Here is a 48121-nt window from a genome sequence, read left to right as displayed (position 1 = left end):
CATTGCCAACGGTATTTTATTGTTACCAGCCGCCTCAACAGCCAAAACCGGCAACACCAGGGGCTTGCCGTCCCCTATTTGCTCCCTAATCTTCCCTACCGTATCGTCGGTGAGAAGCCTATCTACTAGCTTGATGGCGACATGTCTGCCGCCAGACTTGGCCGCCTGATACTCGGGTTCGTTCTTCAACGACCCCAAATCACCATTCCTTATCACCTGTGGGAAGTCGCACCAAGGGGCACGCTCCCCGATTCCCAGCTTACTCAAAACACCTCCCGTTTTAGCCGCTAAAACTATCGGGAGCGTACTCTGCTAAGTTTGACGGCTGGGGCGACTAACGCTTTGCCTTGGGCGTCGTAGCTAATACTTTTTGCGCTCCCAATATCAGATACCATATCGAAATATGACTTTGAATGCACGACAAAGTTTTTGCCTATCTGCTGGTATATTTTGTTTTTATCAGCATGAACAATCATACCATCATTGCGCTGTGACTTATCGGCTGGCTTAGCCATGTAAAGATTTTATATACCAGGCTTCAAAGCTCCGGCTTTATCAACCCTCTTATTAGCCCATGCGCCACCCTGGATGGTTAAGCCATGTTTCTTCAAGGCTGTACATTCCACTGAGAACAGTTGTTGCAATGGTTTGCTGCCTCATAGTCGGTTTGCATAATCAACGTTTTGAAGTGCATTAGAAAGCTTGTCACCGTCAGTAAGCACAGATCTAGACGATGACGAGTCGCCAACATAAACACGAGAGGTAACATTGGTTTGATCGTTGTAGTTGTGACCGCTGTTTTGAGTAACACTACTATCATAAGTCGAGCTTGTATTAACTTCTGTAATAGTCATTGAAAAGAGTGACTTCACACAATTGACATTCATCCACTTTCCCGCCCCCCTCTCCCTCTTTTTTACCAGAAACATAAAAAAAGATAAAATAGATATTTTTTTTACTTTAATTATTTATATAGATTACTTTTCGTAACCTTTCCTCCTTATTTCTTAAACTTCTCTAAACATTAGTCACAAAAAAAGCGCGAACCAATATTGAATTAACTCTCAATAATTGGATCACGCTTTTATATGCGATTAAACCGACTGCTTTACTTTCTAACTAAATTAATCAGACAAACGGTCTTTCGCTTTCGTTAACCGTTATTTTGCAATCGTTTTCACTTGTGTTGAAACAACAGCAACCACTCTACGATTCATTTTTTTGTTTTCTTCCGTTATGTTGTCCATTAGAGGCTTAGACTCACCGTAACCAACAGCACTTACACGGTTGTTATCGATATTGAAGTCTTCTACTAATATTGTCGAAATCGCTGCCGCACGTTTTTCAGAAAGAGACTGATTGTAATCTGCTTTGCCTGAATCATCAGTGTAACCTTCAATCACAACATCTGTATCTGGGTATTGGCGTAGAAACGTCGCGACTGCTTCAATTTCACTATAATACTGTTTGTCGACAACATAAGAGTTACTTGCAAACTGCACATCTAAACGAGCACTGCGAGTTTCAACTAACTCGATATAACAGCCTTTCGAATCAACTTTAGAACCCATTGCGGAATCAGGGCAATCATCTAGTCGATTAATAACTCCATCCTTGTCATCATCTAATGCGCAACCAGTCAAATCAACAATGTCTTTCGCATGAGAATTTAAGCATTGATCTACTTCATCATTAATACCATCACGATCTGCATCAATAACGGCTTTTTGCACAACATCAGGTGTTGATACTGGTGCTACCGTTTTCTTCAAACCACCAAATGCGTAAAATAAACCAACAGACGTTGCTGTATCAATAAACTCGCCTTCCAAGCTGTCTATCACACGAATATCACCGCGTAATGCAAGATTTGAGTTTAGAGCGTATTTAATACCTGCACCGATATTAAAAAGTGCTTCGTCATCATCAACACTGTCTTTAAATTCAGTCATACCTAGACCGATCGCAAGGTAAGGCGTTAAATCACCTTGTGCTTCTAAGTGATACAATGCATCAAGACGTAATTGATTCAAATCAACATCAGTATCTAAAGACGTTTCCGTTGCGACATTTAACAAAGTCAGTTCAGCTGCCCAAGGGCTATCGAACTGGTAACCTAGGCCTATAGATAATAAAGTATCGTCTTCGATATCACGACTGCCAGCTAGATTGTAATGACCAACCATTGGCGATATGGTAAATCCTTCATCTGCAATGGTATTGTGTGCCGTTGTCATGGATGCAATAGCAGCCAATGTAGCGATAAATAGCTTTTTAGGTCGAAAAGCGGACATGTAAAAACTCCAATTTTTTTATGAATGTGTGGATTCCAGAAACTACCATTAAGTATCTATGTACGTATGATAATATAACTAGAATTATTATCGACAACTTTATTGAAACAATTAGTCTATTCCGACATTAATCTATGCATTTTCCTTATTTAGAAACATAACATTATGAAAGCCCCTCTTGCTTTAATTGACAATCTTGAATACTTGCCCAATCCGTTTACCCAATTTGAGGCGCATATACAAACATGCACAAGCATCACCCCTTTTATTGAAAAAGTGGATTACAAAAGAGACTACCAACTTGCCTTATGTTTTATTTATAGCTACAACGGTTCAAAGGCAACCTTTAATTCCTATCGTCGCGAAGTTGAAAGGCTATTGCTTTGGTCTTGGTATGTTAAATCCACGCCGACTACCTATTTAAGACGTAATGAAATAGAAGAGTTTATTCAATTTTGTATGTCTCCTCCTAATGAGTGGATTGGCACCAAAAATGTAGCTCGCTTTGCCAATACCCAAGGGCAAAGGAAACAAAATGATCAATGGCGCCCTTTTGTTAGCCATGTAAGTAAAATGAACTTTCGTAATGGCGACATACCCGCACAAAAAGACCATTCTCTATCTCAAGCGGCGATCAGAGCCACCTTCTCTATTTTGTCTTCATACTATGGCTTCTTAATGCAGGAAGATGCCACCCAGCAAAACCCAGTATCGCTAATTAGACAAAAGAGTAAATTTGTTAAAAAAGAAGTGACTCGTAAACAAGTTCGTCGAATATCAAATCTTCAATGGGATTACGTCATTGAAACGGCGGAAATTCTTGCGAATGAAGACCCGCTGATGCACGAACGCACTCTCTTTATCATGAATGCATTGCTAGGAATGTATTTGCGTATTTCAGAATTGGTGGCAGATGAACGATCTGCACCCGTAATGGGGAATTTTATTAAGGACGCTGACGGTAATTGGTGGTTAAAAGTACTGTCTAAAGGAAATAAAGAACGGCTCGTTGCGGTATCTGATGACATGTTGCAAGCACTGACTCGATACCGTCGATTTCGTGATTTACCCGATTTACCTACAGTCGCCGAGCCAACCCCTTTAATACCCAAAAATCGTGGCAGTGGCGCAATGACTAGCACTCGTCAGATTCGTAACCTAGTGCAGTTTTGCTTTGACTCCGCTTATGCTCGTATGTGTGAAGATGGAATGCAGCCCGATGCGGAAGACCTTAAAGTAGCAACCGTCCATTGGCTAAGGCATACAGGCATTTCAGAAGATGTTAAAATACGCCCCAAAGAACACGTCCGTGAAGACGCAGGACACGCGAGCATGGCAACAACGGATAAGTATATTGATACGGAATACAGGGAAAGACATGCAAGCAGTAAAAAGAAAAAAATACGTCCAGACTAATGCCTAAAATAAGGTATTTTACACAGCAGTTTTTGCTTTAAAGGATTTCCTATGGAACTCTGTATTACCGATAAAGACGGCCTCTTAAATTGAGTTGGTTGTGAGGGAGAGAAGTACAACCGATGAAAGACGTGTTCATATTTATCTTACAGGAAAAAAGCAAAGTCATTATCAAAAAGCATTGAAGATTCCCCACGCATTAGGATGCGCAACAGGGTTAACAGAGGCTACAACAATGGCTTTAATTTAAAAAATGGAAGCAATAAAAATCATGTTGTTATGAGGACACTTTAGACCTATTAAAATCAATAAGACAAAAGAATTCTATCAACTTATTGATTTATAGAAAGAATAGACCAAAATTAAAATGAGGAGAAATTAAGGATGGGGAGTTTAGATTGATTCCCAACGCTTGAGACTATCATGATCAGACTCTCTGGCATCAACCCACTGACTTCCCGTTGACGTGGTTTCTTTTTTCCAAAAGGCCGCTCGACTTTTCAGATAGTCCATAATGAAATCACACGCTAAAAATGCTTCTGTTCTGTGGGAGGAACTGACTCCTACAAAGACAATCTGATCATTAAGTGCCAACTTGCCATATCGATGTACCACGCACACCTCTAATAAAGGCCAGCGTTGGTTTGCTTCATCAATGATTTGCTGCAAGTTATGCTCTGTCATGCCAGCATAGTGCTCTAGTTCAAAGCAATGATTGGCAGTATCGATGTTTATAGAATCCCCCTTCACATTTTCACGAAACTCTCTTACCAAACCAACAAACATGACGACGGCACCCGCACGATTTTTCACTTGCAATTTTTCATACAAAGTTTGAACACAAAAGTCCGCTTCTTGTACCTGTAAAATCATATTAACCTCCTGTTACCGGAGGAAAGAAGGCGATCTCTTTAACCGTGTTAGGGTCAACTTTGCTACTGTCTCTGGCAAACTCATAATCAATAGAACATTGAATCCCCTCTTCAAATAGTGGATCAGGCTTATCCAGAATAGCATTCAACTTTTGCTTTATTTCTTCGATACTGGTTGGCCCTTGCAAGTCAATAAAAGCTTCGCTCTGACCTAATGATTCCTTTAAGGATGCAAAAAATACGATTTTAACTTGAGACATTTTCTTTACTCCAATCTCCGCTTTTTCCGCCGGTTTTACTTTCTAAACCCAGCTCTTTTATTATTATTCCTTTATCTACCGCTTTACACATATCATATAAAGTCAGTGCGGTAACTGATGCACCCGTTAATGCTTCCATCTCAACCCCTGTCTTTCCAGACAAAGAGCAAGTACATCTCACTTTTAGCTGAGTCGTTGAAATAACATCAATTTCAACTTTTACTTTAGTCAACATTAGTGGATGACACAATGGAATTAGATCGGCTGTCTTTTTACATGCTTGAATACCTGCAATTCTCGCTGTAGCCAAGACATCACCTTTAGGTAACCCGCCCTCAATGACTTTTGTTAAGGTTTCTGCTTTCATTTCAACAATGGCTACCGCGGTGGCCGTACGCTTACTGATTTCTTTATCAGACACATCCACCATATGAGCGTGACCTTGGCCGTCTAAATGAGTAAGATTATTTTTCATTAAGCTATCCTTTGTTCATTAAGGTAAATCAGGCATAATGTTTTTCTTTCCAAGAACACCATCTTAAAAAGGTCTCTTTTGGGAACGACATTTTAGTTGGCTTGGTGGTGAATTACCATCAAAGGCTTTCTTTTGACGACATACTTTTTGATATTGAATGGATTTTATGAGCTTAAGTGACGATTACAAGTTACTAGAATTAGCAACAACTGCCAATGAAGCACAAGCAAAGGCCTCTTACCGCCGTCTTGCGAAATTGTATCATCCTGATAAAAATCCAAATATAGACACCACAGAAACCTTTCAAAACCTTCAAGTAGCGTATCAAAATGTGTTAGGTGCCATTCGTCAGGGTATCATTGTCAAAGACTGGCAAGCCTATGACTTTAATACGCCTAAATACAATACAAAAACACAAAATACCGCCAACGATGACTTACAGCACGCTTATGTAAAAGAAAGACAAAGAGCGTACGATGAATTAAAGCGCAACTCTCAAAAACACGAGCAAGCACGTAAAAATGCCATTCGTGACGCACACAGTACCATCAATAAAAAGCGTGTTAAGAAAATGTATGAAGAGGCCTTTAAAGCATCCCAAGCAAGTGAGGCCTTTAAGCAATACACACAAACTACGGACATCCATTCATCGGCCGACCATCAAGTTGATGAATTTATTCGTCAATACCAACCAGACCCTCAATATAACAATAGCCATTCAAGCGACGCACCTTTAAATTCAGCTGAAAGAACATTTTTGGGCATCCATAATTCAGCACTGACATCGGCACTTAGAGCGCTAACCTATTTGATTTTTTTTGCTCTTGGCGTATACGGTACATTGTATTGGCAATCTGTTTATCCTGAAAAAACAGATGATAATGAGGATGTGATTGACTATATTTCAGGTCTCTACCCTCAATTAAGGCAAGGGATAAACTACACACTGACTTCTACACCGCTGTATTTATCTCCAGACCGTCAAGCTCCAAGCGATATTTTGGTGCCAGAAGGCGTTGATGTCATTGCTTCACAACTGACCGCATCCGATTGGGTGGCTATTCGATATCAAGATACGGCTGGATGGGTAGAGGCAAAAACACTTGGTTTTGGCTCAATTGAGCACGCTCAAGTTACTGGCTGCTATGGTTATCCGGGGCCAGCGCCGCTACATGGAGATGTATTTGGCGAACACACAGGCAACAGCCGACTACGAATCCTGAACTCTCTACCGTCTCAAAGTTTGCTTACGTTTGAGTCTTATGATGGTCACCCTTCTTTTTCTATCTTTTTGCACGCAGGGCAATCTTTTGCGGCAAACTTTATACCAAGAGGTGAATATCGCTTGGTATTACAAACAGGTTCCTTGTATCATCGCGCCTGTAATCAATTTCTATTTAATAAAAAAAGTAAAGTTTTTATGGATGGTACTCAATTTGCAAGTACCAGCGTTTCATTAACACTTTCTCAATCCTTTTCTCAATAAGCAGTAATAATTTTAGCCTATGTTAAGCAATATCCGAATTGTCCTAATTAATACTTTTCACCCCGGAAATGTTGGAGCGATTGCTCGAGCAATGAAAAACATGGGGTTAAGCAATCTTTATTTAGTCGATCCTAATGACTACCCTTCTGATGAAGCAACCAGTCGTGCAGCAGGTGCCGTGGATCTTCTTGAAAACGCCACCATTGTAAATACATTTGAAGAGGCGATTGGTGATTGCAGTCTGGTAATCGGCACTAGCGCTCGCCATAGAACGTTTCAGTTGCCTATTATGAATGCAAGGCAGTGCGGTGAAAATGTGGTAAAAGAAGCCATTAAACACGATGTAGCTATTGTATTTGGCCGTGAAAAAACAGGCTTATTAAACGAAGAGATCGCTCAGTGTCATCGTCAAGTGTATATCGATGCAAATGATGAATACCCAGTGCTAAATATTTCTCAAGCGGTACAGATAATCGCTTATGAAATTTGGATGGCGCACGCTCAAAATAAAAATAAGGTTCAAGGTGAGGTTGATTTACCAGAGTATCCTCTGAGAAATGAAATGGATTTATTCCATATTCATTTAGAAGAAACGCTGTATGATCTTAATTTCATTATTAAAAACCATCCAGGAAAGGTGCTGGATAAGTTGCAACGATTCTTTAACCGTTCCCGCCCTGAAAAAGGCGAATTAGGAATACTACGTGGAATTTTAGCCGCTATTCAGCGTGAAATTGGTAATAAAGACAGTAAGTGATGTTGGTTTAGCCAGTTACTTCTAGGTGACAATTGTCATATTTGTAACCTAGAAGTGATCGAATTAGGCGTTTTTGCCCCTTACTTCAGTAACTCACTGGTTACTATGTGATAAATGGGATACAAAGCATCCGCCCCAAGGATTTTAGAACGTTCCGGTGACCATCCCATTTCTTCATCCGGTAAAAGCTCATTATCTTTAAATGGCATTTCTAGTGTTAAAGACAAACAGTTGAATCGACCTCCCACCCAATTACTGGCAATTGACATGCTTTCGTTGCCAAATTGATTCGGAGCATAGCCTTTTTCAACTTGGAAATCTGGGTTCACAGCCAAATAGATGCCTTTAAAAATATTTTCTAATTGCTGCATACGATCATCAAAGAAAGGCGCACCTTCACAACCCGCAACAAAGTTAACAGGCAATTCTTCATCCCCATGAATGTCTAGGAATAAATCAACCCCCACCTCTTCCATTTTATGCTGCACACACAATACTTCAGGGCTAAACTCTTTTGTGGCTTTGTCCCACTCTCGGTTTAAATTAATGCCTTTTGAATTTACCCGTAAATTTCCATGAACCGCACCATCAGGGTTCATATTCGGAACAATATAAAAACGACATTGGTTTAACAAGGATTTAGACAATGGGTGAGCTTCATCAAGCAATCGCTCTAACAAACCTTCAATAAACCATTCAGCCATGGTTTCACCGGGATGTTGACGAGCGGTAATCCAAATGTTTTTTGCTAAGCCTTGCGTTTTACTGATTTCCAATAAGGTAATGTCTCTGCCTTCTGCTGTTTCCCCTAAATGATCGGTGACACAATCTTCCGTACTGGCCGCCCAAGCAATCATATCCTGATGGCGCTCATCGCTATAAGGCGCAAAATACGCATAGTAAATACTGTCTTGCTCTGGTTCATGGGAAATAATCAGGCTGCCATCTTTATATTCTGTTGGCACTCGGAACCAATGCTCTCTATCATAAGATGCAACGGCTTGGTAACCATCCCAAGCCGTTGGATACGCCGCTTGATCCGCATTGACTAAATGTATATGGCACTGTTGTTCCATGCCACCTTGTAGGCGAAAATAAAACCATTGAAGAAATTTTGAGTTTGTATCATTAGGAATTTTAACTCTAATATTATCAGGCTCATTGGCTTCAATTACGGTAATATTACCCCCATCGAATGCACTACTGATTCTAATACGGCTAGTCATTCTTACTTCCTTTACTTTAATGCAGAATGTAACTTAATTTATGTCAAGTTTACCTATATTTATTACCACTGTCGCTAACTCTTCCGACGAGCCTATGTTCCCTATTTTATTTACTTGGTCTACACCCGACGCGCAAATAAAAGAGGTATTGGTGATTCCCGATGATGATTGGCTAGAAAGCGCAAACATTGAAAGTAATGTCCTCAATATCGATGAAAGCCAACTGTATGAATTTGGCTATGAAGCCAGTGACATCCTGTCTGAATGGATCAATGAGCTGGATACCGACGAGGTCATTGCTTTTGATCCTGAATTAGCGTCTCAACTTATTGAAACCACATACGACTGCAAAGGTTTAGAGCCGTCTTTTGAAGTGATTTCAGCACACGATTGGTTCCAGCAGAGGGATGTCAATTTAGAAGAGGAATTTGGAACGTTTGACTTGGCTATGCCTCCCCACCTCTTACCACCTGATGAGCTCATCGCTGCATTATTACAAATTGCCTATAATAACGGCTTAGTCGAAATTCATGTTGGTGATCATCCTAGCGACTGATTCATATGAATTTTTTAGCAGCGGCACAGTGTTAATACAAATGTGCCACTGCTAAAAGCATCGTCTACTTGTGATTAACGTGCTTTTAAGCTAATGCCAATGGGTAAAGCTTCGCCGACAAAATCGTTCATATCAGCGTCACTGTCATTTAATTGCTCTTCCAAGCGTGCAATCCAATGAGACGGACACTTATCTTTTACTAATTTCTTCAATACTAATGCTTTCTTTTCAAGTAAGCTTGTTGAGCTACTGTCATTTAGTTGCGACATTAATACCGCCGCCAAACCTGCTTGCTTACGCTTCTTCCAATCTTCTTTCAAACAAACCGTGAGATAATCTGCGACAAGATCGTCATGCAGACAATCTTCATTATTGGCATACAGCATTTTTCGATTAGCAAGACGCCCTATTGTCCACCATGCGGTATCAGGTTCTGCTGATTTGCTTAAACGTTTCAGCAATACATCGCTTACTTGTTTTTTATCGTCAAGAGAAAGATATTCAAGTCCACCGACCAAACGAATGAGGTCGTCACCTGCTCTTGTTTTTAATTGCTTTTGTTTCTCTCGCGAGCGCTGTGCACTTGGGGAATAAAAACCATTAAAAAACGCCAATAAGTGACTTTGTTTTTCCGCTGACAGTCCACCAGCGATGCGCCTCCAACTGGTCCAATATTGACTCCAAACCGAATTATCATCATTGTGTGGCTTATTGCCGAGAATGTTTGACATTTGCACAACACGGGAGTCGTCATTTTCAAACCCATATCCTGGACGCAAACAAAAGCCCGTTAGCATGAGCCATTGCCTTTCATGGGTAACACTCTTTATTCTTCCTGTTTTCAAACTCAACAACTTATCCGCCAATGCTCTAGACGTGGCTAAATTCCAATTGTCTCTCGTGCCCAAAACGGCTTCTAGGGTATTGCGCAGGTTTTTTATGTCATCTTGCTTTTGTTTAGTGGCTTTGGAAAAACAATTTACCAATATTTCTTCGGCTTCACCCAATGCAACATGAACCTGCTGAATGGCCTCTTTTGCTTCAGCAGCCTGTTCAGTTTGAAATTGATTAAACTGTAAAAACCACTGCTGTGATTGATCAATGGTTTCCAGGCGTACTTTGAGTGTGCCTACCTCTGTGAGTTGTGAAGACAAGCGCACATCAACAAGGTTTGCTTGAGACTGATCACTGCTATGCTCTAAAGATCGGTCTTCAAGGGTCACACTCAAATTCGATATATAGTGCAACCCTTGGGTTGACTCTAATAAATGCTCTTTTTCAACAATTAGCCGATCATCTGAGCGGTACAATGGAAATTGCACTGCTGTCCCCAATAGCACAGAAAATGTTTCGGACAAATTCACGTCCACACCGCGAGGATGGCCTTTAGGTAAAATGCACATTGATTTGCCGTTCGACATTTCTAAAAACAATGAGTGTGCCGACCCACTTTCAATTTTTGTTGATGCATTCACTAAGCCATAAGCGTAGTAAGCAGCACCTTCAGCAACAGACGTATCCGGTTGATTGCCTTGACAGATATAAAGGTCGCCACCACACCAAGTAGCTAGCTGCTCTAGAATTCTGCCTTTAATTTTATGACTATTAAACAGTCCACCATTAAACAAAACCGCATCGGGTAGCTCTTGACCACAATGCTGCTTTATTTCAGCTGCATGCTCCATTAAGAATCGTGCTAAATGAGCATGAATTGACGGATCGTATTCATAAGGTAAATTCAGCGATTGCACACCGTATTGAGATTGTTTTAATGGTGTCTCAATATCAATGATAGGGAAGAAACCTTGTTCAATTTGTTCTACCAAAGGCGCCCGATCAACAAGGAATTTTTGACTCCCTCCGATCAACTTACGGCCAGCACCAAGAATGGTAATGTTCATGGAGTCAGGCGCGTCTTCGCCCAACAAGGTTTCTTTTGCAATACGCGTTTGCTGAACCAATGCCGCTAGTCGAGTACTAGACAGTTCTGCAATTTTTTTAGTATCTAATTGAAAAGCTAATGCCTGATCAATATTATCCCCACCCAATAAAAGGTGTTCGCCTACGGCAATACGCTTTAGATGCAATTTATTTGAAGCAGCAGATGGATTTGAAATGGCAGAGTCAGTGCCTAAAGAAGTGACGTCATTGATCGAGACCAGACTGAAATCCGTTGTTCCACCACCAATATCAATGACTAGAAGCATTTTACGAGAGGCTAACTCTTTAACGTTCTCTTCTTTGGCAATCCAGTTATAGCAAGCCGCTTGCGGCTCTTCCAGCAGGAATAAATCATGTAAGCCATTTTTTTCTGCCGCTTCGAGCGTCAAAGAGCGTGCTTCTTCATCAAACGATGCAGGCAGTGTTAACGCGACTTTTTGCTCTGTCAGTAGATAATCAGGAAACGCATGATTCCATGCTTGGGTAATGTGATCAAGAATAATAACTGTCGCATCAAATGGCGACAATTTACGCTCGAAGTCACTGCCCCAAGGAAGAATTGGCTCACGTCTGTTTACTCGATTAAAACTTAACCAACTCTTTGTGCTTTGAACCAATTGTCCAGAACGCTTCTGTCCATACTGCAACGCACCATTACCAACGATTTTATCAGCGTATTGTGTTTTCCAAGGCAGAGTTGCCTGTAATTTAGCTGCTTCATCCTTAGCCAGTACATAAATCGAGCTCGGTAAATGCGTAAAAGTTTGAACCGACCCATCCTGCATACATTGAGGAATGTCCAATATATAGGATTGGGTCGATTTCAAATCATTATCTATATAAGAAACAACGCAATTTGTCGTTCCTAAATCAATACCAACAAAATACCGAGCGCTCATTACGATTCCCTAACTTGATATTCTAACGTCCATATTAAATCAGATTGCGTATCACACGCCTGGATCAACAGAATACCAAGATCCGATACTTTTGCGGTTAAAACAACTCGAACTGATTCGCCAAATTTATAGTGGCCTTCGAAAAGTCGGATGCGGATCGGGGACAGTTCCGTTAGGCTAGCAATACCGAAGGAAGAAACAACCGACCCCACATTTTGAGCGTCAGATTGATTCGATTGGAAAAAACGAAACTGCACTTCCTCACCAACAACCAAAGAAAACTCACTTGGTAAGATAGCCTCTTCACCACCTTCTTCTAAACCAAATGGCGCAACACAAATAGCATCCATTGGTGCTGGCATTCCTGGTATCGCTGGCATTGGGCTTTCAACACCAATGTAGTAATTCGCAGCCAAACCACTTTTTACTTTTATTCCGCCTTGTGCGTTAATTTGAGCAAAATAGCTCGCGCCTTTAGCCACGGCAAAATCAAGATGTGATGGTGTCAACATAATAACGTCTGTCGTATTGAGCAAATTCGCCAGTTGAGTACGCAATGTTTCGGTAATAACAGGAGAATTAAACACACCGCCATTCAATAATATTTTATTTGGTATCGATTGATTGACAGACAAAAACTCACTGATGTGTCTTGTTATCGCAGGGTCTGTCTCATACTCTAGATTTAAAGTACGAATACCACTGCGAGTGGTTTTTTGTGCTCGCTCGCCCATCGCCACCTGAGGGAAAAAGCCATTTAATATTAACTGGTTAACTTCTTCTTTGAACAAGGTGCTTTTGATTGTGTTGGCAAACAAACTACGACCACGATCAGGCACAACAACAGAGGCTTCTGTCATATCACCATGCTGTAACAAGGATTCTTTTGCTGTACGACACGCTTGAGTCAAAGCAGAAATTTGCCAAGCTTCAAGTTGTGTACCTTCTTGAGCGAGTTTACCAGCAATATGGTAAGTCAATGCCATATCCATGTTGTCACCACCCAATAGAATATGACGACCAACAGCAATACGTTCTAATTGGAGGTTGCCGTCAATATCCGTTACTTGGATTAATGACAAATCCGTTGTACCGCCGCCTACATCGATAACCAAAACTTGATCATCAACATCTAAGGTATTGGTCCACTTTTCTTGCTCGGATAGCCACGCATAAAAAGCGGCTAATGGCTCTTCGATGAGTTTTGCATTAAGACCAATGGTCGCTGCTGCTTTTTCTGTCATAGTGCGAGCAGCAGGGTCAAATGAGGCAGGAACGGTTATAACAACATTTTGTTGCTGAATTGGATAATCAGGAAAATGGCTATTCCACGCATTTGATAAATACGTTAATAACTGCTCCGTTACTTGAGACGGTGATAGCTTTGTCACTTCCTCCAATGCATCAATCGGCAGTACATGCTCTTCTGCACCAACGGTCGCATGACAAAGCCAACTTTTCGCGCTTTGCACTAATCGCCCAGACGACTTCGCACCTAACTCTCGTGCTAATTGGCCGATAATCAACGGACTATCACCCCACGGCAATACTAAGTCACTTTGTAGAAACTCCGTCTCATGCGGGCTATAAATAAACGACGGCAGTAAAGGTAATTCCGAAACCTGTCCAGGAGCAATTAATTGAGGAATGGCAAAAGAGCGTATTTCACCTTGAGTTAAACTGTCAGACGCATAAAAAACGGCTGAATGCGTTGTACCCAAATCAATACCTATAAAAATTTGTTCCATGTTTTAAACCTCTACTTCAGCAGGAGCCAAGACAGATAAAGAGTCAGTATTAGTAACTTGGGGAAGTTTGATATTAGAGACCTGCCATCCAGCATGAATCAGCACACCATTAAATGGACCTTTGCCTTCAACGCGCCCTTCCAACTTATATTCTTTTGGATTGTAATCACTGTCGATTGTTATTTTTTGCCCTTCTTCTATAGAGCTAACAGGTGTCACATCAAAAAATTGCTTAAGCGTTTTCGAGCAGCCCTTATGAATCTGACGGGAGGCTGCACCAACCTCTTCATCAGAATAGCTTTCTATAGGTTCCTGAAGGAAATCGATTAAACGCGCTTCTTGTTGAAAGAGCTGAAGTAACTGCAACGCACCATCGGAATTAACCGTGGTTAAGGTTGGCGCAGCAACTTCACGTATCACTTCAACTTCTTCGTACACTACTTTTGGTTCTACTTCACTTTCAAAGCGTTGGCCTTTGGCAACCAGTTTGCATCGAGCAGCGTAATCACCATTACCCAAATAGCTAAAAAACTGGCCGAAAGCACCAAAAAAACGTGGTACAAAACCTATTGGATTAATTTTGTTCGTCATCATATTATTATCCGTTTTGCATTTCTTCTAATTCTAACCAACGCTCCATCATAGCTTCTAGCGCCGATTCTACGTCAGCCATTTCAGACAAAGACTTCTGTACAATATCTTGAGGCTGAGAATAAAAGCTGTCGTCTGATACAATGCTTTGTACTCGCTCAACATTTGCCTCTAACTTAGCAATGGTCTCTGGCATCGTATCTAGCTCACGTTGCAATTTATAGCTCAGCTTACTTTTAACTTTTTGGGGCGTTACTTCTTTTTTAACTTCTTTCTTAACGGGCTCTTTCTCTAATTCTGGCGTCATGCTTTCAACGGCAAATTTGCCTCCTTGACGCAACCAATCATTATAACCACCAACGTATTCTTGAACGCTTCCAGCTCCTTCAAAAGCAATAACACTGGTTACAACATTATCTAAGAAAGCACGGTCATGACTAACCAGTAATAAAGTACCGTCGTAATTCATGAGTAGCTCTTCTAAAAGCTCAAGCGTTTCAACGTCCAAATCGTTTGTTGGCTCATCCATCACCAATAAATTTGCTGGTTTAGTGAAGAGCTTCGCTAACAGCACTCGGTTACGTTCACCACCTGAAAGCGCTTTAATCGGTGTTCTTGCCCGCTCTGGTGGAAACAAGAATTCACCTAAATAACCAATGATGTGTTTATTCTGCCCATTTATTTCAATAACGTCTTTGCCCTCACCGACGTTTTCAGCCACGGTTTGTTCAGGGTCAAGCTGTTCTCTTAATTGGTCAAAGTACGCAATGTTTAATTTTGTCCCTTGGCGTACGGATCCTGAATCGGGTTGTAACTGCCCCAATAGAATTTTTAAGAAGGTACTTTTGCCACAACCATTTGGCCCGACTAACCCAATACGATCACCACGAGAAACCACTAAGTCCATTGGCTGTAAAATCACGTTATCTTCAAAGTGATGAGCAACTTGAGTAAATTCAGCAACCAACTTTCCAGATTTCTCTTTTGTTTCGATCGACATCTTCGCTTTCCCTTGCACGGAAATGCGTTCTGAACGCTCTTCTCGTAATGCTTTAAGCGCTCTTACTCGGCCTTCGTTACGGGTGCGTCGAGCTTTAATCCCCTGACGAATCCATACTTCTTCTTCTGCTAGACGCTTATCAAACAAAGCATTTGCTCTTTCTTCTTCTTCAAGCAATTTTTCTCTGAATTCAAGGAATGCATGTATATTGCCAGTAAAAGACAGCAAGTTACCACGATCCAATTCAATAATGCGATTCGCAAGTTGTTCAAGGAAACGCCTATCATGAGTAATAAACAGTATAAGGCCACGATATTGTTGTAATTGTTTCTCCATCCACTCGATTGTTGGTACGTCAAGATGGTTAGTCGGCTCGTCTAGCAATAAAATATCCGGCTCTGATAACAATGCTTGAGCTAAAATAACACGACGTCTCCAGCCACCTGACAGCTCAGACATTTTTTTGTCAGCTGGTAAATCAAGACGTTGAATCATTTTTAGTACTTTTTGTTCAAGGTCCCATCCTTGAATCTGATCCAATGTATGTTGGATATCGCTTAATTCATTACTGTAGTCATTTTCAAAATCTTCCAGAAGCAAGTAATAACGAGTCAGTAAAGCATGGGCTTGAGGAGAGCCTTCACTGACGACATCACGTACCAATTTGTCATTTGCACTTGGCAATTCCTGAGGCAGCTGTGCGACCTTCATCCCACCTTCTATTCGAATCACACCTTCATCAGGAATAACTTCACCAGAAATGGTTTTTAGTAATGTTGATTTGCCTGCGCCGTTACGCCCAATGATTGCAATTCTTTCTCCAGCATTAGCTGAAAAGCTGATTTTCGAAAGCAATGGATTGTGACCAAATGCCACAGAGACTTGTTCAAGTGATAGCAAGCTCATAATTGACCTAAATTAAGTGGGTAAATTTAAAGTCGCATAATATAGCACCTATACGTTAGAAGGTTTAGAGAATAACTCGCAGACTAGAGAAAAAAACTCAATGTTTTCAGCATTAAAATGACTTTTTTATCTGCCCGAACAACCTTTTATCGTTTCTCTATACCGTTTTCAAATCGAAAGCAGTAAACTAACTGAATGTGCTTTTTTATATCATGGAGTCGCAAAATGGAGTTGAAGAGTAAAATCGGACCAATTACTGCGGTCGTTATAACAGGTGTTACTGTGTTGTGGATGGTCTCAGGAGGAAATGGCATTACCGTTGCTCAGGCAGATACTCCAGAAACACAATCAACAGAAACAGATATTAACGCAATTGCAAGCGAAACTAAGACAATCAAGAAAGTTCAAGCCAAAACGCTGATGGCATCAAACATTGCCGCAAACCTGAATCTAAGTGGCACAACGCATGCCAGCGACACGTTGAAGCTTCTGTCAGGCATTGCCGGAAAAGTCAGTAACATTTACTTTGATAAAGGAGATTTTGTTGAAAAAGGCAGTGTCATTTTAAAAATAGACACGCGATCCTTACAATCAGACATAGTACAAGCAAAAACCCTGTTAGATCAAAAATCTTTGGAACTAACTGGTGCTAAACAATTAGTTAGTCAAAAACTTACCTCTGCCGTGGCTTTAGCATCTGCAAAAACAGAAGTCGCTCAAGCAAAAGCCAACTTAAAAAGGCTTCAAATAGAGCTGGAAAATGCCAGTTTAATTGCCCCTTTTTCTGGCATCCTTAATACGTTAGATGTTACGGAAACGCAATTACTGCAAGCAGGCGCATCAGTTGGTGAGCTTGTTGCGATAGACCCTCTTATCATTAGCACGAATGTGCCTCAAAAAGAAGCCAGCAAAATCAGCCTTGGTGTTAATGCCACCATTTCCATTAATGGAGAACAGATTGCGGGGAATATCAATTACATTAACTCTGTTGCAGATACAGGAACAAGATCCATTAACGTTGAAGTCGAAGTGCCAAATGCTAACAACAGAATACCAGCAGGCATTACTACGGAGGTGATGCTTTCTCTATCTGAACAAATGGCACACGGTTTCTCGCCAGCGCTACTCACATTAGATGACAACGGCCATACAGCCATAAAAACCCTCGATATTGATAACAAAGTAACACTGTCTCCTGTGACTATCATCAAATCAACACGAGAAAACGTATGGGTTACTGGTCTACCTAAAAACATCAACATCATTACTGTTGGTCAGGGCTTTACCGAAGTGGGTGACATTGTTGACGCCACTTTCGTTAACTAAAGGAGAATCAGTCTGTGCAAAGTTTAATTGAAGCGGCTTTATCACGTTCACGCACCGTATTGATGTTTTTTACATTAATTCTCGTTGCCGGCGTTGTCTCTTATATAGAAATCGCTAAAGAAAATAACCCTGATATCACTATTCCAAAGGTTTATGTCTCTGTAGGCTTAGAAGGAATTTCACCGGAAGATGCAGACAGCCTATTAGTTAACCCCTTAGAAAAAGAGCTAAAAAGTTTAGAAGGTCTAAAACAAATAAGTTCAACCGCGTCAGAAGGCCATGCCTCTGTCGCACTTGAATTCGAGTCTGGCACAGACATAGATCAAGCCATTATTGATGCGCAAGACAAAGTAGATCGCGCAAAAAGCGAACTGCCTGATGACGCGGATGAACCAACAGTAACGGAAGTAAATTTCTCTACTTTTCCTGTGTTGCGCGTTAGCTTATCTGGCAACGTTGATTTTGCAGTACTGAGTAATATAGCGGAAAAATTACAAGATTCCATTGAAGCCGTAAATGGTGTCTTAGAAGCGTCTATTAATGGAGACAGAGATCAGCAAGCAGAAATCATTATTAGCCCTGCTCAGCTTGAAACCTACAACTTGTCACTTGGTGAGGTCGTTAGCCTAGTATCGCAAAATAACAAATTAGTCGCTGCTGGAACAATGGATACAGGCTCTGGACGTTTCCCACTAAAAGTTCCGGGGTTGTTAAAGACAGAAGAAGACATTTTAAACCTGCCAATAAAAGTAGTGGGTGATGATGTTGTTCTTATGAGAGACATCGCTTCTGGCCAACTTACGTTTAAAGAAGCAACCAGCTACGCCCGTGTTGGTGGGGTAAACAGTATCACTATGGGCGTATCAAAACGTATTGGTGCTAACATTATTGAAACCATCACCGAAGTAAAGAAAACCATCGAGAAAGAAAGCGCGTCTTGGCCTGATGGCGTTCTTTATAGCCTATCTCAAGATGAGTCCATTCAAATTGAAACGTCTCTTAATGACTTGTTTAATAATGTTGTGACATCCACGCTATTGGTTATGATCGTTATCGTTGCTGCTTTAGGTATTCGTAGCTCGATTCTAGTCGGCCTTGCCATTCCCGGAGCATTTCTTACGGGAATTTTAATTCTCAACTTTCAAGGCTTCACACTCAATATGGTCGTGTTGTTTTCCTTAATTTTAAGTGTCGGCATGTTAGTGGATGGGGCCATTGTTGTTACTGAATACGCCGATAGAAAGCTGGCCGAGGGCGCATCTAAACGTCAAGCTTACTCTGAAGCCGCAAAACGCATGGCATGGCCAATTACGGCCTCCACAGCAACAACGCTCGCGGTATTTATGCCATTGCTTTTCTGGCCTGATATTGTTGGTGAGTTTATGCGCTATATGCCAATTACGATTATAGCGACTCTCACATCGTCTCTTGTAATGGCATTGATCGTTCTACCAACTATAGGCTCTCTTATTGGTAAAAAAGGTGCGTATACCCCAGAAAAAATGCAAACACTGCAACTTACTGAAACAGGTGATTTGAAGAAATTAAAAGGATTTACAGGTGCTTATACACGAATTCTAACCGCACTGATTGAATACCCATGGTTTGTTCTGATTTTTGCAATCACCCTATTAATAAGCACGCTTGCTATTTACTGGTCACTTGGTAAAGGTGTTGAGTTCTTTCCAGACATCGAGCCTGAAGTCGCTATGCTAGATGTCCGTGCCCGTGGAGATTTATCTTTAGATGAAAAGGACAAATTGGTTAGGCAGGTTGAGGCTCTGATTGTTAACAAAGGAGAGCTTAAAACCGTAATAGCAACGACTTATAATTCTCCTGGCAATGACGGCACACCCGATAGCATTGGCAATATCACTATGGAGTTTGCTGATTGGTATGCTCGTCGCTCTGCAAAAGACATTCTCGCAGAAATTCGAGAACAAGCAGAAATCATACCTGGTATTATTGTCGAGTCTGAAGTACAACAGGGTGGACCACAATCTGGTGCCGATATCCAACTTGAGTTGAGCTCCGACTACAGTGCTGCACTTAATGCTACGGCAGATTCAATTACTAAGCGGTTATTACAGCACGATGAAATCGTCTCTATTAATGATAACCGCTCTCCTCCGGGAATTGAATGGCAAATTAACATCGATCGAGTTCAAGCTAGCCGTTACGGTGTCGACATCACCACATTAGGTAACATAATCAAGTTGGTGACGAATGGGATTGTTCTAAGTGACTTCTTACCTGAAGGCGCTGATGACCAGATCGACATTATGCTGCGTTATCCCATTAACAAGCGTTCAATGGATCAATTGGATACCTTAACCATTCCTACTCAAAATGGCCCAGTCTCTATTAGTAATTTTATTACTCGTAAGGCGGCACCAAAACAAGGAGTGATCAACCGAGTTGAAGGTAAAAAAACCATTAGCATTAATGCGGATGTCAAAGATGGTCTTGTGGTCGACGAAGTTATTAAAGCGATTACCCTTGAGATTGAAGAACAAGGGATGCCGAATGAAGTGAGTTACCAATTTCGTGGAAACACGGAAGATCAACAAAATTCTGAGATATTTTTAATAAAAGCCTTTGGCGTGGCATTCTTCATCATGGCCATTATTTTGGTTACTCAGTTCAACAACTTCTTCCAGTGTTTGTTAATCTTAAGTGCTGTTATATTCTCTACGATGGGCGTATTTATAGGCTTGCTCATTAAAGGTGAACCCTTTGGTATTGTCATGAATGGCGTTGGTATCATTGCCCTTGCGGGTATCGTGGTGAATAACAACATCGTCTTGATTGACACATTTAATACCCTTCGAAGAATGGGAATGTCTGTCAGAGAATCCGCTATTCGTACAGGCGCGCAGAGGTTGCGCCCCGTCATTCTTACAACGGTGACGACTATTTTAGGATTGGTTCCAATGGTGTTCCAGCTTAATATAGACCTTATGCATCAAGCGATCAGTATTGGTGCACCTTCGGCTCAATGGTGGACTCAATTATCAACAGCCATTGCTGGTGGGTTGGCTTTCGCAACACCTTTAACTCTCATCTTAACACCATGCTTATTGGTGTTAGGTTACAGAAGAGCAGAAAAAAAATCACAATTAGCAAGTGCGGTTGGTTACAATAATAAACTTTCAGACAAGCCCAACACTATAGAGGGAACTCAAGAAAATACACTGGCATAGCACGGCCATCCATTGTCAATTCACAGTAGCCCTAGAAAAATATTTCGTATATTTTCCTAGGGCGTTTCTATACTTCTTAAAATATCCTTTTGTCAGTTTTTTTACATTAATCCATCAAAAAATCTTTATAAAATGTTATATTGTTTGAAATTAATTTAATAACCACTGTATTTCTTTTCTATTTAGGTGAATTAACTAATGGATTTCGCATCATTTGTTGGCATTATCACTGGCCTATTTCTTATTTTATCCGCTATCTTTTTAGGTAGTAGCGATATGTCTATATTCGTTAACATTCCAGGAATGATGATTGTTATAGGTGGAACGATAGCGGCGACACTGGTCACCTTTCAATTTAAAGACACCATGTCCGCCCTAAGAGCTTCAATCATAATTTTCACTCAAGACAAACAGAACCCTCAAGCAATGATTGCGACTATGCTACAGCTTACTAAAGTAGCTCGCCGTGAAGGCTTGATTGCTTTAAGCCGTGTAGAAGCCGACTCACCATTTTTACAGCGTGCACTCGCTATGGCATCAGATGCCTCTGATGAAACTTACATTCGAAACACATTACAAGCCGACATTGACTCTTTAAAAATGCGCCATTATGTTATTCAAGACGTATTTAAAAAGATGGGGACCTATGCTCCCGCATTTGGAATGCTAGGGACGTTAATCGGTTTGATACAGATGCTTTCTCAGTTAGACAACCCCGACACCATTGGCCCATCAATGGCCGTCGCGCTTTTGACCACATTTTACGGATCTTTCCTTGCCACTATTTTTTTCCAACCTATAGCAGGGAAGTTAAAAGCAAGAACCATTCTTGAAATACAAACACTTGAAATTATTCGTGATGGCACCGTAAGTTTACTAGGTAGTAATAACTATCTAGCCGTTTATGAAAGACTTTCTTCTTACGTTCCTGCTCATCAAAGGAAACCGGCTGGCATTGGAGCAGAAGAATAATGAGTGATCCTTTATTTGAAGAAGATGAAGTTCCTACTTGGATATTTACTTTTGCAGATTTAATGTCTCTCTTATTAGTATTTTTTATATTAATGTACAGTCTGTCTAAAATGACAGAAACCACCTTAGAAGCCGCACTTTCTTCTATCCAAATAGCACTTTCAAGCAACGGTGCCAATATTAACCAATCACCTCGCTTTTACTCCGGTGGAGGCAGCCAAACCATTGCTCCAGAGACGCCTCAACTCGCAGACAATCAAGACCTTACCTTTTCTGAGGAACCCATTGACACAGAAGAAAGAGAGCAAGTAAACGAAATTGCAAATGACATTGCTAATAAAATGATTTCTTCCAATTTATCAAATGTCGTTTCGGTATTTGAAGATGGAGAAAAAATAACCATACGAGTAGACGGACAAACGTTATTTGAATCGGGTGAAGCTCAACTTTCCTATGAAGCAGAATTCATTTTTAATAAACTCATTGATATTTTCAATCGCTACCCTGAATACTCCATAAGCATCCAAGGACATACTGACAACATCCCAATAAATACCGTTAGGTACCCTAGTAACTGGGAGCTATCCGCCATACGCGCAACCACCGCCCTACGCTATTTTTTAGACGCTGGCTTTCGGCCAGAAAGAATGACGGCTACCGGATACGCTGACAGCATCCCTCTTGTACGTAACGATTCATCAGAAAATCGAGCGGTTAATAGACGCGCTGAATTTGTTTTGCAAAAATCCCCAGATTTACAAAAACTCTATGGCAATTAATCCGATTCTATTTTCGACCCAAAATCGAAGAATGGCATTCAGACAGCCTCTCAGCAACAATGAGTTCTCTGTACTCTATCAAGCACAGCTTATTCAATGCCTAAATATCAGCATTCAAGGCTGCCAAATTGAGTATAATTCAGATTTAGCAAAAGAAACAATTGCCACCTTCCAACTACGTTATGGAATCAATGTATCTAGCGATATTCAAGCAAAAATCATCCGAATAGAAAATAATAAAATCGCCTTACATTTTATTAGAATAGAAAGTGATATAAGAACGGCTATTGAAGAATATCTACTCGAAATACAAAAGAACGAACTTAGATTAAAAAAAGAAGAAAAAATGAAAGAAAACGAAAAAATATTACTAAGAACATGAAATGCCCTTAATATAAAATAAGAAATTATGGAACAAACAATAAGACTGATTAACCACTTTAACCAGTCTTACTATACAAAACATTAAATCGCGTCTAATGCTTTTGCAAGGTCATCAATAATATCTTGCACATCCTCAACACCCACTGATATACGAATTAACCCTTCTACGATCCCCGCCTCGCTCTTTTGCTCGGGAGTTAATCTTCCATGTGTTGTACTAGCAGGATGTGTGACCAATGTTTTAGTATCACCGAAATTTCCTGTAATAGACAACAAACTGGTTCCATCGATAACCTTCCATGCAGTTTCACGCCCCCCAAAAACTTCAAAAGACAATAAGCCACCGAATCCCCTTTGTTGACGCTTTGCTAACTCATGATATTTATGAGATGGTAAGCCACCGTAGTTCACTTTAGATACTTTTGGATGAAGTTCCAACCACTCCGCTAGAGCCTGTGCATTTTCGGAATGAGCCTTCATTCTAAGTGGCAAAGTTTCCAATGCATTTAATAGCACCCAAGCGTTGAATGGACTCATACACGGGCCAGCACTTCGCATAAATGCAGTGAACTCATTAATTATTTTTTGGCTCGATATCAAAGCACCGCCAAGGCAACGGCCTTGACCATCAATAAATTTGGTTGCCGATTGCATAACAATATCAGCGCCTTGAGTCATTGGGTTTTGCAATACAGGTGTCGCCAAAACAGTATCAACACACAGAAGTGCGTTTTTTGCATGCGCAATATCAGCCACACGTTGAACATCAACGACTTCATATAACGGATTAGATGGTGTTTCAAAGTAGCATAATCGAGTATTATCCGTTATTTCTCGCTCCCAAGCCGCATAATCTGTCGCATCAACATAAACAACATCAACGCCGAATTTTTTTGTATAAGTATCAAAGAACTTTACTGTTGACCCAAAAATATTTCTCGAACACACAACCCGATCACCACAGCTCAACAAACTGTACGCCATCGTCATCAATGCTGACATACCTGAGCTAGTCGCAATTGCGGCTTCTGCTTTTTCCAAAACAGCCAATTTTTTTTCAAACAATTCAACCGTAGGATTCGTGAAACGAGAGTACACATTCCCATCCAAATCACCTGAGAATTTACCTGCAGCTTCTTTTGCACTGCTATAGGCAAAACTTGAAGTCATAAAAATAGCTTCACTGTTTTCTTGTTCTTGTGTTTGACGTACACCAGTATGGATGATATTGGTTAATTCTTTATAATCTGACATCAGTAAACTCCTTAGCTGTACCTAAAATGAAAGCGCCCAATTCAATTGGGCGATTTCAATACATAACACCCAAAAACATAACTAGAAAGGTTGCATCATATCACTTGCAGCCAGAGCTTCGACATTAGATTTCTTAGAGTCATTACGTGCTTTCTGTAAATTTTCTAAATATTCCGCATCAATGTTCCCAGTAATGTACTTACCATCAAATACGGATGTATCAAACTCTCTCACGTCAGAATGTTTCTCATCAATACATGCTTCAATTAGGTCATCCAAATTTTGGAAAATCAACTTATCAGCACCGATTAATTTACATATCTCATCCGATTCTCGACCATGAGCTATTAGCTCTTCAACAGCAGGCATATCAATGCCATATACATTGGGGTAGCGAACTTCAGGCGCAGCAGAAGCGATGTAAACTTTTTTCGCTCCAGCTTCTCTTGCCATCTCAATAATCTCTTTACTGGTCGTGCCTCGAACAATGGAATCGTCAACCAATAAAACTACTTTATCTTTAAATTCAAATGGTACGGGATTTAGTTTTTGACGAACGGATTTTTTACGAACTGCTTGCCCTGGCATAATAAACGTTCTGCCAATGTATCTATTTTTAACCAACCCTTCTCTAAAAGGGATATTTAATCTTTGAGCAATCTGAAGTGCCGCAGTACGACTGGTATCTGGAATTGGAATAACAACATCAATGTCATGCTCATTCCATTCTTCTTCAATTTTTTCAGCTAATTTTTCACCCATATTAATGCGCGCTTTATAAACAGAAATACTGTCAATAACTGTATCTGGACGGGCAAAGTAGACATATTCAAATAAGCATGGGCGAGCTACTTTTGCGGGTGCACACTGTTTGAAGTGGATATTGTGATTTACATCAACGAACACCGCTTCACCAGGATTAATATCTCTTTCTACTGTAAAGCCTGCCGCATTTAAAGCGACACTTTCTGAAGCAACCATATATTCATGACCACTCTCAGTTTTTTTAGATCCATAAATTAATGGGCGAATACCATCTGGATCACGGAACGCTAATAATCCATAACCAGTAATCAATGATACGACCGCATATCCACCTTGAATTCGATCATAAACTCGTTCTAAAGAGTTAAATATATCACCTGGAGTCGGTACCAATTTACCCTCTTGATGCAATTCGTGAGCTAAAATATTTAATAGCACTTCTGAATCAGAGGTGGTGTTTATGTGTCTCAGGTCAGATTCAAATATCTCTTGAGCTAGCTGTTTAGTATTAGTCAAATTACCATTATGCGCCAGAGATATTCCATAAGGCGAGTTCACATAAAACGGCTGAGCTTCAGCGGAACTTGACGTCCCAGCTGTTGGGTAACGAGCGTGTCCAATACCAATATTTCCCAGTAGTTTTTTCATATGACGCGTGCGAAAAACTTCACTTACCGCACCATTATCTTTGCGCAAGCATAATTTTCCATGGTAACTTGTTACCATTCCTGCAGCATCCTGACCGCGATGCTGAAGCACGGTGAGTGCATCAAAAATGACTTGATTGACCAATGTAGTGCCAACTACGCCGACGATACCACACATTCTGTTATTCCTCGTGTTTTAGGGGAAAAGCGATTTGAAAATCGATATTCATAATTTTAACTTTGTAAGGCGCGATCAATGAGAGTCGGATCAACTAAATCGGAACTCTTGCCTAACATTTCCTGCGCCCAGTCTTTTAATAAAATTAAATTTGGTGTCAGTTTAGATTCTTGCCAGAATTCATTTTCCGTAATGTGTGGACTTAAACTTAACAATGACACCACTGCTACGATGATTAACGCACCTCTAGCAAAACCAAAAATCATACCTAAAATTCGATCCGTGCTTGAAAGGCCTGTTATTTGTATTAATGAACCAAGTAAATAGCTTATTAAAGCACCGATACAAAGTGTAGAAATAAACAAAATAAGGAAAGAAACAATATATCGAATTTGATCGTTTTGAATTTGATCAATCAAGAGAGATTGCATTTGCGACGAAAACTTTATAGATACAACAAACGCCATACCCCAAGTAATGAGAGATAAAACCTCTTTAACAAACCCCCTTTTAAGGCTAATTAAAGAAGACAACAATATCACAATAAAAATGACCCAATCAAGGGTAGCAATAGAGCTTACAAGTTCCATAAATGCCTCTTATTTAATTGGCGAGGAAGTTTACCAGGTGTCATAAAGATTCAAAATACATCATATTAATTTTCAGAATACTTCACTATTAAGCCATTTAATCGAAACTCTTTTTCAATTTTTTCTCGGTAGGACTCAGCCTTTTCTCTTTTTATTTCAGGGCCTACATAAACCTTATAAAGCGAATTTGTAGTAATGCTATAAGCGGCATATTTTGCTTTTATCAATTTTTTGACTAGGTTGTCTGCATTTGACTTACTTTTAAATGTCGCAATCTGAACCGACCAACGTACACCTTTGTAGGGAGCAGTATTGTTCGTTGTCGGTTTCTGAATGGGAGTAGATGGCGTTGATGCTTTAATAACAACGTGCTCAACTTTATTTGTATTAAGCTGCACCTCGTCGTCATCTTTTTTAACCTTAGATGGAGCTGGAGGCTTGTCTTTTATTTCAACAACTGAATTATCGCCAAGGCTCGTAATCGGCTGTAAGGGGGGTATTTTAACACTCGGTAATGTTGGTGCAGATTCTACTTGGATTTTTACATCCAATTCAGGTGGGCGCTCCCCATCCAGAATTATCGGCAAGACTCCAGCAAATAGAACAACCATTAATGCCACACCAATTAGACGAAATCGTATTGTTTTATCAAGCATTCTCAAGCCTCTAAGAATAAACGTCTAAGTAATCAGCCACTGTATGAAAAGAGCCAAAAACAATCACAGGAACGTGTTTCTCAATAGCCTCTTGTTCAGCAGCAGCAAACGCCTCACTGACCGAATTATAACAGATACCTCGTCCACAGCATTCTGCCAGCAATAAGGATTTCGCTCCTCTTGGTGCACGTAAATCAGCAAAATGCCACGAAGAAAAAGAGTTAGACAAAATATTAATGACACTGTGGAAGTCTTTATCTTCTAACATCCCACATACGGCAATCGGCTGCACCCCCAGCATAGTAATACGCTTTGCAAGCTCTGCGGCTGCTTCAGGGTTATGGGCGACATCAATAATAACATGTGGCGAGTCATTTACCGTTTGAAAACGCCCTATCAAGGTAACACGATTAAACATACTGCTCAGCTTTTCTTGCGTAGGTACAAAGCCAGCAAAAACTAAAACAGCAATAACGGTAGCCGCATTTTCGATGGGTAAATGGGGAAGAATAAGATTGGAAAAAGAAAGACTGTCGCTTTTCCAGGACCAGTGCTTGGAATTTGCATCAAAAAAAAAGTGTTCACCTTTTTGCTTTAAAATGGCACCTATTTTTAAAGCATTTGACTGAATTGTATCAGGTGGATTTACCACACCACTAACTAGCAATGCATTAGGGCGAGCTATCCCAGACTTTTCAATCGCTATTTGATCAAGAGAATCACCTAACCAGTCTATATGATCTAAAGCGATAGACGTCACCACAGCAACATCCGCATCAATCATATTGACAGAATCAAGACGACCACCTAACCCCACTTCGAGCACCCAATGATCCAATTTCGCCTGGTCAAAAATGTAGAATGCAGCAAGTGTATTAAATTCAAAATAGGTAAGTTCAATATCTGAACGGATGCGATCGATAACACTAAAGGCATCACAAATCAAAGAGTCCGATACAGGTTTGCCGTTTATAGCAATTCTTTCATTAAATTTTAAAAAATGAGGAGAGGTAAAAGTACCAACGGTAAATTCATCATGCAACAAATAGTCCGTCAACATAGCACAGGTTGAACCTTTTCCGTTCGTACCCGCAACAGTTAATATTTTACCTTTTGGTCTTTTTATATTTAACTTCTCTAAAACCAAAGAGCAGCGATCTAAGCCAAGTTCAATATTATTAGGATGCTGGCTTTCAATAAATGAAAGCCATTCCTCAAGCGTTTTGCCTGACATTATATTATGCGGCCTTATTTGTAAGCATAGAAAGAATATTATAAAGTCTAGAACGCATCTCATGACGAGGGATAATCATATCCAGTGCGCCCTTATCTAATAAAAATTCACTACGTTGAAAACCTTCAGGAAGTTTTTCTCGCACTGTTTGCTCGATTACACGAGGCCCAGCAAAACCAATCAAAGCATTCGGTTCAGCGACATTTAAATCACCCAGCATAGCAAGTGAAGCTGATACACCTCCAAATACAGGATCAGTCATCGCAGATATATAAGGAATACCTCGCTGTTTCATTTTTTCTAGGCCAGCGCTTGTTTTAGCCATTTGCATCAATGAAATCAGCGCCTCTTGCATTCGAGCACCTCCACTTGCAGCAAAACAAACCAGAGGAATATTCTTTTCAAGGCATACATTCACTGCTTGGATAAAGCGTTCTCCAACAATTGAACCCATTGATCCGCCCATGAAATTAAATTCAAAAGACACCGCCACAATTGGCATGCCATTCAAAGTCCCTTCCATTGCTATCAGAGCATCTTTCTCGCCCGTTGATTTTTGAGCACCAACCAAACGGTCTTTGTAACGTTTTGTATCTTTAAACTTAAGCTTATCTTCTGGCTCTAAGTCCGATGCAATTTCAACTCGACCTTCTTTGTCAAGAAAAATGTCCAAGCGTTTTCTTGCGCTGATACGCATGTGATGCTCACATTTTGGACAAACATCTAAGTTTTTCTCTAACTCGGGGCGATATAGAACAGATTCGCATTTTGGGCATTTTTTCCATAGCCCTTCAGGAACAGATCCACCCACTCGCTTGGATTCACTTCTCATTATGGAAGGGACAAATTTATCTAACCAACTACTCATTCTTTACTCCCAAAAAACCTTATAATTCTTGCTACCTAAGTGTCCATTGCCTGACGCATAGGCAATAATACCTTGCTTAATTCTTCACATATTTGATCATTGGACGCATGTTGATTATCAGCAATACTATTAACTAAGACGCTACCCACAATAACACCATCAGAGCATTGAGCTACTTTTTTCGCTGTTTGAGCATCACGAATACCAAAACCAACACCGATAGGTAAGTCTGTAATCTCTTTCAAAGAATCTACATGCTCTTTGACACTCTCAACATCTAAAGATGCTGTACCAGTTACGCCTTTTACAGAAACATAATACACATAGCCTGAAGCCAGTTCACAAATTGTCTTTGCTCTATCTGGTGTTGTCGTGGGAGACAATAAATAAATCAAATCCAATTCATTTTCTTTGAAGAATTCTACTACATCTGTTGCTTCTTCTGGAGTCAAATCAACCAATAAGACACCATCAACACCAACTTTTTTTGCCGTTTCAGAAAATTCTTTATACCCAAAAAATTCAATTGGGTTTAAATACCCCATTAACACAATAGGTGTAATGCTATCCTGTGATCTAAATTCAGCAACAATATCTAAAACTTTTAGAATACTGGTTCCGGCTGCCAAGCTTCTCTCAGATGCCAACTGGATGACAGGGCCATCAGCCATCGGGTCAGAAAAAGGCATACCTAATTCAATAATATTTGCACCACTCTTAACCAATGAATGCATTATTTGAACTGTATGCCCCGGTGTGGGATCACCAGCAGTTACAAATGGGATTAATGCCTTTTGACCGTTTGCTTTTAAAGTAGAAAAGCATTGATTAATTCGACTCATTACTACACCTCAATCCCATCTAATTCAGCAACTGTAAGAATGTCTTTATCACCACGGCCAGATAAATTAATAACCACTATTTTATCTTGATCCATTGTCGCAGCAAGCTTCATTCCATAAGCAATGGCATGACTGGATTCTAAAGCAGGTAATATTCCTTCCAACCGGGTGAGATCTCTAAAGCCAGCCATTGCTTCATCATCATTTATCGCCACATAATTTGCTCGTCCAACATCTTTTAGCCAAGAGTGCTCAGGACCAACACCAGGGTAATCTAATCCGGCCGAAATGGAATGCGTCCCTATTATTTGTCCATCGTCATCAGCCATAACATAAGTTCTATTACCATGTAAAACGCCAGGGCGTCCCGCAGATAAAGGTGCAGCATGACGACCTGTTTCGACTCCGTCGCCGCCAGCCTCAACACCATACATTGCAACGTCCGTATCAGCAATAAAAGGATGGAACATGCCAATTGCATTCGAGCCACCACCTACGCACGCAACAAGTGCATCAGGTAAACGTCCCTCTTGAGTCATACATTGATCTTTAATTTCACGGCCGATAACTGCTTGAAAATCACGGACTAACATCGGATATGGATGTGGGCCAGCTGCCGTACCAATGATATAAAAAGTATCATCAACATTGCTTACCCAATAACGCATCGCTTCATTTAGTGCATCCTTAAGTGTTTTAGTCCCAGATTCGACTGGAATCACTTCCGCACCCAATAATTTCATCCTGTACACATTTAGAGACTGACGCTTTACATCTTCAGCCCCCATAAACACCTTACACTTTAAGCCTAATCTAGCAGCGACAGTTGCAGAGGCAACGCCATGCTGGCCAGCACCTGTTTCAGCAATGATATTAGGCTTCCCCATGTGCTTCGCTAACAAGGCTTGCCCAATTGTATTATTGATTTTATGAGCACCAGTGTGATTCAAATCTTCTCTTTTTAGATAGATTTTTGCACCGCCAACTTCTTTCGTTAAGCGCTCAGCAAAATATAAAGGAGAAGGACGACCTACATAATGCGCAAGATCATTATCAAATTCCGCTTGAAAAGATTCTTCTTTTGATAATTTTTCATATACTTTCGTTAAATCATCTAATGCTGACATTAATGTTTCTGAGACAAATACGCCACCAAATTGACCAAATCGACCATATTCATCAGGTAAGTCTGTCGAAAATTCTACCTTATCCACACTTCACTCCTAAAATAAATTCTTCTAATTTGATGCTATCTTTAATTCCTTTAGATTGCTCTACACCACCACTAACATCAACAGCATAGATACCTTCTATTGTTAAAGCCTTAGTAATATTACTTGGCGATAACCCGCCAGCTAAAATAAGAGGCATTTTCATATCTTTAGGAATAACGTCCCAATTAAAGGTTTCACCCGTTCCACCTGGGACACCTTCTTTGTACGCATCTAGTAACAATGCAGAAGCGGATGGGTATTCAGTTAATTGAGACAACAGATAGTCTTCGTTTTTAACTCTTAATGCTTTTATGTACGGACGACCAAATTTAAGACAATCCTTTTCTAATTCGTTACCATGAAACTGAATTATCCATCTAGAGTTTCCTTCAATAAGACTTTCAACATCCTGATCTAATGCATCAACAAATAATGCAACAGGAGTAACAAAAGGAGGTAAGTTAGCAACAATTTCATTTGCTTTAATTGGGTCAATATAGCGCGGGCTTTTTTTATAAAAAACAAAACCCAACGCATCAGCGCCTAAAGATGCCGCAGTTAAAGCATCATCCAAGTTGGTGATTCCGCAAATTTTAACTCGATGTGTCATAGTGTTTTTCTTTATGTATAGGTAAAAAGTGAGGCCCCATAGGCACATGAGGCAACCCATACTTTTTAGGGTATTCAGCATGAACAAAATACAAACCATCTGGAGGAGCAGTAACACCTGCAACAGTACGATCTTTCGCGCCTAGTACTTCTTTAGCCCACTCCACAGATCGTTCACTAGCGCCTATAGATATAAGGACTCCAGCAAAATTTCTAATCATATGATGCAAAAACGCGTTCGCCCGAACATCTAAAACAATGTAAGCACCCGCCTTATATACGTCAAAGTTTAATATTGTACGAACTGGGCTATGGGCCTGACAACCAACCGCTCTAAAAGATGTAAAATCATGGGTACCTCGAAAACATTCAGCGGCACGGCTCATTAATTCCACATCCAGTTTTTTATGGGTCCATGTCAATTCTTTTGACATGATGGCAGAACGAATACGAGTACTGTATATCACATATCGATAGCGCCTGCTCAATGCGCTAAAACGTGCGTGAAAATCGTCTTGCACTTCTTTCGCATCAATAACTGCAATATCTTCAGGTAAATTAGAATTAACTCCTAATACCCAAGCTTTAAGCTCTCGCTTAGAATTTGACTCAAAATGCACTACTTGATAACAAGCATGAACACCGGAATCTGTTCGACCTGCACAAACCACCGAAATAGGATGATTAGCAATGATACTTAACGCTTTTTCTAAACAGTCCTGAATCGTTAAAACTCTGCCTTTTTGAGATTGCCAACCTTTATAACTAGAACCTTTATATTCAACAATCAACGCAATTTTTTTACTCACTTGGTGACATCCGATCCATCATATTTTGGGCTTCTGCAATTTGAGTCTCATTACCAGATTCAACAACATCATCCAAAATAACTCTCGCCCCTTCTTCATCACCCATATCCATATAGGCACGAGCTAAATCAAGTTTAGTCGCCACTTCATCACCACTAGCATCAAAGAAATCAAACTCTTCCTCTTCATCTGATTCTTCTACATCTTCAGAGGCTTCATTTTCTCCGAACTCAGGAACGTCCAAATCATCATCACCGTCAAATTCACTGGCAATATCGGTTAGAGCGTCTTCAAAAGCACTCTCTATCGGAGAATCATCAAATTCTTGACTCGTTGTTTCTTCAGGCATATCTATGCCATCAAGACCAGAGTCATCAAGAAGGTTTGATACAAAAGACTCCTCTTCAGAGTTATCTATTTCAGGTAGGGCTGGCTGACTGTCTTCGACTGTTGGAATGCCATCATCAGTAGAATTAGAGTCGGACTCGCTCTCAAAAGTATCATCTAGAGCGACTTGATCATCAATTTCAATTACTTCAGAATCATCTTCATCTTCATCTTCATCTTCATCTTCATCAACTTCAAACTCATCGATTGATGACTCATCATCAGCTAAATCAAGATCATCAAAATCGTCCGCAGAATAAAACTCAAAAGCAAATGGATCCTCTTCTTCAACTTCACTGACCGTTGATTCAGCTACCTTTTCCACTGGATCTTCTTCAACATCATCAGACATAGCATCCATAGTGGCCGCTGTCGCACCAACAGCCATAGTACTCGATGATAAATCGAACTCATTATCTAAAGACTCAAACTGCTCTTGCTTTTTACTGCTTCTTCTCTTTAACAAGAAACCAATTAAGATACCAAGTAACATCATAACCACACCAATAAGAGATACTATGATGGGGTTCTTAAATATTTGATTGACTAACGAACTTTCTTCAATCATTTCAGCTTCACGACGTAACTGATCCGCCTCTAACAATTGATCCACTGTATTTTTCTGTTCTTGTATGATTTGTTGAGCACTGATCATTTGCTTTTGCAATTCAGCTAACTGGGCATCTTTTAAACTTATCAGTTCTTCCAAAGTCTCTTGTTGCTCACTAAGTTCTTTTAATTTACTTTCTAGATCGCTTTTTTCTCGTTTTTCTTTATCAAGTAGCTCTTTACTCTCAGAAAGCTTACCTTCTAAGTTTTTAATTATTTCGGAATTGTTTTCATTTGAATTAGACGAATCTTCAGGTAAAACACTGGAACCCGAAACTAAGGACAATTTATCCCCTTCATTCGCTTTTTGCTTTGTTTGAGCGTTGGAGTTTGCTTGCGTATTTAACTGAGCCTTACCTAAACTCTTAGGTATCTTTCCTTCTCTTTTTAATGCCTCCCAAGCTAAGTTCTGTCGTTCAAATTCTTCTTTTGAAGCAAGGCGGTTAAATACTGCGATTTGATCTTGAGTTGGCAACCTCAAGATCGACCCTTCTTTCAACAAATTAATATTATTAGAATGAAAAGCATCTTCATTTAAGGCCTGTATAGCCATCATGGTTTGGTAGATTGTTAAATCGCTAGATGGCGCATTTTTATCAGCAATACTCCATAGAGTATTTCCACGTATAACACGCAGTTCATTGCCATCCACAGAAGTAATAGCAGGTGTTGATGTGGGCCTAAATGATACAGAAGATGACTGTGCGGATTGCACGACGCCTTCCCCACTTTTCTCTATAAAAGCCGCACTACTTAATGGTGTTTGATACTCACGTACTACTTGCCCGCTTGGCCATCTAGCAGCAAGAACAAAATGCAACTCCGATGCGTTCAGGGGCTCTGCACTGCGAATATCAACGACCAGCCTATTATCACGATTAATAACTTGAAACTTAAGCTGAGATAGCGCTCTAATAGGTGTGATACCAGCCAATCTAAATTCGCTTTCACTACCCAACCGAATAGAGACATCTTTTGCTGTAAAGTTAGCTGTATCTGTTAAAAAAACTTCTGCACGGAAAGGTTCGCTTCGTGAAGATTTAAGAGATAACTCACCTAATTCAAGCGCAAAAGCAGAAGATCCGAACAAATAACCGGACACAGCTAAACTAATGAGCGTTTTCTTTAGCATAAGTTTCCCTTTTCTTTTAATTTACTGAATGATTCAAGCATTAAGTATCTTACACAGTCTATGATTTATCAATAGCTTTAGAATCAACGGTTTGGCTTTAATAAGAGAAGCACCTTCCATTTCAACCATAAATTCAAGCTTTAATACATTAATTTATTTTTAAGGTAATTATTACCTTTTGTGACTTATAGACATTTTTAAACTTAAAAATTAAGGGCACCGAAGTGCCCTTAATTTGCAAAACCTAGGAGGTTTAAGCATTAACAACATAATAGATCACTACTACATCATACCGCCCATACCGCCCATACCGCCCATACCGCCCATATCAGGCATTGCTGGCGCATCTTCTTTAGGTGAGTCTGCAATCATACATTCAGTAGTAATCATAAGGCCTGCAACCGATGCGGCTGCTTGCAATGCTGAACGAGTTACTTTCGCTGGATCAAGAATACCCATATCGATCATATCACCGTATTCTCCTGATGCTGCATTGTAACCAAAGTTACCTTCACCTTGTTTTACTTTGTCAACAACAACAGAAGCTTCATCTCCAGCATTGGTTACGATTTGACGCATTGGCGCTTCCATCGCACGTAAAGCCAAAGTAATACCAACGTTTTGATCTTCATTATCACCAAGCAATTCAGATAGTTTAGAAAGTGCGCGAACTAGGGCAACACCACCACCAGCAACAACACCCTCTTCTACTGCCGCACGAGTAGCATGAAGAGCGTCATCAACGCGTGCTTTTTTCTCTTTCATTGCTACTTCACTAGCTGCACCAATCTTGATTACAGCAACACCGCCGGCAAGCTTAGCAACACGCTCTTGAAGCTTCTCTTTATCGTAGTCAGATGTTGAATTCGCCATTTCAGCACGAATTTGCTCTACACGGCTCGAAATATCACTAGCCTGACCAGCACCATCAACAATTGTAGTGCTTTCTTTCGTAAGCGTAACACGCTTAGCTGTACCTAAATGCTCAAGAGTTGTTGTATCCAAAGAAAGACCTACTTCTTCAGATATAACAGTTGCACCGGATAGAATAGCAATATCTTGCAACATTGCTTTACGACGGTCACCAAAACCTGGAGCTTTAGCAGCAGCTACTTTTACAATGCCACGCATACTGTTTACAACGAGAGTCGCAAGTGCTTCACCTTCAACGTCTTCAGCAATAATAAGTAATGGACGCGAAGCCTTAGCAACACCTTCCAATACTGGTAGAAGATCACGGATATTAGAAACTTTTTTGTCAACCAACAAGATGAACGGGCTTTCTAATTCTGCGCTCATATTTTCTTGATTATTAATGAAGTATGGAGACAAATAACCACGGTCAAACTGCATACCTTCTACAACATCAAGCTCATCATCAAAGCCTGAGCCTTCTTCTACAGTAATAACCCCTTCTTTACCCACTCGTTCCATTGCTTCTGAGATAATTTTACCAACAGAAGAATCTGAGTTAGCAGAGATTGTTCCAACTTGCTCAACGGCTTTGGAATCTTTACAAGGAGTAGAAAGATCAGCCAATTCAAGAACAACCGCTTGAGTCGCTTTATCAATACCGCGCTTAAGGTCCATTGGATTACGACCAGCCGCAACGGCTTTTAAACCTTCAGTAATAATAGACTGAGCCAAAACTGTCGCGGTAGTTGTACCATCACCAGCAGCATCGTTTGCTTGTGAAGCAACTTCTTTGACCATTTGAGCGCCCATGTTCTCAAATTTGTTTTCTAGCTCAATTTCCTTAGCAACAGTAACACCATCTTTAGTAACAATTGGCGCACCGAAAGATTTTTCAATTACAACGTTACGGCCTTTAGGTCCTAACGTAACCTTTACGGCATCAGCTAATACATTTACACCATGCAACATTTGTTGACGAGCGCCATCACCAAATTTAACTTCTTTAGCAGACATATTCTATAATCCTAAACTGTATGTTTAATTCAAAAAAGAGAGATTTTTAGAAAATTAAGCTTCTAAAATTCCGTATATTTCATCTTCTTTCATCATTAATAGCTCTTCGGCATTTAGTTTTACTGTTTGACCGGAGTACTGACCAAACAAAACAATGTCACCTACCTTTACTGCTAAAGGAGATACATCTCCATTAGCTTGAATACGGCCAGTGCCCACAGCCAGCACTTCACCCTGATTTGGTTTTTCAGTAGCAGAGCCGGGCAAAACGATACCAGAAGCGGTTGTTGTCTCTTCTTCTTTACGGCGAACAACGACACGATCGTGCAAAGGACGAATATTCATTGATCTCTATCTCCAAAATGTAATTAATGCCAGGACCCCCCTGGCGGGGTTGCTCCCACTTTATATAGCAGGATGCATACTGTCTGTGGATATAAGGTTGCATAAATCCTTTTCAACCCCTTAGTTTAATTAATTCTTATCAATTTGATCTTTATTTTCCCTCGTATATTCACCTTCTATTACATCACCATTATCTTTGTGTCGAGACGCATAACTAGCAGACGCATTAATCTTGCTAGCAATAAGTTTCAGAAATACAGTATAGAAGATACCTTTTCTCACAGGAGGAATTAATAACAAGATCCCTATTGCATCTGTTACAAAGCCAGGAATAACCAAGAAGACGCCTGAAATCGCCAGTAATATCCCATCCACCATCTCTTGAGCAGGTAAAACATTCACTTTTAATTTTTCTTGCGCTTTTAATAACGTTTCCCCACCTTGCTTTCTAATGATTCCAATACCAAAAATCGCGGTGGCAAAAATCAATAATACGGCATTTAAACCACCTATTTGACCACCCACTTCAATCAATACCAATATTTCAATAATTGGAATCAACAATATAAAGAAAAGAGCTTTACGCATATAATCGTCTTACCTTATTTATGTGAAAAACATCTACACTATCGACTAGAGAATAAGAAACCGACAATGGACGAATTTAAATTACGAATATACAGCATTCTAAACGAGCTACCTACTGGGGAAATTATATCCTATGGAGAGCTTGCAAAACGGGCAGGCCATAAAAACTATGCAAGACAAGTTGGCAGGATCCTAAAAGAGCTACCAAAAGACACTGAGCTCCCTTGGTTTCGAGTCGTAAACAGTAAAAAAGAAATCAGCTTTCTAATTGATTCTTCCGCCTATCTAAGACAAAAAGAACAATTAGAAAATGAAGGCTGGCATATCATAGGTAAAAAAGTAAAACCTTCCTAAGATAGCCAGCCAAACCTAATCAGTCTCGAAAGTTTGAGAACTGCACTGGAATATCTAATTCTGCCGCTCTTAACAATGACATTACCTCTTGCAAATCGTCACGTTTTTTCCCAGTCACACGTAATTGATCACCTTGAATTTGTGTTTGCACTTTGACTTTACTGTCTTTGATTATTTTAACAATTTTCTTTGCTTCCGCAGCTTCAATCCCCTCTTTCACAGTAATCGACTGCGTCGCTCTTAAATTTGCATTGACAACTTTACCACGCTCCAATGACTTCAGATCAATGCCTCGTTTAACCATTTTTTGAAACAAGATATCAATCATTTGCTTTAACTGAGCTTCCGCTTTCGCTTCCATATCAATACTTGTTTTCTCCTTAATTTCATAACTTGCATCAACTCCTTTAAAATCATAACGAGTCACAATTTCACGGTTTGCTTGGTCTACAGCATTTGTTACTTCGTGCCAATCTAATTCAGATACCACATCAAATGAAGGCATTTTTCTCTCCTAATTCGCTTTCCAAAAAAATTTTCGAGATAATACCAGCAATTCAACCTAATCAACATTATTTAGTAACAAATGATCCATCAAAAAACGTTCGAATCGTGGCTTATTGTTGGCGCTGGGGCAATTGGCCTTTTATGGGCATGCAGACTACAGCAAGCTGGACACTCTGTTACCGTTCTAAACAAAAGAACAAATGGTTACCAACACATATCCATCAGAGAAGAAGCAACGACATCGGTGCAACAGATACATCATACCGTTCTTGAACACCTAGCACCTGGACACAATCATGTTTTGATTTGCACCAAAGCGTTCGATCAAATCGATGCTTACAATGCAATAAAAAACTCGCTTTTACCTAACGCTTACATAACAACACTATGCAATGGAATGGGCGTTCAAACAAAAATACAACGCTCATTACTGCTACATCACACTTTGATTGCAGGCACCACGACTGAAGGTGTTTTAAAGCACAATCAATACACCATTGAAAAAACAGGCACGGGATCGAGTTCTTTTGGCTTCTTTGATGTAAACAATAACTCAATGCGATCTTTTCCTTACGCACTACAGCAATATCAAGTTTCAAATATTTCTGAAAAAATGCTGATTAAAGCAACTGTAAATGCAGTTATCAACCCTATTACAGCCATTCATAAAATTCAAAATGGCACTTTATTAAAAGAGCCTTATTACTCTCTGTCAGTTGCGGCCATTAAAGAATTGATCACACTATTGAGCCACCCAAAATTTCAGGCCAATAACGAATTTATTCAGGATATGGATTTGAAGACAATTACCAATATGGTTTTTGACGTCGCTAAAAAGACAGCAGCCAACCGATCCTCTATGTTAGAAGATGTCAACAACAAACGAAAAACAGAAATTGAGTTCATTTCAGGTTATTTTGTGAACGAAGGGGAAAAGATCGGCCTGAAACTGCCAATTCAAGAAAACTATTTAGAAAATATCACATCAACTCAATAGTAAGTTGAATAATTTATGTTGGGTGGTCAGCATTTTAAAGTATAACCACCCAAAACACGGCTATTTAATTCGGGTTACTTTACCCGGTGACAATGCGATTTTCTTATCTTTATAAAGGGCGCCAATGGCTTTTTTAAAGGTTGCTTTACTCACTTTAAATACCGCGTAAATAGCTTCTGGACTACTCTTATCGGTAATAGTCATTTCGCCGCCTTGAGCATCGAGGTAATCCAATACTTCATCTAAAATGCCACGAACTTTTTTATAACCAACTTCTTGCAAGCTAATATCAATTTTACCACCGTCTCGAACCCGCTTAATAAAAGCAGAGACCTCTTCTCCTTTACGAAGCTGTCTAAAAGCATCTTGAAAAAACAATACTCCCCAAAAACAATCATCGATAATACATTTAAAACCAATATCAGTTTTATCACCAATAATCGCTTTAACCTTCTCACCTGTTCGGTAAGGTATTTCCTCTCGATTCAATAAAGGGTCAACTTTGGTCGTTGCTACAATACGATTCGTATGTTGATCTAGGTACACAAACAGTAAATGCGTCTCACCTTCTTCAACCCGTGTTTTTTGTTGACTAAATGGCACCAACAAATCTTTTGGCAACCCCCAATCAAAAAATGCACCTATATGATTGACAGCAATGGCGGTCAACCCCGCAAACTCACCGACTTTCACTTTTGGGGTTTCAGTGGTTGCAATCAACTCATCATTTGAGTCAAGGTAAACAAACACCTCAATCTCATCACCTACTCTTTTTCCTTTTGGGATATACCGCTTAGGTAATAAAATTTCACCCAATTGCTCTGCATCCAGATAAAAACCAAAATCTTTTTCTTTAACGACAACTAACGTATTCAGTTGTCCAATGTTAACGGCCATGAAATCTCCGGCTAATTTAATAATTTAACATACGCTTACTGTATTAGTAGCATATTACAAACTTTACCCTGCTTACTATACGTCACTCTTTTACAAAGCACACTCTCAGCAGCCATTAAAATCCTCGCTATAAGAAAGTCATAACTAATTGGACATAAATAGCACACAACAAACATAGATCACAAAGCATTTGTATACTCTCCCGTTAAATGCATTATGCTTCTAAGCTGCGTTTTATTTTCAATACATGCTCATGCAGAAAGCCCACGAGTAGCGATTTATACAGGGAAACAACCTATCACTTCTTATACTCTTGCAATAAAGCTTTCGAATAGCTTGCTCTTTGTTTCTGTAAATATCAAAACCGTTTTAAGTTCCGCTGGATACAGTTTGCACGACGGGTTAAAACCTGCGTTTTCATGATAGATTAAGAAATTACTGCGAGTTTAATAAAGTTTATAGTACTTATTGGGACAACGGAGGCTTTCCTATTGCAAGAGAAGCTATTTAAGTAGGCGCATTACCTAGAGAACAACCAAACGCAGAAGTATTGGCCGATGCATCTATTATCGCTTCAAAATAAAAATATTCATGCAAAAGACTGATTTAGCACTTCAAGCATATATATAGGCCTGTTACATTCTCATTGCATATTAGAAACAGCTTACTCTTCCACATTCATGCAATCTTGAATTATTTGATCAATTTTTTGAGCGCCTGTTTCTTTCATTTTTTCAATATTATTCTCAGGAATCACATCCGTATCACCATAAAACTCAATCGCCTTTTCAACACTTCCCTCCCTTAATATATGCAACATGGGATATGGAGAACGGTTTGTGTAGTTCGAAACATCGTCTTGCTCCGCACCTGAAAAACAATAATCAGGGTGGAATGTGGCCAATTGATAAATGCCTTCGCACTCTTGTTCATACATAAGGCTTTCAGCAAGGTCCACAAAATCTAAATATTGATAAAAGCCTTTAAATAACGTTGGGAAGACTAATAAAGTCGTTTCTGTTTCAACATGTTCATCCAGCCAATGAATTTCTGACATCAACTCCTCTAACGCAACTTCTACCTTTTTTGAACGAATAACACACACTCGAACCGATTTTCGCTCAACTTCTCGCTTTGCAAAAGGGCAAACGTTTAATCCTATAATAAACTGATTAACCCAATTCATTGTCTGCTGTGTAACCAACTCATCTGATAATTGCATACGTAACGCTCTTAAAATTTATTATAATTTAGCACTTAATTGCCAAGCTTGATCTTAACTATAAAAGCAAAAGGATAGCAGGAGACATTTTTTATAGTAAACAAATACATCATGAACATGCTTTTAATGTAAAGTATAGTAAAACGCGCTATTATTTCCCAAACTTAGTTCTTTAGTAAAAGAATTATAAAGCTTTTTACTGATACGCCTAACAATTATAGAGATAATGCATGTCATTTGACGTTTTAGATAACCCCATTCAATACGCCATCAAGCAACTTGGCTTTACAACACCGACTCCAGTTCAGGCAGAAGTGATTCCTATTGCTATGGATGGTGATGACATTTTAGCAACTGCACCAACAGGCACAGGTAAAACGCTGGCTTTCATTGCACCTGCTATCCAGCATTTGTACGACCGTGACGAAGAATCAACGAACGCACCAAAAGTACTAGTACTTGCGCCTAGCCGCGAATTAGCAAGACAGATTTTCAACGTTACAGAGTCCTTAACCGCAAGCAGTTCTTTTACATCTCAATTAATTATCGGTGGCACACCATACGGAATGCAGCAGCAACAGCTAAGTGAAGACTGTGATATTTTAATTGCGACACCAGGCAGATTACTCGAATTAGATGAAAAACAATGGCTTGACCTTTCAGATGTAACCTATTTCGTTATTGACGAAGCCGATCGCATGCTTGATATGGGTTTTTCCGATGTCATCTTTAAACTATCTAAATTGCTGCCTAAAGAACATCAAACTCTTATGCTTTCAGCGACATTAGAAGGTGAAAAAATTGGCAAACTGTCTAGCCAATTATTAAAAGAAGACGCTCAACAAATTCGATTGGGCGATTCCGCAAGATCCGTACCCTCTCAAATAGAACAAATTGCTTACCGCGTTGATGATGATGCCCACAAATTACGCTTTCTTGAACACATATTAAAAAGTGAAAATGTTAAACAGGTGGTGGCCTTTGTTTCTAACAGAGATCACGTTGATGTTTGGGTAAATAAAATCCGTACATTAAATATTATGTGTGATGGGCTACACGGAGATATGAAGCAGAGCGACCGTAGCGAACACTTGAAACAAATGAAACGAGGCCGTTTAAAAGTCCTAGTCGCGACTGATGTTGCATCTAGAGGCATTGATTTGCCAGAGATTAACACAGTAATAAATTTACGCCTACCTCCAAAAGCCGACTCATATGTTCATAGAGCAGGCAGAGCATCAAGAGAAGGCAAACCTGGCACATGTATTTCTCTTGTCGATATCAATGACCTTCCGGCTATAGAAAAAATTCAACGTTATATGCTTGCTCCTATTAAATTTTCCAGAGTAGCGGGATTAGAAGCCAAACAGAAAGTTCGAGTTGCATCATTAACCAAGGGGAAAAAGAAAATCAAACCCATGACAAAATCCATTCTAAAAGCAGAAGAAAAACGCAAAGAAAAAGCCAGAAAAAAGCAAAAGCAAAATTAAGATCTAAATAGATACACAGAGAAAGTAGACAGGTATGTGCCCGTTTACTACTCCTAGTAAGGATATGAAATGCAATTTAAAAACACATACCTCATTTCTGTAATATCAACTGTCTTCAGCCCTTTTATTCTTGCCATTGATACGCCTCGATTTGTAACCTCCTCTTTCCCACCACTTCAATACATTCATCAAGAACAACAAAGCGGCTACGTCACAAAACTCTTTGAAAAAATTCATTTAGAACACAAAGAATTAGGCAATTTAAATATTGAGTTTTTACCATGGAAACGAGCTATGTATGAAGCAGAGAAAAAGCAAAACCTTTTTTTCTTCTCTGCATCCAGAACCCCTGAAAGAGAGTCTCGATTTCAATGGGTAAGTGAAATATCACCCTATGGTCAAGCAATATACAGCCTCAAAAATTCAAGCCAAACAAATATAAACAGCATTGAAGAATTAATGGAAAAAAAATGGGTAATCGGAGTTCAAAACGGCAGCAGTATGCAAGAATACTTGCATAATCAAGGCGTCCCTGCTGAATTAATAATGACAGTGACAGATTACAAAACGTCTATAAAAATGTTATTTTCAGGTAGAATTGATGCGGTTCCGTTAACGTATTTTTTAGCCAATGGTGCAGCTTGCTCTCTGGGATTTGACCATTCAAAACTGCAGCTCAATTTTAAAATTGATGAATTGTCAGACCCTTTGTGGTTAGCTGCCAGCCTTAAAACATCAAAAGAAACCGTTGAATTTTATAGAAATTCAATTGAAGAATTAAAACATTCAGGGTGGCTTAATCACAACATCCAGACAGAAATCTCAAGATGGGAAGATCAAATGTGCAACACGTGAGAATTCATTCCTGTAAAACGTGATGCACACATTAATTAATCTTCGACTAACTAATTAACCATCACCAAGGATAATTGTATGTTGCTTTCTCTTTGCCTTAGTTTCTAAATACTGCCTATTATGCTTATTAACATGAACCCCCGTAGGAACGATGTCATCAACAGTAATGCCATTATTTATCAATTGCTCTGCTTTATCCGGATTATTAGTCAGCAGCCTCACATTACCTAACCCTAACGCTTTTAACATTTCAGCCGCAACCGAAAAGTCTCTACCGTCATCAGGTAAATGCAACATCTCATTTGCTTGGTAAGTATCATAGCCTTGATCTTGAAGAGCGTACGCTTCTAACTTAGCATACAAGCCAATTCCACGCCCCTCTTGTCGTAGATACAAAATATACCCGCCCTGCTCATTAATGAGATCAATCGCTTCATCTAGTTGCTCCCCGCAATCACAACGGCCTGAACCAAATACATCACCCGTCAGGCACTCTGAATGCAACCGGACTAAAGGCACTTTCGACTTTTCTAAAGAGACACCTTCACAATGTATTGCAATATGTTCTTTCCCTGAATCATCACCATTAAATGACACAAACTCTGCCATCACCTTTCCCGCTCTCATCGGGATCATAACTCGACGCTTAATGGTCAATGTATTCATAAATTAACTATTCTCATTAACAAACCAACAACAGTATGATTGTGGCAACTAGGATGAAACTCAAGTTTATCCATATAATTTACCTTTATTTATTTTTTTGCACTAAATGTTCTAAAGGCAAAGCCGTTCTATCCATTACTTTTCTCAATAAAAAGCTTGAGTGAATACCCGTCACACCTTCTATTCTCGTTAGTCTACCAAGCAAGAACTCTTGGTATTTATCCATATCTTCGACCACAACCTCAATCAAATAATCTGCAGATTGACCTGTTACTAAATTCACAGATTTCACTTCTGGATAGGATGACATTAATGATTCGAATAACTCAAATCGGTCAGGAGTATGCCTATCCATACTAATTTGAATAAAAGCAGTGAGTGTCAACCCTAACTTCCTCTGGTTCAACAAAGTTACTCGTCGGTCGATAATTCCAGACTCTTCTAAGGATTTCATACGCCTTAAACAAGGCGAAGGAGACAGTCCAACTCGATCTGCCAACTCCTGATTTGTTAAGCTAGAATCTTGCTGAATTTCAGTCAAAATTCGAATATCAATTCTATCTAGATTCAAAAAAACACCATTTAGCATCAAAATTTTATAAAAACTAACAATTTAATTGCTAAATTAAACATATTTAGTATGAAAAACGCAATTTATCACCTCAAAAAATTCTGTATTATTTGTTTATCGAATCATTTACCACATGATATTACTTAATCGCCAAGCACACAGAGCACTTTTGAGGATGAACAATGTCAGTATTTACCCACACTAAGTACACCCCTTTTCAACCAGTACAAATTACCAACCGTACTTGGCCTGATAAAGAAATAACTCAAGCACCAACTTGGACCAGTGTCGATCTACGAGACGGCAATCAAGCGTTAGTGGAACCAATGACGGTTGAACAAAAAAAAGTGATGTTCAAAATGCTGCTGGATGTTGGCTTTAAAGAAATTGAAGTAGGCTTTCCGGCAGCATCGCAATTAGATTTCGATTTTGTCCGCTGGATTATTGAAGAATGCCAATTGCCTGAAGACGTTTATATACAGGTATTAACTCAAGCTAGACCAGAACTAATAGCCCGCACATATGAATCCTTAAAAGGTGCGAAAAAAGCCATTGTTCATGTTTACAATTCGACCTCTAAAACACAACGGGAACAAGTATTCCGCCTAGATAAACAAGGCATCATAGACATCGCTGTAAATGGTGCTAAATGCGTTCAAGAACACGCATTAAAAAACCCTGAAACCGAATGGGTTTTCCAATACTCACCCGAAAGCTTTACAGGAACGGAAACTGATTACGCTGTAGAAGTAGTTAACGCGGTTGCTGACGTGTGGAAACCAACTCCAGAGAAAAAAGTTATTATCAACTTACCAGCAACAGTTGAAGTCACCACTCCAAATAGGTTTGCCGATCAGATTGAATGGTTCTGTCGTGAAGTTAAAAATCGCGAATCATTAATTATCAGCTTACACACTCACAATGACCGTGGTTGTGGCGTTGCTGCTGCGGAGCTTGGCTTAATGGCAGGAGCAGACCGTATTGAAGGCACAATGCTTGGTAATGGTGAACGAACAGGCAACATGTGCATTGTTACCATGGCGATGAACATGTACAGCCAAGGCGTAGATCCTCAATTACAACTAGGTAACATGGATCGCATTGTCAGCGTTGTTCAGTCTTGCACTCAATTATCCGTCCACCCTCGCCACCCTTATGCTGGTGAATTGGTCTTTACTGCATTTTCAGGCTCTCATCAGGATGCAATTAAAAAGTGTTTAGACAATCAGACAGATGACAAGTCATGGGACGTTGCGTACTTACCTATTGATCCAAGAGACGTAGGTCGTAGCTATCAAGAAGTCATTCGCGTTAATAGCCAATCAGGTAAAGGCGGTATTGCTTATAGTCTTGAGCAAGAATATGGCTTGGCATTGCCGCGCTGGTTGCAAGTTGAGTTTAGCCCTATCATCCAAAAATTTGCTGAAGAAGATGGTGGTGTTGTCACAACCGAATCCATGAAACAACTATTCGAAAATACGTACATGACTGGCTCCACTCCATACGCAATTGGCCGATACGAACTGCAAAAAGATGGCGTCGACACAATTCGTGCTGACATCATCTCAAACGAAAGCACGTCAAGTATCTCAGGTGAAGGCAATGGTGCAATCTCTGCGTTTGCAAATGCCATCGCTGAACAATTTAATATTCAGATGGATGTCACTCAATATTCAGAACACGCACTAACAATAGGCAGCGATTCGAATGCCATAGCTTATGTTCAAATGAATATAAATGGCGAGCGCTATAATGGCGTTGCAATCAATGCTGATATTGTGGCTGCATCTATTCAGGCTATTTTAGCAACAGTAAATCAGTTCCTTGTAAGCAATAATAAAAGTAACGTTGCTTAAATCATAAACCGTTACTTCATTCAATCTACAAAAGCCGTCACCTAACAAAGTGGCGGTTTTTGTTTATGGACTAAGACAATGTTTTCCTGCCCTATTTAGAAAAAACCAAAAGGAATCAATAATGGGCATAGTTACTGATATATTTATGATCATTGTGTTGGGCATGCCCTTTAAAAGCTCGTACCCTGTATCACTAATTACATTTAACAATAGTAGGACGATTTTACTCTTTAGCATCTTAGCCATCGTATTTTGGAATATTGCTAGGTACGCCAGAAACCTCCATCATTTTTTGTCAAAAACAACCTAAAAGTGAGCCACTGCGATAATCCTACATCTCCATTAACTCATTCAATCCTTCTGGCTGAGCCGTTAATTGCTCAATAGCAACTTATCCATAGTCTCTCTCGTTTTTACTTGTTTTTTAATCGGCAAAATTAAATTTAACGAAAGAGAGTCGCTTTTTAAACTTCTAGTAAACACACTTATTGGGACGGTGTGATTTTCATAAAGCGACTGCGTCAATATTTCTGGGAGGTCTTGATGTACCGTCTTGAATTTCAACCGAACTTCAATCTCTGAACCAAAAAAAACCCTGACAGGGTCACCTATCAGGGCTTTCTATTGAAACTTGACGACGACCTCGTTCCCTTCATAAAGAGCCACATGGCGAATGCCACTCTACCATCGGCGATGACCATTTTGTCAGTGGCTGAGTCAATATTTCTGGGAGGTCTTGATGTACCGTCTTGAATTTCAACCGAACTTCAATCTCTGAACCAAAAAAAACCCTGACAGGGTAACCTATCAGGGCTTTCTAATTGAAACTTGACGATGACCTACTCTCACATGGCGAATGCCACACTACCATCGGCGATGACGCTTTTCACTTCTGAGTTCGGGATGGGATCAGGTGGTTCAACGTCTCTGTGATCGTCAAGCAAACTTGTTGCGTTTGG

The 48121-nt window shown here is 39.9% G+C and carries 44 protein-coding genes, 1 rRNA gene and 1 pseudogene; 14 read left to right on the top strand and 32 right to left on the bottom strand.

Annotated features, from left to right (window positions below; genetic code table 11):
* The 4 genes and pseudogenes from ACMUMJ_RS14505 to ACMUMJ_RS14490 form a co-directional block, all read right to left on the bottom strand.
* Positions 1-267: pseudogene (locus ACMUMJ_RS14505) on the bottom strand (phosphoribosyltransferase); the annotation flags it as partial.
* A gap of 26 nt (positions 268-293) precedes the next feature.
* On the bottom strand, positions 294-515 hold the full coding sequence (locus ACMUMJ_RS14500) for a KfrB domain-containing protein (protein WP_414679573.1): 222 nt from the start codon (positions 513-515) through the stop codon (positions 294-296).
* Positions 516-656: 141 nt separating this feature from the next.
* Positions 657-887: a hypothetical protein gene (locus tag ACMUMJ_RS14495; RefSeq protein ID WP_414679572.1), complete on the bottom strand. Its 231-nt coding sequence runs from the start codon at positions 885-887 to the stop codon at positions 657-659.
* A 273-nt stretch (positions 888-1160) separates the two neighbouring features.
* Positions 1161-2294: an OmpA family protein gene (locus ACMUMJ_RS14490; protein WP_414679571.1), complete on the bottom strand. Its 1134-nt coding sequence runs from the start codon at positions 2292-2294 to the stop codon at positions 1161-1163.
* Between the two features lie 165 nt (positions 2295-2459).
* Between ACMUMJ_RS14490 and ACMUMJ_RS14485 the strand changes: the two genes are divergently transcribed.
* Positions 2460-3710, top strand: coding sequence for a tyrosine-type recombinase/integrase (locus ACMUMJ_RS14485; RefSeq protein WP_414679570.1), 1251 nt, complete (start codon positions 2460-2462; stop codon positions 3708-3710).
* Between the two features lie 393 nt (positions 3711-4103).
* On the opposite strand, the gene ACMUMJ_RS14480 is transcribed toward ACMUMJ_RS14485, so the two are convergent.
* The 3 genes from ACMUMJ_RS14480 to moaC are packed head-to-tail and all read right to left on the bottom strand — an operon-like array spanning position 4104 to position 5317.
* A complete protein-coding gene (locus tag ACMUMJ_RS14480) occupies positions 4104-4583 on the bottom strand; it encodes a molybdenum cofactor biosynthesis protein MoaE (protein ID WP_414679569.1) in 480 nt (159 codons plus the stop codon).
* 1 nt (position 4584) lies between these two features.
* The gene (locus ACMUMJ_RS14475) at positions 4585-4842 is read right to left on the bottom strand and encodes a MoaD/ThiS family protein (RefSeq protein ID WP_414679568.1); all 258 of its coding nucleotides are present in this window, start codon (positions 4840-4842) and stop codon (positions 4585-4587) included.
* The gene (gene moaC / locus ACMUMJ_RS14470; protein ID WP_414679567.1) at positions 4829-5317 is read right to left on the bottom strand and encodes a cyclic pyranopterin monophosphate synthase MoaC; all 489 of its coding nucleotides are present in this window, start codon (positions 5315-5317) and stop codon (positions 4829-4831) included. Before moaC ends, ACMUMJ_RS14475 begins: the two co-directional genes overlap by 14 nt.
* Before the next feature lie 166 nt (positions 5318-5483).
* On the opposite strand from moaC, the gene ACMUMJ_RS14465 reads away from it, so the two are divergent.
* Together ACMUMJ_RS14465 and trmJ are read left to right on the top strand one after the other, a co-directional pair.
* Positions 5484-6803, top strand: a complete 1320-nt coding sequence (locus ACMUMJ_RS14465) for a J domain-containing protein (RefSeq protein WP_414679566.1) — start codon at positions 5484-5486, stop codon at positions 6801-6803.
* A gap of 19 nt (positions 6804-6822) precedes the next feature.
* Positions 6823-7560, top strand: coding sequence for a tRNA (cytosine(32)/uridine(32)-2'-O)-methyltransferase TrmJ (trmJ, locus tag ACMUMJ_RS14460; protein WP_414679565.1), 738 nt, complete (start codon positions 6823-6825; stop codon positions 7558-7560).
* An 80-nt stretch (positions 7561-7640) separates the two neighbouring features.
* On the opposite strand, the gene ACMUMJ_RS14455 is transcribed toward trmJ, so the two are convergent.
* On the bottom strand, positions 7641-8786 hold the full coding sequence (locus ACMUMJ_RS14455) for a M14 family metallopeptidase (protein ID WP_414679564.1): 1146 nt from the start codon (positions 8784-8786) through the stop codon (positions 7641-7643).
* 40 nt (positions 8787-8826) lie between these two features.
* Here ACMUMJ_RS14455 and ACMUMJ_RS14450 point away from each other — a divergent pair, with 40 nt between their 5' ends.
* Positions 8827-9342 carry a hypothetical protein gene (locus ACMUMJ_RS14450; RefSeq protein WP_414679563.1) on the top strand — a complete coding sequence of 172 codons (516 nt, stop codon included), beginning with the start codon at positions 8827-8829 and terminating at the stop codon, positions 9340-9342.
* A gap of 74 nt (positions 9343-9416) precedes the next feature.
* Here the strand turns inward: ACMUMJ_RS14450 and ACMUMJ_RS14445 are convergent, their stop codons facing one another.
* The 4 genes from ACMUMJ_RS14445 to ACMUMJ_RS14430 are packed head-to-tail and all read right to left on the bottom strand — an operon-like array spanning position 9417 to position 16427.
* Positions 9417-12182 carry a hsp70 family protein gene (locus ACMUMJ_RS14445; protein ID WP_414679562.1) on the bottom strand — a complete coding sequence of 922 codons (2766 nt, stop codon included), beginning with the start codon at positions 12180-12182 and terminating at the stop codon, positions 9417-9419.
* Positions 12182-13930: an Hsp70 family protein gene (locus ACMUMJ_RS14440; RefSeq protein WP_414679561.1), complete on the bottom strand. Its 1749-nt coding sequence runs from the start codon at positions 13928-13930 to the stop codon at positions 12182-12184. The genes ACMUMJ_RS14445 and ACMUMJ_RS14440 overlap by 1 nt, the downstream gene beginning before the upstream one ends.
* Positions 13931-13933: 3 nt before the next feature.
* Positions 13934-14524, bottom strand: coding sequence for a DUF2760 domain-containing protein (locus ACMUMJ_RS14435; RefSeq protein ID WP_414679560.1), 591 nt, complete (start codon positions 14522-14524; stop codon positions 13934-13936).
* A 4-nt stretch (positions 14525-14528) separates the two neighbouring features.
* On the bottom strand, positions 14529-16427 hold the full coding sequence (locus ACMUMJ_RS14430) for an ATP-binding cassette domain-containing protein (RefSeq protein WP_414679559.1): 1899 nt from the start codon (positions 16425-16427) through the stop codon (positions 14529-14531).
* Between the two features lie 225 nt (positions 16428-16652).
* Between ACMUMJ_RS14430 and ACMUMJ_RS14425 the strand changes: the two genes are divergently transcribed.
* The 5 genes from ACMUMJ_RS14425 to ACMUMJ_RS14405 all read left to right on the top strand — a co-directional run bounded on the left by ACMUMJ_RS14425 (position 16653) and on the right by ACMUMJ_RS14405 (position 23089).
* Positions 16653-17753: an efflux RND transporter periplasmic adaptor subunit gene (locus tag ACMUMJ_RS14425; RefSeq protein WP_414679558.1), complete on the top strand. Its 1101-nt coding sequence runs from the start codon at positions 16653-16655 to the stop codon at positions 17751-17753.
* Positions 17754-17767: 14 nt separating this feature from the next.
* Positions 17768-20956 (top strand): efflux RND transporter permease subunit, encoded by a 3189-nt coding sequence (locus tag ACMUMJ_RS14420; protein ID WP_414679557.1) that lies wholly within the window; start codon positions 17768-17770, stop codon positions 20954-20956.
* Positions 20957-21154: 198 nt separating this feature from the next.
* Complete coding sequence (locus tag ACMUMJ_RS14415; protein WP_414679556.1) at positions 21155-21928, top strand: motility protein A; 774 nt, start codon at positions 21155-21157, stop codon at positions 21926-21928.
* The gene (locus ACMUMJ_RS14410) at positions 21928-22707 is read left to right on the top strand and encodes an OmpA/MotB family protein (protein WP_414679555.1); all 780 of its coding nucleotides are present in this window, start codon (positions 21928-21930) and stop codon (positions 22705-22707) included. Before ACMUMJ_RS14415 ends, ACMUMJ_RS14410 begins: the two co-directional genes overlap by 1 nt.
* The gene (locus tag ACMUMJ_RS14405; protein WP_414679554.1) at positions 22697-23089 is read left to right on the top strand and encodes a PilZ domain-containing protein; all 393 of its coding nucleotides are present in this window, start codon (positions 22697-22699) and stop codon (positions 23087-23089) included. Before ACMUMJ_RS14410 ends, ACMUMJ_RS14405 begins: the two co-directional genes overlap by 11 nt.
* Positions 23090-23172: 83 nt before the next feature.
* On the opposite strand, the gene ACMUMJ_RS14400 is transcribed toward ACMUMJ_RS14405, so the two are convergent.
* The 14 genes from ACMUMJ_RS14400 to ACMUMJ_RS14335 form a co-directional block, all read right to left on the bottom strand.
* Positions 23173-24345: an O-succinylhomoserine sulfhydrylase gene (locus ACMUMJ_RS14400; RefSeq protein WP_414679553.1), complete on the bottom strand. Its 1173-nt coding sequence runs from the start codon at positions 24343-24345 to the stop codon at positions 23173-23175.
* A gap of 81 nt (positions 24346-24426) precedes the next feature.
* Positions 24427-25935 carry an amidophosphoribosyltransferase gene (purF, locus tag ACMUMJ_RS14395; protein ID WP_414679552.1) on the bottom strand — a complete coding sequence of 503 codons (1509 nt, stop codon included), beginning with the start codon at positions 25933-25935 and terminating at the stop codon, positions 24427-24429.
* Between the two features lie 56 nt (positions 25936-25991).
* Positions 25992-26525 carry a CvpA family protein gene (locus ACMUMJ_RS14390; protein ID WP_414679551.1) on the bottom strand — a complete coding sequence of 178 codons (534 nt, stop codon included), beginning with the start codon at positions 26523-26525 and terminating at the stop codon, positions 25992-25994.
* 65 nt (positions 26526-26590) lie between these two features.
* The gene (locus tag ACMUMJ_RS14385; RefSeq protein ID WP_414679550.1) at positions 26591-27181 is read right to left on the bottom strand and encodes an SPOR domain-containing protein; all 591 of its coding nucleotides are present in this window, start codon (positions 27179-27181) and stop codon (positions 26591-26593) included.
* Between the two features lie 10 nt (positions 27182-27191).
* A complete protein-coding gene (folC, locus tag ACMUMJ_RS14380) occupies positions 27192-28415 on the bottom strand; it encodes a bifunctional tetrahydrofolate synthase/dihydrofolate synthase (protein WP_414679549.1) in 1224 nt (407 codons plus the stop codon).
* Positions 28416-28419: 4 nt separating this feature from the next.
* Positions 28420-29283 carry an acetyl-CoA carboxylase, carboxyltransferase subunit beta gene (gene accD / locus ACMUMJ_RS14375; RefSeq protein WP_414679548.1) on the bottom strand — a complete coding sequence of 288 codons (864 nt, stop codon included), beginning with the start codon at positions 29281-29283 and terminating at the stop codon, positions 28420-28422.
* A 35-nt stretch (positions 29284-29318) separates the two neighbouring features.
* Entirely contained in the window at positions 29319-30125 is an 807-nt protein-coding gene (gene trpA / locus ACMUMJ_RS14370) for a tryptophan synthase subunit alpha (RefSeq protein WP_414679547.1), read from the bottom strand.
* A 2-nt stretch (positions 30126-30127) separates the two neighbouring features.
* The gene (trpB, locus tag ACMUMJ_RS14365) at positions 30128-31339 is read right to left on the bottom strand and encodes a tryptophan synthase subunit beta (protein WP_414679546.1); all 1212 of its coding nucleotides are present in this window, start codon (positions 31337-31339) and stop codon (positions 30128-30130) included.
* Positions 31332-31949, bottom strand: a complete 618-nt coding sequence (locus tag ACMUMJ_RS14360; protein WP_414679545.1) for a phosphoribosylanthranilate isomerase — start codon at positions 31947-31949, stop codon at positions 31332-31334. Before ACMUMJ_RS14360 ends, trpB begins: the two co-directional genes overlap by 8 nt.
* The gene (truA, locus tag ACMUMJ_RS14355) at positions 31933-32757 is read right to left on the bottom strand and encodes a tRNA pseudouridine(38-40) synthase TruA (RefSeq protein ID WP_414679544.1); all 825 of its coding nucleotides are present in this window, start codon (positions 32755-32757) and stop codon (positions 31933-31935) included. Before truA ends, ACMUMJ_RS14360 begins: the two co-directional genes overlap by 17 nt.
* Positions 32750-34885, bottom strand: a complete 2136-nt coding sequence (locus tag ACMUMJ_RS14350) for a motility hub landmark protein FimV (protein ID WP_414679543.1) — start codon at positions 34883-34885, stop codon at positions 32750-32752. The genes truA and ACMUMJ_RS14350 overlap by 8 nt, the downstream gene beginning before the upstream one ends.
* A 282-nt stretch (positions 34886-35167) precedes the next feature.
* A complete protein-coding gene (gene groL, locus ACMUMJ_RS14345) occupies positions 35168-36814 on the bottom strand; it encodes a chaperonin GroEL (protein WP_414679542.1) in 1647 nt (548 codons plus the stop codon).
* Positions 36815-36868: 54 nt separating this feature from the next.
* Positions 36869-37159 (bottom strand): co-chaperone GroES, encoded by a 291-nt coding sequence (locus ACMUMJ_RS14340; RefSeq protein WP_414679541.1) that lies wholly within the window; start codon positions 37157-37159, stop codon positions 36869-36871.
* Positions 37160-37288: 129 nt separating this feature from the next.
* Entirely contained in the window at positions 37289-37747 is a 459-nt protein-coding gene (locus ACMUMJ_RS14335) for an FxsA family protein (protein ID WP_414679540.1), read from the bottom strand.
* A 66-nt stretch (positions 37748-37813) separates the two neighbouring features.
* Here ACMUMJ_RS14335 and ACMUMJ_RS14330 point away from each other — a divergent pair, with 66 nt between their 5' ends.
* Complete coding sequence (locus tag ACMUMJ_RS14330) at positions 37814-38101, top strand: MGMT family protein (protein ID WP_414679539.1); 288 nt, start codon at positions 37814-37816, stop codon at positions 38099-38101.
* Between the two features lie 19 nt (positions 38102-38120).
* On the opposite strand, the gene ACMUMJ_RS14325 is transcribed toward ACMUMJ_RS14330, so the two are convergent.
* Positions 38121-38606, bottom strand: a complete 486-nt coding sequence (locus ACMUMJ_RS14325) for a YajQ family cyclic di-GMP-binding protein (RefSeq protein ID WP_414679538.1) — start codon at positions 38604-38606, stop codon at positions 38121-38123.
* 81 nt (positions 38607-38687) lie between these two features.
* On the opposite strand from ACMUMJ_RS14325, the gene ACMUMJ_RS14320 reads away from it, so the two are divergent.
* On the top strand, positions 38688-39605 hold the full coding sequence (locus ACMUMJ_RS14320; protein WP_414679537.1) for a ketopantoate reductase family protein: 918 nt from the start codon (positions 38688-38690) through the stop codon (positions 39603-39605).
* A 60-nt stretch (positions 39606-39665) separates the two neighbouring features.
* Here the strand turns inward: ACMUMJ_RS14320 and ACMUMJ_RS14315 are convergent, their stop codons facing one another.
* Positions 39666-40502: a CvfB family protein gene (locus tag ACMUMJ_RS14315; RefSeq protein ID WP_414679536.1), complete on the bottom strand. Its 837-nt coding sequence runs from the start codon at positions 40500-40502 to the stop codon at positions 39666-39668.
* Between the two features lie 664 nt (positions 40503-41166).
* Positions 41167-41724: a DUF1415 domain-containing protein gene (locus ACMUMJ_RS14310; protein ID WP_414679534.1), complete on the bottom strand. Its 558-nt coding sequence runs from the start codon at positions 41722-41724 to the stop codon at positions 41167-41169.
* A gap of 230 nt (positions 41725-41954) precedes the next feature.
* On the opposite strand from ACMUMJ_RS14310, the gene ACMUMJ_RS14305 reads away from it, so the two are divergent.
* Both ACMUMJ_RS14305 and ACMUMJ_RS14300 read left to right on the top strand, forming a co-directional pair.
* Positions 41955-43214 (top strand): DEAD/DEAH box helicase, encoded by a 1260-nt coding sequence (locus ACMUMJ_RS14305; protein ID WP_414679533.1) that lies wholly within the window; start codon positions 41955-41957, stop codon positions 43212-43214.
* Between the two features lie 69 nt (positions 43215-43283).
* Positions 43284-44069 carry a substrate-binding periplasmic protein gene (locus ACMUMJ_RS14300; RefSeq protein ID WP_414679532.1) on the top strand — a complete coding sequence of 262 codons (786 nt, stop codon included), beginning with the start codon at positions 43284-43286 and terminating at the stop codon, positions 44067-44069.
* A gap of 54 nt (positions 44070-44123) precedes the next feature.
* Here the strand turns inward: ACMUMJ_RS14300 and ribA are convergent, their stop codons facing one another.
* A complete protein-coding gene (gene ribA, locus ACMUMJ_RS14295) occupies positions 44124-44735 on the bottom strand; it encodes a GTP cyclohydrolase II (protein ID WP_414679531.1) in 612 nt (203 codons plus the stop codon).
* An 85-nt stretch (positions 44736-44820) separates the two neighbouring features.
* Positions 44821-45306 (bottom strand): Lrp/AsnC family transcriptional regulator, encoded by a 486-nt coding sequence (locus ACMUMJ_RS14290; RefSeq protein ID WP_414679530.1) that lies wholly within the window; start codon positions 45304-45306, stop codon positions 44821-44823.
* Positions 45307-45488: 182 nt separating this feature from the next.
* Here ACMUMJ_RS14290 and leuA point away from each other — a divergent pair, with 182 nt between their 5' ends.
* Complete coding sequence (gene leuA / locus ACMUMJ_RS14285) at positions 45489-47162, top strand: 2-isopropylmalate synthase (RefSeq protein ID WP_414679529.1); 1674 nt, start codon at positions 45489-45491, stop codon at positions 47160-47162.
* 826 nt (positions 47163-47988) lie between these two features.
* Here the strand turns inward: leuA and rrf are convergent.
* Positions 47989-48103: ribosomal RNA gene (gene rrf, locus ACMUMJ_RS14280) — 5S ribosomal RNA — on the bottom strand.
* Positions 48104-48121 lie beyond the last annotated feature (18 nt).

It is taken from the genome of Marinomonas phycocola, from assembly GCF_047525455.1.
Lineage (GTDB): Bacteria > Pseudomonadota > Gammaproteobacteria > Pseudomonadales > Marinomonadaceae > Marinomonas.
Note: the sequence above shows the minus strand (reverse complement) of the source record. Positions and strands in the feature narration are given on the sequence as shown.

Coding starts and splice junctions, on each gene's coding strand:
- folC (WP_414679549.1), bottom strand. CDS start 28,415: ATGTCAGGCAAAACGCTTGAGGAATGGCTTTCATTTATTGAAAGCCAG.
- ACMUMJ_RS14480 (WP_414679569.1), bottom strand. CDS start 4,583: ATGATTTTACAGGTACAAGAAGCGGACTTTTGTGTTCAAACTTTGTAT.
- ACMUMJ_RS14440 (WP_414679561.1), bottom strand. CDS start 13,930: ATGGAACAAATTTTTATAGGTATTGATTTGGGTACAACGCATTCAGCC.
- ACMUMJ_RS14350 (WP_414679543.1), bottom strand. CDS start 34,885: ATGCTAAAGAAAACGCTCATTAGTTTAGCTGTGTCCGGTTATTTGTTC.
- ACMUMJ_RS14475 (WP_414679568.1), bottom strand. CDS start 4,842: ATGTCTCAAGTTAAAATCGTATTTTTTGCATCCTTAAAGGAATCATTA.
- ACMUMJ_RS14500 (WP_414679573.1), bottom strand. CDS start 515: ATGGCTAAGCCAGCCGATAAGTCACAGCGCAATGATGGTATGATTGTT.
- ACMUMJ_RS14410 (WP_414679555.1), top strand. CDS start 21,928: ATGAGTGATCCTTTATTTGAAGAAGATGAAGTTCCTACTTGGATATTT.
- ACMUMJ_RS14335 (WP_414679540.1), bottom strand. CDS start 37,747: ATGCGTAAAGCTCTTTTCTTTATATTGTTGATTCCAATTATTGAAATA.
- ACMUMJ_RS14450 (WP_414679563.1), top strand. CDS start 8,827: ATGTCAAGTTTACCTATATTTATTACCACTGTCGCTAACTCTTCCGAC.
- ACMUMJ_RS14430 (WP_414679559.1), bottom strand. CDS start 16,427: ATGAGCTTGCTATCACTTGAACAAGTCTCTGTGGCATTTGGTCACAAT.
- leuA (WP_414679529.1), top strand. CDS start 45,489: ATGTCAGTATTTACCCACACTAAGTACACCCCTTTTCAACCAGTACAA.
- ACMUMJ_RS14490 (WP_414679571.1), bottom strand. CDS start 2,294: ATGTCCGCTTTTCGACCTAAAAAGCTATTTATCGCTACATTGGCTGCT.
- ACMUMJ_RS14340 (WP_414679541.1), bottom strand. CDS start 37,159: ATGAATATTCGTCCTTTGCACGATCGTGTCGTTGTTCGCCGTAAAGAA.
- ACMUMJ_RS14425 (WP_414679558.1), top strand. CDS start 16,653: ATGGAGTTGAAGAGTAAAATCGGACCAATTACTGCGGTCGTTATAACA.
- ACMUMJ_RS14320 (WP_414679537.1), top strand. CDS start 38,688: ATGATCCATCAAAAAACGTTCGAATCGTGGCTTATTGTTGGCGCTGGG.
- trpA (WP_414679547.1), bottom strand. CDS start 30,125: ATGAGTCGAATTAATCAATGCTTTTCTACTTTAAAAGCAAACGGTCAA.
- ACMUMJ_RS14495 (WP_414679572.1), bottom strand. CDS start 887: ATGAATGTCAATTGTGTGAAGTCACTCTTTTCAATGACTATTACAGAA.
- ACMUMJ_RS14325 (WP_414679538.1), bottom strand. CDS start 38,606: ATGCCTTCATTTGATGTGGTATCTGAATTAGATTGGCACGAAGTAACA.
- ACMUMJ_RS14485 (WP_414679570.1), top strand. CDS start 2,460: ATGAAAGCCCCTCTTGCTTTAATTGACAATCTTGAATACTTGCCCAAT.
- ACMUMJ_RS14385 (WP_414679550.1), bottom strand. CDS start 27,181: ATGCTTGATAAAACAATACGATTTCGTCTAATTGGTGTGGCATTAATG.
- ACMUMJ_RS14465 (WP_414679566.1), top strand. CDS start 5,484: ATGAGCTTAAGTGACGATTACAAGTTACTAGAATTAGCAACAACTGCC.
- ACMUMJ_RS14310 (WP_414679534.1), bottom strand. CDS start 41,724: ATGCAATTATCAGATGAGTTGGTTACACAGCAGACAATGAATTGGGTT.
- ACMUMJ_RS14445 (WP_414679562.1), bottom strand. CDS start 12,182: ATGAGCGCTCGGTATTTTGTTGGTATTGATTTAGGAACGACAAATTGC.
- ACMUMJ_RS14390 (WP_414679551.1), bottom strand. CDS start 26,525: ATGGAACTTGTAAGCTCTATTGCTACCCTTGATTGGGTCATTTTTATT.
- ACMUMJ_RS14360 (WP_414679545.1), bottom strand. CDS start 31,949: ATGACACATCGAGTTAAAATTTGCGGAATCACCAACTTGGATGATGCT.
- ACMUMJ_RS14405 (WP_414679554.1), top strand. CDS start 22,697: ATGGCAATTAATCCGATTCTATTTTCGACCCAAAATCGAAGAATGGCA.
- trmJ (WP_414679565.1), top strand. CDS start 6,823: ATGTTAAGCAATATCCGAATTGTCCTAATTAATACTTTTCACCCCGGA.
- ACMUMJ_RS14330 (WP_414679539.1), top strand. CDS start 37,814: ATGGACGAATTTAAATTACGAATATACAGCATTCTAAACGAGCTACCT.
- moaC (WP_414679567.1), bottom strand. CDS start 5,317: ATGAAAAATAATCTTACTCATTTAGACGGCCAAGGTCACGCTCATATG.
- ribA (WP_414679531.1), bottom strand. CDS start 44,735: ATGAATACATTGACCATTAAGCGTCGAGTTATGATCCCGATGAGAGCG.
- ACMUMJ_RS14305 (WP_414679533.1), top strand. CDS start 41,955: ATGTCATTTGACGTTTTAGATAACCCCATTCAATACGCCATCAAGCAA.
- accD (WP_414679548.1), bottom strand. CDS start 29,283: ATGAGTAGTTGGTTAGATAAATTTGTCCCTTCCATAATGAGAAGTGAA.
- purF (WP_414679552.1), bottom strand. CDS start 25,935: ATGTGTGGTATCGTCGGCGTAGTTGGCACTACATTGGTCAATCAAGTC.
- ACMUMJ_RS14315 (WP_414679536.1), bottom strand. CDS start 40,502: ATGGCCGTTAACATTGGACAACTGAATACGTTAGTTGTCGTTAAAGAA.
- groL (WP_414679542.1), bottom strand. CDS start 36,814: ATGTCTGCTAAAGAAGTTAAATTTGGTGATGGCGCTCGTCAACAAATG.
- ACMUMJ_RS14415 (WP_414679556.1), top strand. CDS start 21,155: ATGGATTTCGCATCATTTGTTGGCATTATCACTGGCCTATTTCTTATT.
- ACMUMJ_RS14300 (WP_414679532.1), top strand. CDS start 43,284: ATGCAATTTAAAAACACATACCTCATTTCTGTAATATCAACTGTCTTC.
- ACMUMJ_RS14455 (WP_414679564.1), bottom strand. CDS start 8,786: ATGACTAGCCGTATTAGAATCAGTAGTGCATTCGATGGGGGTAATATT.
- ACMUMJ_RS14400 (WP_414679553.1), bottom strand. CDS start 24,345: ATGTCAGATTATAAAGAATTAACCAATATCATCCATACTGGTGTACGT.
- ACMUMJ_RS14435 (WP_414679560.1), bottom strand. CDS start 14,524: ATGATGACGAACAAAATTAATCCAATAGGTTTTGTACCACGTTTTTTT.